Genomic DNA, 57,671 nt, shown 5'->3' on the forward strand with positions numbered 1-57,671 from the left:
CGAATGAGCGAACTCCGAGTTTTATTGTTAGTCCGGATAAGCAAATTTGGCACGATTTTTCATCTGGAAAAGGCGGTGATATTTTTGGTTTTATCATGGAAGTTGAGGGAATGAATTTTCGTGAAGCATTAGAATTTTTGGCTCGAAAAGCAGGCGTTGAAATTGAAACTTTTAACTCAAAACGCTCTAAAGAAATTGCCGAAAAGAAAGAACGCCTTCGAAAAATTTTACAAATAAGTTCTAATTTTTATCAGCATATGTTGATTCGTGATAAAAAAGCTTTGAACTATGTTTTTAAAAAACGCAAACTTTCGAAAGAAATTGTGCAAGATTTTAAAGTTGGCTATGCGCCAAACGGCCAAAAAATATTAACAAACTTTTTACTTAAAAAAGGTTTTTCGTTAAATGATATTCGTGACGCAGGGCTTTTAAATCGGTTTGGTGGTGACATTTTTCGAAACCGAATGGTAATTACATTAAAAGATGCGAGTGGTGAGCCGGTTGGGTTTACTGGCAGGATTATAGATGACGAACCAAACGCTCCCAAATATTTGAACACACCACAAACTCTGCTTTATGATAAGTCTTCGAATATTTTTGGACTTTCGCAAGCTAAAAATGAGATTCGAAAAACTGGTTTTGCAGTGGTTGTTGAAGGGAATATGGATGTAATTTCGAGCCATCAAGTGGATGTGAGAAATGTGGTCGCTACGGCTGGAACAGCTATGACAGTAAATCACCTCAAGGCGCTTAGTCGGTTCTCAAATGATATTCGCCTCTGTTTTGATAGTGATCAGGCTGGAATCAACGCCACTGAAAGAGCTATTTCTTTAGGTCAGCAAGCTGGGGTTGAGCTTTCAATTATTACATTAGATCAATCTGCAGGCCAAGCAAAAGATCCGGATGAATTAATTCAAAAAGATATAGAACTATGGAGGAGATCAATTGCGAATCCGCAGCCAGCAATGGAATGGATCTTTGATCAATATCAAAAGAGGCTAGATATTTCAACTGCGAAGGGTAAAAAAGACTTTTCCACAATTGCACTTAAACTTGTGGAAAACTTAAATGACCCTGTGGAAAAAGATTTTTACATTAATGAGATTTCGAAAAGAATTGGTGTTTCGAAAGCGACGTTGCTCAATAAGATTGGTGAAGAAAAGAAGCCTGAAAAAACCAAAAAACGGGTGAAAATTGAAAAAACAGATAAGAAATTTGTTGACGATTTTTTGTACGAAGATGATTTGCTTGCGCTTGCGATTAAGGAGCCTCGGCTCGCTAAAATGTTGAGTGATTTAAAAGAGAATTCTCTACACGGCGAACAGCGGAATAAAATTCTAGAAATATTGAAATCTGAAGATATGGAGCTATTGAAAAGCTTTGATGAATATGTTAAAATACTACTATTAAAAGCTGACGAACGGCTCGGAAATATTAAAGAAAGTGCAACCGATGAAATGAAGCGTTTGATTCAGAAAGTTAAAACTGAAAATTTGCGAACACAAAAAGAGAATCTTCAAGCTGAACTTGAAAATGCTGAAATTCAGGGTGATGAAAATTTAAAAACGAAGATTTTAAGTAAGATTATTGAACTAAATAAGGAGCTAAATAGTGGCAAAAGGTAAAAGCAAGAAGGAACTTCCAGAAGAAATCTTAAACGAAGATGGTGTTGTTGACGCAACGGTATCTCTTGATGAATTTGAGCCGGATTTTGAAGATCTTACAAATGAAGACGAAGAAAATATAGCAGACGAAGATCTAATAAATAGTTCATATTCTGATGATATAACAGATGATAGTGTTCGGATGTATTTGCGTGAGATTGGTAAAATCCCACTCCTTTCACTTGAAAAAGAAACTGAACTTGCCAAAAAAGCGATGGAAGGTGACCAAAAGGCAAAAGATAAAATGGCGGAAGCTAATATGCGCCTTGTGGTTTCGATTGCAAAACGATATTCTGGTCGTGGGTTGGACCTACTTGATTTAATTCAAGAGGGAAACACTGGTCTTCTTCGTGCCGTAGATAAATTTGATCCAAGCAAAGGTTTCAAGTTTTCAACTTACGCAACTTGGTGGATTCGACAGGCAATTACTCGTGCGATTGCCGATCAGGCGCGAACTATTCGAATTCCTGTCCACATGGTCGAAACGATCAATAAACTTATGCGAACATCTCGCCGATTAACACAAGAACTTAATCGTGAACCAACTAATGAAGAACTTGCTAAAGAGATGGACATGGATGTTGAAAAAGTTGAATATATCCAGAAAATTAAGCAAGATATTACTTCGCTAGATGCGGGAATTGGCCGCGATGGGGAAGAAGGTGAAGAATCAACATTGGGTGATTTTATTGAAGACGAAGATACTGCAAGCCCAGAAGAATCAGCGACAGTTCAACTTCTAAAAGAGCAAGTTCGCGATATTCTTTCAACACTTTCAGACCGTGAGCGTAAAATCCTCGAAATGCGTTTTGGACTGAACGGCACAAAGAGCCATACGCTTGAAGAAGTTGGTCTTGAATTTGCAGTTACTCGTGAACGAATCCGTCAAATTGAAGCAAAGGCATTAATGAAGTTGAAGAAGCATAAAGATTCGAAAAAACTTCATGAATATTTGGATTAAAGTGGTGGAGAAAGGTTTAAAATGAAGGAAAAACTTATACGAATTGCACCAATCTTGCTAATTATCGCGATTGCGATTCTTTCGATCATAACTGTTGTTACAGTAGTGAATGCGCTTATGAATGGTGGAAATAATAATCAATCACAGCAGGCTGGAGATGATTCTTCGAAAGAAGAAGATAAATCGGTTAAAGATTTATTAAGTGTTGAACAGAATCGTAGTGTTAAAATGGCGGTTCGAGGACCAATTGTGGCTCAAGAAAACTTTCGATCTTATACTGTTGAAGTGTCTCCAACTTATCGTAAGCTAATAACTTATAAAGGCTATCTTGATGAAGTTATTAAGGAAGTGAATTTGGGGAATAATTCAGAGTCGTATACTCAATTTGTGAATGCACTCAATAAGGCTAACATGATGAAGGGTGTTGCATTTAGTGGTGCGGCTGATGATCTTGCTGGGGTTTGTGCTACAGGACACCTTTATGATTTCTCAATTTTAAAAGATGATAATGTACAAAAACATCTTTGGACTACAACTTGTGCAGGCTCTAAAGGTTCATTATTAGCAAACAATAAACAGCTTCAGAATTTGTTTATTTCGCAAGTTCCAGGAAATGAGCAAATTGTGCGTGATCTTGGGATTAATGAGAATAAGCGCTAAAGTTCTATTTTTCGATTGTTTTGGAGTGCTGGTTTTACGCCAGCCTTCTTCAGAACATATTTTTGAATATGTCTGGAAAAAAGATAAAAATCTTTTAAATTTTATCCGTCAACAGAAGACTAATGGCCTAAAAATTGGAATTATTTCTAATGTCGCACAATATCAATTTGATGAGTTTTTTTCCAGAAAAGAGCAAGCAGAACTTTTCGATTTTTTAGTATTATCTGGTGAAGTTGGGTGTGCTAAACCAAATTCAAGAATTTTTAAAATCGCAATTGAAAAGAGTAATGTTCTACCGAGCGAAATAGCTTTTTTCGATGATTCGATTTTAAATGTTGAATCCGCCCAAAAAGTGGGGATTCAGGGATTTTTATATAAAAATTGGGAAGATTTTTCAAAGGAATTTAAGGAGGATTAATGCCAGAATTACCAGAGGTAGAGACTGTTGTCAGAGGATTGAATCGATTAATCTTGAAAAAGAAAATTTCGAAAGTAAAACACGATTGGCCTAAAAGTTTTCCAAATGCACCAAAAGATGTTGAAGATTTTATGGTTGGTGCTGAGATTTCGAAAGTTAGTCGTCGAGGAAAAGCTATTATTTTAAAATTAAATAATGAATATACGCTTGTGACTCATCTTCGAATGACGGGTCAAATGGTTTATCGGGGCGAAGAGAACTGGGGAGCCGGTCACCCGAATGAAGACTTTCTTAATGATCTACCGAATAAATCAACTCGTGTTGAAATTGATTTTGAAGATGGAACTAAATTATTTTTTAATGATCAACGCAAATTTGGCTATATGAAATTGTTGCCAGATTTTGAAGTTGAACTTTTACCATTTTTCCAAAAATTAGGGCCAGAACCGTTAGAGGATAATTTTACGGTGGAAGTTTTAAAGAAGCAACTTTCAAGAAAAAGAAAAAGTATGGTCAAGCCAGTAATTTTAGATCAAAGTGTTATTGCCGGTGTGGGGAATATTTACGCCGATGAAGCTTTGTGGCGAGCGAAAATTCATCCTGAAACTCGAATCGAAGATCTTTCGGAATCTGATTTTGTAAAACTGCACGAAGCTATTCGGTTTGTGATGAATAAATCGATCGAAAAGGGCGGTTCAACAGATCGAAACTATGTTAATGCTGATGGTTCACGTGGAAATTATCTTGAATATGCTGCAGTTTATCACAAGGATGGCCAACCTTGCAAAAGATGTGGAACGGAAATTTCGAAAATCCGAGTTGGCGGTCGAGGCACACATTTTTGCCCAAATTGTCAAAAAATAAAGAAAGGGCTTGAAAAATAATGCTTGGCGGAAAAACAACAATTCTTTATGGCGAAAATTCTTATGAGCGAACTGCGAAACTCGCTCAAATGAAAAAGGATGCTGAAAAATCTGGATTTGAGATTCAAAAACAAGAGATCGATGGGCTTTCGAAAAGTGATTTTGTTAATTTAATTTGCGGAATTAGTCTTTTGGCGGAAAAGCGGTTTGTTTACATTCGAAATCTAAGTGAGAATTCTGAAATTTGGCAAAATCTCGGTGAGATTCTCCCGCGGATTTCTACCGATGTTCATTTGTGCATTATTGAAGATAAAATCGATAAACGTTCAACTGTTTATAAATCAATTTTGAAAATTGTTGAGCTTTATGAATTTAAAGCTATTGCCGCAAAAGATTCGAAGAATTTGGCTGAATTTGCGCGCGCTTTCGGTAAAAAACTTGGGTTGAAAATTGATAACAAAACGGCAAATTTCTTAATTTCGTGGGTTGGATTGAATGAATGGTCGATTCGTGATGCGATCGAAAAAATGGCGCTAATTGGTGAAGCGAACGAGCAAAATATTCGTGAATTCGTACCGCAAAATGTTGAAAGTAATGCTTTTGCAGTTTTCGAAATGATGCTTTCGGGCGATGTTTTAGGTTTGCAAAAAGAAATTTCGAAATTAAAAATAACAGATAGGGAAGAAGGTGCTTATAAGTTTTTAGGTTTAATTTCAACGCAAGTTTTTAATTTTTCAGCCTTAAAAATTGGCAAAAGTTCAGGTAAAACAACGGCAGAAATTGCAAAAGAGATCGGTGCGAATTCTTGGGCTTTAGGAAGACTCGATAATTTTGCGCAAAATATAAGCAATCAACAACTTACAGCAATTGTTTCGAAAATCTCGCAAATTGATGAAGTTATCAAAAGCGAAAATGTTGATGTTTGGGCAATGATTGAATCAACATTAATTGAGCTTGCAATATTTTTAAACCGTTAAAAATAAGTTTTCGAAAAAAATATTTTTGTGATATAATATAAAAAGATTATGGCTAAAAAACAAGTGAAAAAAAGCAAAGCTAAAAAAGCCCCGGCTCCAAAACAAAGTGTTTTACCGGCTGGATTTTGGCCGCAAGTTAGTGCGGTTCTTTTGATTGCGTTTTCATTTTTCTTAATTTTGAGCTGGTTTGGTGCTGGTGGTGCGGCGCTTACAGCAATTCACCAAGGATTTCTTGGATTCATGGGCTGGGCTGCATTTTTTGTGCCGGCAGTTTTAATCTTTATTTCGGTTGAAATTTTTCGTGATGAACAAAACCGTTTTCCAGGCTTAAACACTTTTGGTCTTGTACTTATTCTATTCTGGCTTAGTGGTTTCTTTGGGTTATTTAGAGCTTCTGCTGGAATGCATTATGGCGGTTGGAGCGGTGAAATTTCGAATAAAATTATGTTAGCAATGGTGAACTCTGTTGTTGCGGCGATTATTTATTTACTTTTGATTTCAATTACATTGCTTTCGATTTTGCGAGTTTCGCCAATAGTTGTGATTAAGAAAATTAGTGAGATGCTCAAGACTAGCGATTTTGCTAATGAATCTAAGAACGCTAAAGTCTTCGAGAAAGCCAAAGAAGCAATGCTTTCGAAAAAGGCTGAAGATTTGAATAATACCGAAAAGCCAGAAATTAAACTAAACGCAGGTGTTGCGGTTTTGGATAAAAAATCACGTGAAAAGGCTGAACAAAAAGAGAAGAAAGGTTTGATGCGAATTTCGAAAGCCAAGGAAACTTCTGCTGAAGATTCGAAAAAAGCTGAAAACCACGCGCCAATTTTTGATGATTCAAAATGGCAAGCGCCAGGTTTCGATTTGTTGGAGCATTCACAAAACCCGGCCGATGCTGGTGATGTTGAACAAAATGCACGAACAATTAAAGATACGCTTAGCGAATTTAATATTGATGTTGAAATGGAAGCCGCAAATATTGGTCCACGAGTAACACAATATACTTTAGTTCCGCAAAGTGGTGTAAAGCTAAGCCGAATCGAAAATCTTAGCGATAATATTGCGCTAAATTTAGCCGCAGAATCAATTCGTGTTGAAGCACCGATTCCGGGAAAACGAGCAGTTGGTGTGGAGATTCCAAATTTAAAATCTGCTGATGTTCGACTTTTTGGAGTTTTAGATTCTAAGGAATGGCGAAACGCTCGAGATCCATTAACTTTTGCAATCGGTAAAGATATCGCTGGTCACCCAGTTGTGGGTAATCTTTCGAAAATGCCGCATCTTTTGATTGCTGGTCAAACAGGCTCTGGTAAGTCTGTTATGATGAACGCATTGCTTACAAGCTTGCTTTATCGACATTCACCAAGTGAGTTAAAGCTAATCATGGTTGATCCGAAAGTTGTGGAAATGACAGCTTACGAGGATATTCCGCATCTGTTAACGCCAATTATTAATGATTCCGAAAAAGCGCTTTCGGCTCTTAAGTGGGCGGTTAACGAAATGGAACGTCGTTATCGTGTTCTGGCTGACGAGAAAATCAAAGAAATTAAAAGCTATAACAAGCATGTGATTTCTAAAAATGAGAAGATTAAAAAATCAACACCGGAGGGTGAAGAGCCTAAATTGCTTGAGCCACTACCCTATATCGTAATTGTTGTTGATGAGCTTGCCGACTTGATGATGGCGGCATCAAAGGATGTTGAAGCTATGATTGTGCGAATTGCACAGAAGGCTCGTGCTGTTGGAATTCACCTTGTTCTGGCGACTCAAAAGCCGGTTGTTAGTGTTGTGACTGGTTTGATTAAAGGAAACGTTCCTAGCCGAATTGCGTTCAAAGTTGCAGCGAACGGTGATTCTAGAACAATTCTCGATCGCGGTGGTGCTGAAAAGCTTCTTGGAAATGGTGATATGCTGTTCTATATGAATGGTGCGCCAAACTTAAAGCGTGTTCAGGGTGCTTGGGTTACGGACGAAGAAGTCTTGCGAGTTACAAACTTTATTCGTTCGCAAGGACCACCTCAATATAATGATGAGGTTATATCGCAGCAAGTTCAACCTGGAGCTATGGGTGGAGTAGTGATGAGTGGCGGAAGTTCTTCTACGGATGAAACTTTTGAAACAGCTGTTAAGCTTGTCATTGAGGCAAGGAAGGCTTCAACAAGCTATTTGCAACGACGCCTTGGAATCGGCTATGGTCGTGCTGCGAAATTAATTGACGAAATGGAGGATCGTGGAATTGTTGGTCCACCAAATGGCTCAAAGCCACGCCAAGTGCTTGTTTCTAGCTATGAAGAAATCGGTGAATAATTCGCCGATTTTTTATTTTCGAAAGATATGTTTTTAAAAAAATTATAGTTTAGCAATGTTTTCTTGATTTTTCTCTTTTAAAGTGATATAATTTAAAGGAATATTAGCTCAGCTTATTTGAAAGAATAGGCTTTAACCAAAGGAGTAAAAATGAAGGATTACGAACTTACAGTTCTTATTCATCCAGATTTCGAAAACGATCTTGATAAAGTTCTAGATAAAATTCGAGGTTTGGTTGCTGCTAACGGCGGTGAAATTGCAAAAGAAGACAACTGGGGTAAGAAAAAACTTGCTTACACAATTAAAGGTCAAGATTTTGCAATTTATGTTGCTATGGATCTAAAACTTCCAGCAACTGCACCACTAAAAATTAGTAACACTTTGAATATTACTGACGAAGTTTTGCGATATTTGCTTGTTAAAGCAGAAGAGCGACCAGTTGTAGAATCAGAAGAAAAATAATTTTTTAAGAATAGGATAGAATTATGGCTTTTAATAAAGTAATACTAATGGGAAATCTAACTGCAGACCCAGAACTTCGAACAACTCCAAGTGGCCAAAACCTAGCAAGTTTCACTCTTGCGATCAACCGAACTTGGAATAATGCCAGTGGTGAACGCCAAGAAGAAACAAGTTTTATTAACTGTACTGCTTGGGGAAAAACTGGTGAAACAATTTCGAAATATGTTTCGAAAGGTCGCCAATTGCTAGTGAGTGGTCGTTTGCAACAACGAACTTGGCAAGATAAAGATACTGGAAAGAATCGAAGCGCAATTGATGTTGTAGTTGAAGAATTTAGTTTTGTTAGTGATGGTAGTCGTGGTGGAAGTTCTGCTCCTACTACTAAAGCTGAAGAACCAACTGTTAGCGACGACTTTTCAGATGAGCCAATTGATCTATCTGATATCCCATTCTAAATTTAAAAAGGAGTTAAAATGGCTAAACGATTTAAACGAGAAATCCCAGCGTATTTTGATTACCGAGATGTTAAAACTTTGCAAAAATTTGTAAACATCTATGGTCAAATTGAGCCAGCTACAAAAACTGGTTTGAGCGCTAAACAACAACGACAATTGACAGTTGCTATCAAACGTGCACGTCATTTGGCATTGTTGGCATTCGTAACAAATGCTTAATTAAATTTTCGAATCTTCCTTGCTCAAAACTGGGTGGGGAAGATTTATTTTAAAAAATATTTTAAGGAGGAAAATGTATCAACCAACTGATTTGAAAAAGGGTGTAGTTTTTCAGCTTGATGGTCAACCATATCGCGTAGTCGAATATAACCAAAAAGTTGTAGGTCGTGGTGGAAGTATTGTAAGCTTAAAAATTAAAAACCTTATCACAGGTGCTTTGCTGCCTAAAACTTTTAAAGGTCAAGATAAAGTTGAACCTGCAGAAGTTACAAACAAGAAAGTTCAATATCTTTATAATGATGGTGAAGATTTCCATTTTATGGATCCAGAAACATTTGAACAATTTCAACTTTCGAAAGATATTATTGACGATGCTGCAGGTTATCTAAAAGAAGCAGAAGAACTAAATCTTCAATTCTTTGATGGAAAAGTTATCAATGTTGAATTACCTAAAAATGTTTGGCTTAAAGTCGTTTATACTGAGAATGTGGTGAAGGGCGATACAACTTCAAGCGTCCTAAAAGATGCTGAACTTGAGACTGGTATAACGGTTAAAGTTCCTGCATTTATTAAAGAAAATGATATTATTTCAGTTGATACTTCGACTGGCGAATATCGAGAACGACAAAAATAATTAGATTAATATAAAATAGGCTCAAATTTCAGCCTATTTTATTTTGTATAAAAATATTGAACAGCATGTGATTGCTGGAAATTATGTTAGAAATATAGTATAATATAAGATATGAAAATCAGATTAGACAATCTATTAGTAGACAGAAAAATGGTCGAGAGTCGCTCTCAGGCTGAAAGCTATATAAAGCTTGGTAAGGTTGCAGTTGACGGTATTAAGAGAACTAAACCGGGTTTTTTTGTTGATGTCAATTCTGAATTAAAAATCCTTCAGCAAGTTCAATACGTATCACGAGCAGGATTGAAGCTAGAAAGTGTGGCTAAAAAAATGCGAATCGATTTTCGTAATAAAACGGTTCTAGATGTTGGCTCGAGTACGGGAGGGTTTACGGATTATTCTTTGAAGAATGGTGCCAACAAGGTTATTGCTGTTGATGTTGGTACAGATCAGTTACATCCAAAATTAAGGTTGAACAAAAAAGTTGAACTACATGAGAAAACCGATATTCGAAACTTTAAAACAGATCAGAAAATCGACGTGGTGGTTATTGATGTTAGTTTTATATCTATAAAGGAAATTCTTCCAAGTGTCGTAAACCTTTCTAATAAGAACACAAAAATAGTGGCAATGGTTAAACCGCAGTTTGAAGCGGGAAGAAATGGAACTGTCAATGGTGTTGTAAAAAATAACTCTTACCGTAGGAAAATTCTTCAAGATTTTGAAAATTGGTGCCGTTCAAATAATTTATACATAGAGAATAAAAGGGATAGTGAAGTTAAAGGAACAAAAGGTAATCAAGAAAGATTTTATATCCTAAGGAAGACTAGCAAATAAAAAGACCGAATTTATCGGTCTTTAGTTTTTATACATTGAATCTAAATTCAACAACATCATTTGGAGACATCACATAGTCCTTGCCTTCGGTTCGGATTTTACCGTGGTTTTTAGCTTCTAGTTCGCTACCGCACTCCACTAAATCATTATAGTCTACGACTTGTGCAGCAATGAAACCTCTTTCGAAATCTGTGTGGATAACGCCAGCTGCCTGTGGTGCAGTCCAGCCTTTTTTGATTGTCCAGGCGTGTACTTCTTTTGGCCCAGCAGTCATGTAGCTTTGTAATCCTAGGGTGTCGTAAGCTGCGTGGATCATTTGATTGAGCCCAGTTTCTTTTACTCCATAGCTTTCGAGTAAATCTTTTGCATCATTTTCGTCTAATCCTTTCAATTCTTCTTCAAGTTTTGCGCAAACAAAGATAGATTTTGCAGGTAGAACCATTTTTGCAAGTTCACTTTTTTTCGCGTTATCGACTAATGTGTTTTCGTCAACGTTAAAGGCATAAATTACGGGCTTAGCTGTTAATAAGTGCAAATCAGCAATAGCTTCTAAATCTAAATCTTTTATACTTGATAATACATTTCCAGATTGAAGTTGTTCAAGTAATTTGTTCAAGTAATCGGCTTGTTTTCTGAGAGCTGGCTTAGCTTTCGCTTCTTTTTGAAGCTTTGGCAGCCGGTTTTCGATAGTCTGGATGTCTGCTAGGATTAGTTCAGTATTAATAACTTCAATATCATTTTTTGGATTAACTTCATTTGATACGTGGACGATATCGTTATTCACGAAAGCTCGGACGATATGAACGATCGCGTCGCATTGGCGAATATTTGCGAGAAATTTATTTCCTAATCCTTCGCCCTTTGAGGCTCCGGCCACCAATCCGGCAATATCAACAAAAGTTACTGTTGCTGGAATAATTTTTTGTGAGCCATAAATTTCGGCTAACTTATTTAGACGAGTGTCTGGAACTGGAACAATTCCTGTATTTGGCTCAATTGTTGCAAAAGGGTAGTTTGCAGCTAAGATATCATTATTTGTTAGTGCGTTAAAGAGTGTTGATTTACCAACATTTGGCAACCCAACGATTCCAATACTTAGACTCATATTTCTCCTTGTTTAATAAAAAATTCTTAATGATTATTATATCATATTTTAGCTTTAACTTATAATTTTCAGGTTATTAATAGTCGTTAAAACTCTTGATTTTTTAATTATGTTTATGTTAAAATGTAAGCATGATTAATATTAAAGGTGTGGGCGATTTCTTCTCGTTAGATATTGGAACGAACGCGATTCGTGCCGTCCAGCTTTCGAAAGCTGGAGAAAATTCTTGGAATTTAATTGGTCTTGGATATACTCCAGTTGACCCTCAATTAGTTTTGAGTAATTCTGATGAAAGTCGTCGTCGTTTGGGAGAAATTATCTCAACGATGATCGGTCAGAGCGATATTAAAACGAAAAATGTAGCGATTAGTCTTCCGTCCCAAAAGACATTCACAACAATTTTCGAAGTTCCTAAACAAGATGTTAAGGAATTGCAAAAAAACGTTAGTTATCAAATCGATCAGTATATTCCAATGGCTATCGATGACGCTCAGGTCGACTGGGCTCTTCTTGGAGAATCTCTTTCAAATCCAGATTCATTAGAGATTCTACTTGCAAGCACTTCTAAAAACTTCAGCGAAGAAAAAATGGAATTTGTTGAAGGTTTAGGCTTAAATGTTGTTGCAAGCGAACCTGATTCATTAGCAATGACTCGAGCGCTTTATTCAGGCAACCAAAATGGTCAAGCACAATTGATTATTGATATGGGTGAAATTTCAACCGACTTATCAATTGTATACCAAGGTGCTCCAAGACTTGTTCGAACAATTCCAACAGGTATTTCAAGCTTAGTTAAATCTGCAACGCAAAACTTAAATATTAAAGAAGATCAAGCGCGACAATTCATTATGAAGTTTGGTCTTGCTCAAGATAAACTTGAAGGTCAGGTTTTTCATGCTATCGAGATTACACTTGAAAACTTCGTCCAAGAAATTGCCAAGTCAATCAAATTCTTGGGAACAAAATATCAAAATGTTCAAGTTGGATCAATTGCGCTTTCAGGTTATTCTGGAATTGTACCGCAAATGCCTGAATATGTTTCTTCAAAGACAGGAATTCAGTCATACTCAGCAAATCCATTCCAAAATATAAATGTCCCAGCAAAATATCAACAACAAGTTGCAAGTGTTGGTAATGAGTTTGCCGTAGCGATTGGTTTGGCGGAAAGGAACAATAAATAATATGGTTGAAATTAATCTTTTGCCAGATGTTAAGCGTGATCTTCTTAAAGCGCAACGCCTTCGAAATATTGTTACTTTCGCATCAATTATTATTGGTGCTGTAATGCTTGGTGGTGTAGTTTTACTATTTCTAGTAACGCAAGGTCAACAAATTTTTATGGGCTTGAAAAAAGATGAAATTTCAAGCAAATTTAGCGATATGCAAAAAATTCAAGATGGTGAAACTGCAGCAACGCTTCGAAATCAGCTTAATGCTATTCAAAAAATCCGTGAAGCATCTCCGAATGTTTCGCGATTGCTCAGCACAGTCATTCCAGCGATTAAAACTACTGGTGAAAATGAAGTTAAGTTTTCATCAGTAAATTATGACCCAGAAACACGGATGGTTTCAGTTGAAGGTGAAACAAGTAATGGATTTACTGCTCTTGAAGCTTTCATTAAAACAATCAAATACTCACAAGTAATTTACAATAGTGATGATTCAAAATGTAAATCATCAGATATTGAAAACAATGCTGATATCTGTAAGCTTGCCGAAGAAGGTTCTGTTGTGCGAACTGAAAGTTCAATTGGCGTAAACGACCAAGGTCAAAATATTCTACGATTTGCTGTAAAGTTTAAGATTAACGAAGATGCTCTAAAATTCTCATCAAAAGATTTTGCAATCAAATCTCTTGGAAAGAAGAATGTTACAGACTCAACAGTTCAAATTCCTGCTGGAATCTTTACGCAAAGTTCAAAGAAAGACTCTGAAAAGGAGAACAAATAATGGGTGAAAATAAAGAAGTAGCTTTTTTGAAACGAAACGCTATCAATAAAGCGAATCAAACAATGTTTTTAGCTGTTGCTGGCGCAGCGTTGATTGCTGGCGCTTCAGTAGTTGGAATGGTTTACCTTTTCAGAATTTATAGCTTTAATACTAAAGTTTTGACTGAACAAGATAAAAGTATTTCAACAATTACACAAAATATTGATAACATTAATGATCTAAAGAAACGATTAGGATCTTTAGAGACTAACGAAAATCTAAATAAGAAAAATTTGAAATCAAATGCTGATGATGGCGGTTTGCGTGTTATTGCTGACGCGCTTCCAGATAGTGAAAATGCATCAGGGCTTGGTTCAGCTTTGCAAAAGAAGATTTTTTCTGACGGTGTAGTACTTGATTCATTTAATATTGAATCTTCAGATTCGAACAGTTTAAGCTCATCAAGCTCAGTGTCGACAAGCTCTTCTAGCGAAAGTAGTAGCATCCCAGATGGTGTAAAAGATATTCAATTTACAGCATCAATCTCTTCATCTTTCCCAAATGAAGGATCTCCAGAAGATATTAAAAACCGAGAAACTGCAGCTTATAACAATATAATTAATACTCTTCAGAAGATGGAAAAATCTATCCGTGCTATTAACGTTACAAGCTTTAAATTCGAACGATCAATAAATAAATTCACTATAACACTTAGTGCTAAGGCTTATTACTATCCTAAATATGTAATGACGCTGGATAGCAATAAAGTTAAGGCCGATGATGCTGCAAACCCAGCTACAACTACAAGTGGAACTGGCACGCAGACTAATTCAACAACAACATCTGGAGGATCAAAATAATGAAGAAAACTGATATCGCAATGATTGTTTTGATTGCCGGCATTAGCGTTCTTGTGTCATATCTTGTGATTAACTCGATTGCACAAGGTGGTTTTAGTGAACAAAGCTATGAAGTTAAAACAACCAAACCAATTTCTAAGGAATACGTTGAACCAAGCAATGAAATCTTTAATGATAACGCTGTTAATCCAACGGTTCAAGTTAATATTGGACAATAATTAAAAAAATAATAATTTTTTAGAAGGAATATAATGACATTACTAACCAATGATATTCAAGATAGGCTTGCAAAACTCCTTGTAGAAGAGGGGCTTGTTCAAGAATCTAAAATTGAGTTGGCTATTAAAGAGGCTGGTTTAAACAATCAGTCTCTAATGTCGTATATGATTGAACACAAACTTCTAGATAATGAAATTCTTGTTCATGCAACTTCTCATGTCTCTGGAATTCCATATGTAAATCTTGAGAATACAACAATTCCGCAAGAAACACTTGATTTAATAAATGTTGATATTGCGGAAAGAAATATGGCCGTGCCGATTGCGGAAGTACAGGGAAGAATTGCTGTGGCGATGCTTGATGCAACAAATATTCAGGCCGTCGATTATCTTTCGAGTTTAATTCAGCGTCCATTAAAAGTATTTATGGCGAGCCAAAACTCCATTAAGCATGTTTTGGATCAATATAAAACCGACCTTTCAGGCGTGGATGCTCTAGCTGAAAATGTTGACGCGCAAAAACAAGCCGAGGCGGAATCGAAACGTCAAGTTCAGACGATTGTTCAAGATTCACCAATCTCAAAAGCGTTAAATACGATTTTAGAATATGCGGTTCGTGCAAAAGCGTCCGATATTCACATCGAGCCACTCGAGAAATCTCTAAAAATTCGCTGTCGAATCGATGGCGTTCTGCGTGAGATAATGAATCTTCCGAAAGCGATTGAGCCAGCTTTGATTTCACGAATTAAAATTCTTTCGAATTTAAAGATCGATGAACACCGAATTCCGCAAGACGGTCAGTTTGCTGTGGCAGTTGGCGGAAAAGAAGTCGACCTTCGTATCGCTATCTCTCCAGTTGTTTGGGGTGAGCAGGTAGTGATTCGTTTGCTCGATAAAACAGGTAATTCATTTAATCTTGAAGATATGGGTTATGCTGGTCGAGCGCTTCGAACAATCCTAAAAGGAATCTCGGCACCAAATGGAATGGTTTTGACCTCTGGTCCAACAGGTTCTGGTAAGTCAACATCGCTTTACGCCTTGATTAAAAAAATTAAAGATGATTCGGTAAATATTATTACACTTGAAGATCCGGTTGAGTATAAGATGGATGGAGTTAATCAAATTCAGGTGAACGCCGAAGTTGGCCTAACTTTCGCTGCTGGTCTTCGTTCGATTTTGCGTCTTGACCCAGATATTGTGATGGTCGGAGAAATCCGTGACGGTGAGACTGCGAACCTAGCCGTACAAGCAGCACTTACGGGACACTTGGTTTTCTCGACATTGCACACTAACTCTGCTGCTGGAATTCTTCCGCGTTTGATTGATATGGGAATCGAACCCTTCTTAATTGCTTCGACGGTGAATACGATTATTGGTCAGCGTTTGGTACGTCGGGTTGCGCCAAAAAGAAACACTTACCAATCTTCGCCACTTCAAACACAAAGTATTATTGAAACCGTTGGCCATTTATTGCCAAAAACGCCAGAAGAAGTTGAGAGAGTTTCTGCCGATCTTGGTTATAAAAATCTACCGCTCGCAAATCAAAAATCTTATACTCTTGTGAAAGGTCGCGATACGCCACAAACACCGGGTGGATATCAAGGTCGTGCAGGTTTGTATGAGGTTATGGAGGTGACAGAAGAAATTCAGCAGCTGATCATCAAGCACGCAACTTCACATGAGGTTCAAAAAGTTGCGATGCAACAGGGAATGATTACGATGCGCCAAGACGGTTATCTCAAAGCATTAACAGGAATCACTACAATAGAAGAAGTAAACAGGGTTGCGTCTGATAGCGCATAAAAAAGGGGAGAAATATGAATCAAAATTTAAGAATTGAAATTTTACTTGAAGAAATCGTTCGAAAAAATGCGAGCGACCTTCATTTACAAGTTGGTTTGCCACCAATGATGCGTTTAGACGGTGTTTTGACGGCATTTCCAGGGTATAATCCGCTAAATGCTGAAGAGGTTGAACGGTTAGTTTTTGCTATTCTTGACGATGATCAACAAAAAATCTTGATCAAAGATAAAGAATTTGACTTTTCTTTCGCTTTTGGTGATCTTGGTCGTTTTCGTGTGAATGCTTTTCATGAGCGCGGAAATTTAGCAGCTTCATTGCGTTTGATTCCAAATCAAATTAAAACAATTGCTGAGCTAGGTATGCCACCAGTTATTCAATCTTTTGCGGATTTCCCACGAGGATTAGTTTTGGTTACAGGTCCAACAGGTTCTGGTAAGTCAACAACTTTGGCTGCATTGATCGATAAAATCAATAACGAAAAAGCTCAGCACATCATTACAATTGAAGACCCAATTGAATTTACGCACAAATCAAAACGCTCTGCAATTGTTCAGCGTGAAGTTCATTATGATACATATTCATTCTCGGCCGCACTTCGAAGTGCACTTCGTCAGGACCCGGATGTTGTTTTGATTGGTGAGATGCGTGATCTCGAAACTATTTCTGCAGCGATTACAATTGCTGAAACTGGACACTTAGTATTTGCAACTCTTCACACCAACTCCGCTTCGCAATCTATCGATCGTATGATCGACGTTTTCCCGCCACACCAACAACCTCAAATTCGTTCACAACTTGCAAACATTATTCAAGGAATTTGTGCTCAACGGCTTGTGCCTGCGATTGGCGGTGGTCGAGTTGTTGCGGCTGAAGTTATGGTTGCAAACCCTGCAATTCGAAATATTATTCGTGAAGGTAAATCTCACCAACTTGATACAATAATCCAAACTGGTGGAGATCAGGGAATGCAGACAATGGATCGTACGCTTGTTAAACTTGTGCAATCTGGTGTAGTAACTTATGATGATGCGCGTGAGTTCGCAGTTGATTTAGTTGAATTTGAAAGATTAATGAGAGGCTAAAATGAAAAAATTTTCTTACAAAGTAAAAGATAAAGTTACTGGAAAGATTGTTAAGGGTGAAATTTCGGCAGACAGCAAGCGCGCTGCCGGAAAAGCCTTGATTGATCAAGGGTATATTCTTCAAGATGATATCTATGAAGTTGGTCAAGAAAATCCGTTAAATCGATTTTTAAATCGAATTACAACTAAAGATAAAATTGTTTTCACTCGTCAGTTTGCCACTCTGATTGGTGCTGGTTTGCCACTAGCCCAAGCTCTTCGAACAATTTCAGAACAGACTGAAAATAAAAAAATGCGTTCAGTTATTGATGAAATTTTAGCTTCTGTTGAGAGTGGCTCGAGTTTGAAAGATGCTTTTTCGAAATTTCCAGAAGTGTTTGATAAGGTTTATCTTGCCTTGATTGCTGCCGGTGAAATGTCGGGAACGCTTGACGAATCTCTTCGCCGTATTGCAACACAACAAGAAAAAGATGCTGCAATGATGAGTAAAATTCGGGGAGCTTTAACTTATCCAATTATTGTGCTTGTAGTTATTGCGCTCGTGATGGCTTTCATGATGGTTCAAGTTGTGCCACAAGTTAAACAGCTCTATAAAGATATGCACCAAACTTTGCCAATGGCGACAGAAATCCTTATAGGTATTTCAGATTTTATGATTAATTTTTGGTGGCTTGTCATTATTATCGCTGGTATTGGTGGATACTTCTTCCGTCAATATCTTAAAACTGAACCAGGAATTAAATTCGCTGCGAACTTCAAATTGAATGTTCCGCTATTTAGTCCGCTTTTTCGAAAGCTTTATATGGCTCGATTTACGCGAACTGGCCAGCTTTTGCTTTCAACTGGCGTTCAAATGCTTGATATGTTGAATATTTGTGGCGATGCGATGAATAACGTTGTTGTTAAGAAAAGTGTTGATGACGCCGCTAAGCTCGTTCAGGGTGGTAAAAGTCTTTCTGAATCACTAAAAGGCAAGGATTACATCTTGGATATGGTTCCACAAATGATTAATATTGGTGAACAATCTGGTAAAATCGATGAAATGCTTGGCAAAACAGCTCAAGTTTATGAAGACGAACTAGACGAACAAATTAAAGCAATTTCAACTTTGATTGAACCTATCTTGATGGTTGTAATGGCATTAATGGCCGGTGGTTTGATTGGTGCAATCTTGTTCCCAATCTACTCATTGGTTACAAAAGTTTAATTTTCGAAAGGAAGAGAGTGGAGAATTTTCTATTAAGTTTATGTTTTGGGGCGCTCGGTACTGTTTTTGGCAGTTTTGCTGTAGCTCAAGTTTGGCGGTTACGTGCCAAGCAGCTTCAAGATGAAAAAGCTTCTGGCGAAAAAATCGACGCCGTCGAATGGAAAAAACTCCGCTCGCTCGTTTCGGTTAGCCCAAAAAATGATCGTTCGCATTGTTTAAATTGTGGCTATCAACTAAAATGGTATGATTTAATTCCGATTATCTCTTGGCTTTCACTTGGTGGAAAATGCCGTAAATGCCGCTCAAAAATTGGTGCAACTGAATTTTTAGCTGAAGTTTCAATGTTCGCGCTTTTTGTAATTATTTTCCTAGTTTTTAGTCCATTATCTGGTACAGGATTTTCGCTTTTTGGATTATTTAGGCTTTTGATTCTGTTTTTGGCGTTTATTCCGCTCGCAATTATGTTTATTTATGATGCAAAATGGTCGCTCCTACCGACTAAAGTTATTTGGATTTTTAATTTTCTTGCATTCATTTATTGGATAACAGCATTCGCTAACACCACAAATGGTTTTAATCTTTTCTCGATATTTAATATCGCAATCTCAATGGCGCTTTTTCCACTAGTTTATTTTGTGCTAGCCAAAATTTCGAAAGAAGAATGGGTTGGTGGTGGCGATTGGATTTTAGCGATCGGTTTGATTTTTCTTTTACCAAATCAGCCAATCTTTGCAATGCTTTTATTGTTCCTTTCGAATTTTGTCGGTTTAATTTTTGCGCTGCTCCAATCAATCCTGCAATTTAAAAAAGTTAAACGGGGAATAAGAATTCCTTTTGGCCCAGCTATGATTTTGGCTACATTGATTTTGTTAATCTTCCAGCAATTTTTATTAATTTTTACAAGTTTTATTATGTAAAATTAAAAAAGCTTATGGTATAATAGGAGTAATTATGAAAAACTTAAAGACGAAAAAAGCTTTTACAATTATTGAAGTAATGCTGGTTGTTAGCATTTCTGGTTTAATGTTGGTAACAATGCTAGTTGGTTGGAATGCTAATATTGAACGCCAACGCTATAACGATTCTGTGAACACTTTTAAATCAGATATTCAGGGAATTTTTAGCGATGTCGAAAATCAAACAAACGACAAAAACCAACGAATTAACTGTAACACAAACGGTGATAATATTAGCATTAGTAAGAGTGAAGGTAATAGTGGTGCATTAACTGGTGCAAGTGATTGTATTATCTTAGGTAAATATATCTCATTCTCTAGTGATGGAAATGCAACGAATGGCCAGGACACCTATCAGGTCTATGATGTCATTGGTAAAGATATTAATGTTAATCGAGATTGTAATAATAATGGTCCTTGCAATAATAACTTGGATGCTCTAAGAGCTACAAAGTTTGTTTTGGATGGGGGAATTAACCAAATTAATGGCCCTAAAAATATGGAACTTCAATGGCGTGCACAATTTAAGAATGTTACAGATAGTCGAGTAGGTATTTTAATCTTAAGGTCACCATTAGATAATTCAATTGTGGTTTTTGGTGCTTCGGGAACTATTAACAATACTACTCTTAATAATCCAAGAATTATCTTTAGTTTTCGAGATTTTAGTCTTAATCAAAGCTGGGTTGTTACTGATAGAAATACTATGAATATTTGCGTTCGACCTACTAGTGCGGGGTCTGGTGGATTTAACTTTTTTGGTGGTAGAAATAAGATTGTTAAAATTGGTTCTTCAGCTTCTTCAGTTGAAATTGCACCACTAGATGGACCAAACGGCTCTTCTTGTGGAAGCGATTTTAATGATGTAATAATTAATGGAGCGAAATTATAATGAAAACTCAAAAAGGTGATACACTAGTTGAAGTTCTTCTTGCTATGGCAGTTTTTGCTGTAGTAATGATGATTGGGCTATCAGCAATGAATAATGGAATGTCACGAGCTTTAGCAAGCTTGCAACTAACAATGGCACGCAACACAATGGATTCACAGGCCGAAGCTTTACGCTTTGCAAATGCAGCATATATTTCAGAATTTCGTTCCGACGGGGGAGCTGTAACTAGTGCGGCAGCTCGGGTTTGGCAAGAACAGCTAACTAAAGGAGCGAAAGGCGCAGCTACTCGACTTGCCGATTGTAAACGGGACGATGCGAATGCATTTGTGCTATCGCGTAGTGATTTATCTTATCATAGTAATGGGATAACAAATGCAGTAACCTATCCGCGAATAGCTTATGGAGATGATGCGGATTCAAACGCAATCACAAATTCAAATACTGATTATAAGAGGGCTGAAGGTATTTGGGTTGAAAAAGTTCATCTGGCTAATACAAATTATTATGATTTTCATATCCGTGCTTGTTGGTCTGCACCGGGAAGCAATGTTAATACAACACTTGGAACGATTGTGAGGTTATATGATCCAGCAAGCAAATAAAAAAGGTTTTACAATTATGGAATTGATGCTCGCAATGGGCGTGATTGCTTTTTTGCTGCTTTCGGTTGCGGGTTTAATTATCCAAATGACAAATACTATTACACGGGGAACAACTTATAAAGATCTAAATGCAGCTTCTCGAACGATTAATGCAGATCTAACAAAAACATTTAACTCAACATCTGTTCTTGACGGTTGGGATGGTCGAACCAACACTAATGAATATTATAGAGTTGTTGGCGGTTCGGGTGCATTTTGTACAGGGTCAGTGAGCTATCTGTGGAACACTAATCTTAAAGATCCGGATGCAGCATTAATTATTTATGTTGGAGATAAAAATCCAGTTCGGTTTGTTAAAATTCGTGACACCGCAAAAAATTATTGTTCAAATAATGCTCAAAGTACGGTTTGGACGAAAGTTCCTCATGATGATACAGTTACTGAAATTTTAAGCAACAGTGAAGTTAATCTTCAGCTTCACAATATATCATTTACTTCAGGTGGTAATTTGATTAGTTCATCTTCAAATCAAATGATTGTAAATATCGCCTATGTTTTAGGTACACCAGATAATAACGATATTCGAATGAATGCTGGAAGTAAAAACTGTGAGGGGAATGTTAAAAGCAACTATTGCGCAGTTAATAAATTCGAACTCACCGTAAGAACTCTTGGTAGATAAATAAAAAAGCGACTTTTTCGAAAGTCGCTTTTATTCTGTTTCGCTATGGAATCGCTCGTGGATTTCTTTTAAATGTTGATCAGTAATATGTGTATAAATTTGTGTTGTTGCAATACTTGCGTGTCCAAGCATGCCTTGAACTGAACGTAGATCGGCACCATTCACGAGTAAATCTGTTGCAAAAGAGTGGCGCATTGTGTGTGGGGAAACGTGCTTTGTGATTCCTGCTAGGCGCGCGTATTTTTCAACCATTCGCTGGACTGAGCGGGCGGTAATTCGGCGGTAATTTCCATCTGTTGACGGTTTTTTATAGCGTTTCGAATAATTCAAAAACAAGGGTTGAAGGTTGTCTTCTCGTGCTTGCAAGTAATTTTCAATATGTTCGGCGGCCTTTTTCGAAATAAAAATTGGGCGATCTTTGTTTCCTTTTCCGCGAACCGTAAACTCACGCCGTTTTGTGTTGATGCTTCCGCGATTTAAACTTACAAGTTCTGAAACACGGAGTCCGCTAGAAAAAAGCAGCTCAATAATTGCACGATCACGCAAGTCGCTTTCAGTTTCATTTGGAATTGCCGAAATTAAACGTTCAATTTCTTCGTAGTGCAAAAAATTTACCTGGGGTTTAACAATTTTTGGTAGTTCAATTTTTGAGGGTTCAAGACTTTTAATATCTCGACGCGAAAGGTAAGTTAAAAATCTTCGAAGCGCAATAAGATGATATGCTTGGGTAGTTCTACTTAAACTTTTACCAGAATCGTTTTCGTAACGGTTAAGCCACAAGCGATATTTTCGAACAAGTTCAGAAGTGATTTCTTTAACGGGAATATCTCCCGAAAATTCCACAAGGCGCTCTAAATATAGCTGATAATTCTCGGCAGTTTTTTTCGAACGACCACCTTCAACTTCGAGCGACTCAATAAAATCTTCAATTCCTTCAGAAATATACATAATCTTATTATAGCATTTTTTTCGAAAAAAGAGTATAATTTTAAGTATAAGCTTTAAGGAGGATTTTTTATGTCGAAAGAGTTGATTCAGCGAACACTAATTTTGTTCAAGCCCGACGCAGTTCAGCGTGGAATTGTGGGCGAAATTTTAACACGTTTCGAAAGAGTTGGCTTAAAAATCATCGGCACAAAAATGATCTTCCCAAATAAAGAGCATTATCATAAACATTATGAAGGAATTGGTAAAATGGTGACGCGCCGTGGCGAAAAAGCTTTTGATATGGCGTTGGAATTTATGACGCAAGGGCCTGTGATCGCGATGGTTCTCGAAGGTGTTGAATCGGTTGAATTGGTACGAAAACTCGTTGGTGGCACCGAACCAAAAGCTGCGCTGCCGGGAACGATTCGAGGAGATTATTCGCACATGAGTTTTGGCTATGCGGATGAACACAATGTTGGAATTCCGAACTTAATTCATGCATCGGGAAGTGTTGAAGAAGCGAAACAAGAAATTGAACATTGGTTTGCTGATCATGAAATTTACGACTATCATTCACCTCGAGAAAAATTTACGCGTTAAAATCTCGCTATTTTTGTAAAAATCTGTTAAAATAGAGAAGTGAGCCTCGGTAGCTCAATTGGATAGAGCAGTTCCGTCCTAAGGAAAAGGTTATAGGTTCGATTCCTATCCGGGGTACCACTGATTTTATTTATGAAAGAACAAATTTTTAAAGGTCAAAGAGAAGGTGAAGAATTTCTCTTTATGTTTCGAAAGCATATCATTGCGATGCGCAAGGGTTTTTACCTTTTTTTGGGCGTTTTTGCAATTTCTTGTTTGCCGACTTTTTTTATGTTAACTTCAGAAAATCTAATGAATGCGCTTTGGGTTGCTTGCGGCGGTTTTCTGGTTGGGCTTATGCTGTTTTTGTATCATTTTATGCTGTGGTATTATTCAATCTATATTGTTTCGAATCAGCGCATTCGTCAAATTACGCAAAAAGGATTTTTTGGGAGAAGAATGATGGATTTGCCGCTTTCGAAAATCCAAAGTGTTAATTTCGAAATTCCAGGATTTTTTGGCGATATTTTCCATTTTGGAACAATAAATATTTTTACAATCGTGGGAGATTTAGAGATTAAAAATGTTGAACACCCAGAAGATGTTTATAATAGACTTCAGGATGCGATTTCGAAAGTTGAAGTAGAGGAGGAAGATGAAGAATTTTAAAGAAAAGCGAAAGAGTTTGAAGAAAAAGATTTTGAAAAAGTCGAATACTCAAGAAACTCAAGTTGCAAAAATCACAAACACAACACTTGAAGAACAACGCAAGGAAATTTTAAACAAGGGTAAAAAATTTAAATATCCTGTCCAATATAGTAAAAATCGACTAGTTGGAAACGCTTTAATTATTGCTTTGGTGATTTTAATTACTGGTTCAGGGTTGTTGTGGTATCAACTATATCAAGCGCAAAATACTGGTGAATTTATTTATCGTTTTACAACTGTTATACCATTTCCAGTTGCAAATGTTGATGGCGAGAACGCACTTTATCGCGACTATTTAATGGAATATCGCGCAAATATGCAAATTGCGAATGCTAAAAAAGATGAAATTGAAAGTGCTAATAATGTAAAGGCTCTTTCAGTTTTAAATAAAAATAAGGCAATGAAAAATGCGATTGCGAATGCTTATGCTCAGAAAAAAGCCCGAGAAATGGGAATTTCTGTATCAGAGAAAGAGATTGACGAAGCTTTTGATGCTCAGAGAAAGACTCAAAATACCGAGCTTACTGAAAGTGCATTATATAAAATTGCCGCCGATAACTACGGTCTCTCACCAAGCGAATATCGTCGAATGTTTATTGAACTTCCACTTCTTCGCCGAAAAGTTACCGCAGAAATCGATAAAAATGCTGCTAAGACTAGAGATGAAGTTGTAAAATATTTGAACGATAACTCAAATGATTTCTCAAAGGCTGCTGAGCAATTTGGTGATAAGATTGAGTATAATAAGCCTGGAAAAGTTCGAAAAACAAATATTGACGGCGGTCGTTCGAAGGTAGCTTCACAATTAAATGTTGGCGAAGTTTCGAAACCATTCATCTCGAACGCTGGTGATGGCTACTATATCGTAAAACTTATCGAAAAAAGTGACAATGAGATTAGTTATGAATCGATAAAAATTAAGTTTACCGAGTTTAATTCACAGCTAGAAAAGCTTGAAAAAGAAGGTAAGGTTAAAAAATATATCAAGGTTGATTAGTCTATAATAAAAAAGATACCCGTGAAAACAGGTATCTTTTAAAATAAATAAAAAACGCTAGAAAGCGATTTTTAAAGTCTAAATTGGCGCGCCCGACCGGATTCGAACCGGCGATCTCCTCCGTGACAGGGAGGCGTACTAGGCCAGCTATACCACGAGCGCATCGCTAGACTAATACAATTCTATCAGACTTCGAGAATAAAATCAAGGCCTTTTTTAGTTTATTTTTCAAAAAGTTTGTGCTATAATATTAAGCATATGCCGATGTAGCTCAGTTGGTAGAGCAACGCACTCGTAAAGCGTAGGTCAGCAGTTCAATCCTGCTCATCGGCTCCAAATAATTTTATTCTTATGAAAACAATAACTAATTTATTTAAACCAATTATCAAAGATCGCCGAATGTTATTAGCAATGGTTTCGGTGTTTTTAGCAGGAATTATATTTTTTATTTTCATGATTTTGAATGTAAAATCATACGATTATTTATTAAATGTTCGATATACTGTTTTTGGTACCAGTGAATTTTATAAAGATTCTTGGATGTACCGTATTATTTTAGCTATTTTTGGATTAATTGTTGCTTTTATTCATAATATTTTGATTGCGAAAGTCTATAATATTTCCGGTCGTCGTGTTGCTATTGCTTTTGCGGTCTTAAGCGTCGCCCTAATGGTTGCTAGTATGTTTATTATTGGCGCTTCAATTCGAGAGATTCCAAACTAATGAAGAAACAAAAGATTGACATTGAAATCCCACTAGGTAAGCGAACCCTGAAGTATCGCTTTTTTGAGATTTTGCCAGCATTTTTAAGTTTTGGTGCAATTATTTTAATGTTTATACTTTCGTTCTTTTCACCTTTTTTGGCCTCGGTCTACCTTCTAACAATTATTACAACTCTTCTAGTTAAAGCAATCGGAATTGCTTACCGAATGATAACGGGACATATACAAATTGAAAAGGCTCAAAAGGTTAATTGGAATAAGCGACTGTCTGAACTTAAAAATCCAAAAAAAGCGCTTGAGAAGATAAAAAATCAGGAAAAAAGTAAGGAATATGATTTTAAACAGCATATTCAAAATTTGCATGATATTATAGATAGACCAGAGGCTTTTCCGGATCCATTCTCGGTAAAAAATGCTGTGATTATAGCTGCTTATAATGAACCTTACGAAGTAATTCAACCGACAATTAAATCTGTTTTGGCCTCAAATTATGACGCTAAAAATCTTTTAATTTTCCTGGCTTATGAGGAACGTGGCGGTGAAGGCATTGAAAAAACTGCAATTCGGCTCAAAAAAGAGTTTTCGAAAAGTTTTGGTGCTTTCGAAATTGTAAAACATCCAAAAAACTTACCGAATGAGGTTGTTGGGAAAGGTGGAAATATCACTTTTGCTGGCCGAGCATTGCAAAAATATTGCGAAGATAATAAAATTCCTTTCGAGAGCGTACTGGTTACAACTTTAGATAGCGACAATAAACCACATAAAGAATATTTTGCTGCTGCAACCTATGAATTTGTTGTCCATGAAGATCGTAAAAAGTTATCATATCAGCCGGTTTCGTTGTTTTTGAATAATATTTGGGATGTTCCAGCACCAATGCGCGTGGTTGCAACTGGTAATTCATTCTGGAATATCGTCTCGACAATGCGGCCGCACCTTTTACGAAATTTTGCCTCACACTCTCAACCTCTAGATGCGTTGGTTGAAATGGATTTTTGGTCAACTCGCACAATTGTTGAGGACGGACATCAATTTTGGCGCAGTTATTTCCATTTTGGTGGCGATTATTACGTTGTGCCAATTCGTGTGCCAATCTATCAAGATGCGGTTTTAAGTGAAACTTTACCAAAAACACTAAAAGCCCAATTTATCCAGCTTCGTCGTTGGATGTATGGTGCGAGCGATATTCCTTACGTTGCAAATTTGTATTTTTCGAAAAATCGAAACGTTCCACTTATTGATGGGCTAATGAAATTGATTCGTTTGATTGATGGCCACGTTACGGCTGTATTCCAATCACCAATGGCTGCCTTTGGTGGTTGGGTTCCGTTGATTGTTTATGCGGCATCATCTCGTAGCGTGATCGTTCATCAATTGCCGAACGTTATTAGTACGCTTCAGCAAATTGCAACAATTGGTATTTTTATCACAATTTTGATTAGTTTAAAGATGTTGCCGCCACGTCCAGAACGCTATAAGAAACGTCGTTCTTTCTGGATGGTTGCACAGTGGGTTTATATGCCTGTAACTTCAATCTGTTATAATGCTGCAGCAGCGGCGTATTCACAAACTCGATTGGCTCTTGGCAAATATCTCGATAAATTCGACGTTACCGAGAAAGGCCGAATTGAAGATGTTGAACGCGCTAAAGCAGAAAAAGCTAAAAAGCGAGCATTGAAAAAGCAAAAAAAATAAGCACTCTGAAAGGAGTGTTTTATTTTTCGCTTTGGAATTTGAATATTTATAAAATAATTTAAAAGCGGCCACTTAGACCGCCTAATGTAGGGACATTTGTAAGATTTTCCTAAATCTTACTAAAAGTGCGTCGTTGTTTGGGTAACGAAAAGAAGAGATAGAGAACCTAACAGATAATATACTAGAGAATTTCCGATTTTTTACGCCCAAACCTGGTTGAACTTTTTCCGCAATTCAACCTCGTTTTTTTATTTTAACGCTTTTTGTGAAAAAGTTCAAGTATAACCATAAAGATGCTAATTTTCAAAGATTAAAATTTTGTTCGCTTTTGCTAAGAAACGTATTTTTATAACTAAAACATTTCACGCGAAAGTCAAATAAGATAAGGCGAACAAACTTAAAGTAAATATATCATCAGATAAATAAAAATTTTCAAAAGCCAAAAACTATCTTGTGGAAAAGATTTTAGAAAATGTGCAAAACTAAAAAAACAATATAACGCTATATGTAGTGATTGAAAAAAGAGGTGAAGTATGATAATATTGAGATGTCTATAAACAATTTAAAATGTATTTTCGGCGATTTTTTGTTGCTGGATTTCGTAAATAGAGCTCCCAGTCTGGGAGAATTTGTGAAATTCAGTTTCTGAAAATACATCAAGTTTATAGACGCCCCAGCTGGGCGCTCTATTTATTTGATGTTTATTTTTTCGCCAAAAATAGAAAGGTTTTTCGTGGCGAATAAAAATCTCACACGAGCAAAAAAGGTCAAAAATGATGAATTTTACACACAATACGATGATATTGAAAAAGAGTGTGAAAGATATCGTGATCAATTTTATGGCAAAATAATTTACTGTAATTGTGATGACCCTGAAAGTAGTAATTTCTTCTTGTATTTTGCGAATAATTTCAAGTTTTTTGGCTTAAAAAAGCTTGTGACTACTCATTATGATGCTGAAAAGCCAACTTATAAGCTAGAATTAACAGAAGAAATGATCGAAGATGGCGCTGTAACTGCTGAATGTGCTAAGAAAACTCTACTTAAGGGTAACGGAGACTTTCGCAATGAAGAGAGTATTGAACTATTGAAAGAAGCCGATATAATCATAACTAATCCACCGTTTTCACTTTTTAGAGAATATATTGCTCAATTGATTGAATATGGAAAGCGATTTTTAATTATGGGAAATAATAACTCAATCACCTATAAAGAGATTTTTAAATTAATAAAAGAAAATAAAATTTGGCTTGGTTATGATGTTAATAAAACTATGGAGTTTGCTTTAAGTGATAGTTATGAGAAATGGAGTCGTATAGAAAATGGCGTAAAGTACGGAAAAGTTCCTGCAATATCTTGGTTTACGAATCTTGAAACAGATAAACGCCATCAAGAGTTGATTTTATATAAAAAATATACCGCTGAAGAATTTCCAAAATATGATAATTATGACGCAATTGAAGTTTCGAAAGTTGTTGATATTCCGCAAGATTATGACGGTGTTATGGGAGTACCGATTACTTTTCTTGATAAATTTAATCCAGATCAATTTGAATTGATAGGTTCTAATCGTTGGGTTGGTCAAGACGAAGATGGAGTGTATGGTAGAAGTTCGTATTTGAATGGAAAAGAAACTTTTAAAAGGCTATTCATAAAGAACAAGAAAGTGAGTAAATAATTATGAAAATTGAACTTCATAAAATAAAAATCAAAGATATTTTTGAAGGCTATCGAAACAATAATGAAGAAGGTGTTGCTGGTTTTGGTGGAAAGTTAAATATTCGCCCAAAATATCAACGAGAGTTTGTTTATGATGATCGCAAACGAAATGCTGTGATTGATACGGTTCGAAAGGGTTTTCCGCTAAATGTGATGTATTGGGTAAAAAATTCTGACGGAACTTTTGAAGTTTTAGATGGGCAACAACGAACAATTTCAATTTGTGAATATTTAAATAATAAATTCTCAATTTTGGATGAAGGAAATCGGCGGAAATTTTTTAATTTGACAGATTTTGAAAAAGAGCAGATTGAAAATTATGAGTTGATGATTTATTTTTGTGAAGGTAATGATAAAGAAAAACTTGACTGGTTTAAAATTATAAATATTGCAGGAGAAAAACTTACAGATCAGGAACTTCGTAATGCTGTTTATACTGGTGAATGGCTGACGCATGCAAAGAGTATTTTTAGTAAAAATAATTGTCCAGCTTGGAATTTAGCAAAAGATTATTTGAACGGTTCACCAATTCGGCAAGATTATCTTGAAGCTGCCCTCGATTGGATATCAAACGGTGAAATTGAAAAATATATGTCTGAAAATCAGAATAAGCAAAACGCAAACGAGCTTTGGTTATATTTTCAAAATGTTATTTCTTGGGTGAAAATGACATTTGTGAATTATCGCAAAGAAATGAAAGGTGTTAATTGGGGCGAGCTCTATAATAAATTCAGTAGAGAAAATTTTGATACTACTAAAATTGAAAATCAAATTGTTGAATTATTAAAAGATGATGAAGTTACTAAAAAATCTGGAATTTATAAATATATTTTAACGGGTGAAGAACGTTGGTTGAGTTTACGAGCTTTTACAGAAAATCAAAAAAGAGAAGTTTATGAACAGCAAAAGGGAATTTGCCCAATTTGTCATGAGCACTACACAATTGAAGAAATGGAGGCTGATCATATTCAGCCATGGAGTAAAGGTGGAAAAACGGTGGCCGAAAACTGCCAAATGCTTTGCAAAAAAGATAATCGCGAGAAGAGTGATAAGTAATTTTTATAAAACTAAAATACCGCATGATAAGTGCGGTATTTTAAAGATGATTATAAAACAATAATATTACACATAACTAAAGGTGTAATAACTATAAAGTGGTGGGCGATAGAGGACTCGAACCTCTGACTTTCACAACGTCAATGTGACGCTCTAGCCAACTGAGCTAATCGCCCGTGGTTTTATTTTAGCAAAACTTGCAAGAAAAGTCTAGTGGTGATAAAATAAAAAGTAGTTAAAAATATTATTTTCGAAAGGAATTTAAGTGGAGAATAAAGAGGAGAAACTTTTTAAGATGCGCCACAGCCTCGCTCATATTATGGCGGCGGCAGTTCAGCGAATCTACCCAGACGCGAAGTTTGGTGTTGGTCCAGCAATTAATGATGGATTTTATTATGATATTGATTTAGGCGATAATAAAATTTCGGAAAATAATTTTGGTAAAATTGAAAAGGCTATGCGTCGAATTATCGCTGAGAGCCAAGATTTTGTGCGAAGCGAAGTTTCAATTGAAGATGCAATTAATTGGGCGAAAGAAAACAACCAGCCTTATAAATTAGAACTTTTAAATGATTTAAAAAATGCAGGAACCACTAACGCAAAAATTCTCGCTGAGGGTGATTTTGAATTGGGTGATGGTGCTGAAACTGTAAGTTTTTATACGAATGGAAACTATAAAGATCTATGTCGTGGTCCGCACCTTTCAAACACTAAAGAAGTTGGTGCATTTAAACTAATGCGTGTAGCTGGTGCTTATTGGCGTGGGGACGAAAAAAATCCACAAATGCAACGACTTTATGGCGTGGCTTTCGAAACTCAAGAAGAACTTGACGATTATCTTCGAAAAATGGAAGAAGCTAAAAAACGCGATCACCGCAAGCTGGGTAAAGAGCTCGATTTGTATACAGTTTCACCACTTGTAGGAATCGGTTTGCCACTATTTACGCCACGCGGAACAATTTTGCGTGATGTTTTAGCGAACTATTCAAATCAATTGCGTCAAAAATACGGTTTCGAAAAAGTTTGGACTCCACACATTACTAAAAAAGATTTGTACGAAAAATCTGGCCACTGGGCAAAATTTGGTGAAGAACTTTTCTTGGTTAAATCGCAAGTTACTGGCGGTCAATTCGCACTAAAACCAATGAACTGTCCACATCACACGCAGATTTTCGCCTCAAACCCAAGAAGCTATAAAGATTTGCCAATTCGCTATCTTGAGACTACAACAGATTATCGTGATGAGCAAACTGGTGAACTTGGTGGATTGAACCGTGTTCGTTCTTTGACTCAAGATGATTCACACATCTTTTGTCGAACAGATCAAATTGAGAGTGAGATTCAAAACTTATTGGCGGCTGCTCACGAACTTTATTCTGGAATTGGTATGAAATTGCGCGTACGTCTTAGCTATCGTGATGAATCTGACAGTTATCTTGGTGATCTAGCTGTTTGGGAAAGTGCGCAAAAGCAACTTAAAAAAGCGGTTATTTCAAATAATCTAGAATATTTTGAACAAGAAGGTGAAGCTGCATTCTATGGCCCAAAGATTGACTTTATGGCGACAGATGCAATTGGTCGTGAGCACCAAGTTGCGACTGTTCAGCTTGATTTCGTTCAACCTGAACGTTTCGAACTTTCTTACAAAAACTCTGAAGGTCAAGATGAGCAACCTGTGATGATTCACTGTGCTTTGCTTGGCTCAATCGAGCGATTTATGAGCGTTTATATTGAACACAAAGCCGGCTGGTTTGATTTTTGGGCAGCTCCAGAACAAGTTCGAATTCTAACAATCAACGATACTTTAAATGACTATGTTGAAGAAGTTTCGAAAATCCTTTCTGGTGTTGTTTTGGATTCACCAGTGAAATTTAATGAAGTTCGTTATTCTGTCGATAACCGAAACGAATCTCTAGGAAAGAAGATTCGTGAAGCAACCTCAATGAAGATTCCGGTTCAACTAATTGTTGGCCCTAAAGATAAGGAAAACAATGAGGTGAGTGTTCGCTTTAGGAAAGACGGTGAATTTGTTGAAGAAAAAGTTGCGCTTAACGATCTAGCTACATTTATTCAAGAAATTTAAGTTATGAAAAACAGCAATACATTAATTGTTATTACTGGCCCCACGGCAAGTGGAAAAACAGGCTTGGCTATTAAGTTAGCCAAGCTTTTTGGCGGTGAAATTATTTCTGCTGATTCGCGCGCTATCTATAAAGATATTGATATTGCCTCCGCTAAGCCTACTATTGAAGAACGGGAGGGAGTTCCGCATTGGGGATTTGATCTAGTTGAACCGGGTGAACGTTTTACGGCGGCAGATTTCAAAGAATACGCTTATTTAAAAATTGAGGATATTTTAAGTCGAGGAAAAATTCCATTTTTAGTTGGTGGGACTGGCTTATATATTGATGCTGTATTATATGATTACGAATTTGGCGGCGAAGTTGATGACGCCTTTCGGCAAAAAATGAATTCAAAAAGTCTTGAAGAACTTCAAAGATATATTTTAGAAAATAAAATTCGAATGCCTGAAAATTCTAAAAATAAGCGTTATTTAATAAGGGCTATAGAAAAAAGCGTAAGCGTAAAGAGAGAAGATTGTAAAAAAGTCAACAAATATAACACTATTGTTGTGGGAATAACAACGCCACGCAACGAATTGAGACAAAGAATTTTTCAAAGAAATGAACTATTTTTTAGTTCAGGTATTATTGAGGAGTTTAAAAAAAATGAACAGAAATACGGAATGGATTCGGAAGCAGCAACAGCAAACGCCTATCCACTTGTACAAAAATATTTAGCAGGTGAATTAACGCAGCAGGAGTTGATTGAAAAAATGAGTGTTCGTGATTGGAGATTAGCTAAGCGTCAAACAACCTTCATGAAGAGGAATAAAGATATAATTTGGCTTAATTTAAAAGATGCTGAACAATTTATTATTTCAAAAATTAAAAAATGAACAAAAAAATTATAAAAGGCTAGTTGATTTTTAAAAAGTGTGGTAAAATATAGATATGGAACAGAGTATTAATGCACTATTTGGTTCAAAAACTAGAGTTAAGCTTTTAAACTTGTTTTTTAATAAGCCAGATGAAAAATTTTATGTTCGAGAAATTTCTAGAATAATTGATGAGCAAGTTAATTCTGTTCGAAGGGAGCTAACAAATCTTGAAGGCGTTGGCGTTGTGAAAAGTTCTACAGAGGATCGAAAGATTTTTTATAGAGCAAATCAGCGATTCAAATATTATTTGCCGTTAAGAGTTATTTTTGCGGGGGTTCAATTCTCAGAGAAAGAACATGATGTTAAAAATGCTACAGTATCAGATAACTGGCAAAATAAAATTTCTAACGTAAAAAATTCTTTAGATCTGCTTATACTATTCGGTGTATTCACTGACGATGAAAAATCGGATATAGATCTATTGATTGTGGGTAATAATTTTAATGGCTCCTTATCTAAATGGGCTGCAGACCTTGAAAAACAAGAGGGCCGAGAACTAAACTATATGATTCTATCGATGGAAGATTTTTATTATAGGTACACGACTCAAGATACTTTTGTGAAACAATTATTTAATGGTAAGTATAATATAGTTTTCGACAAAGAAAATCTTCTTGAAAAATTATAGAAAGTGAGAGAAAATGTTTGATATTGAATATAAGGGTGGAAATACTGTTGTAATTTCAACGAAAAAATCTTCACTAGTAACTGATCCGAAAATGTCAGTTAACGGGGAGAAGGATATAGTTATTAAAGATGGAGTAGAACTGGTTACTGAAGAGCGATTCGCAACTCGTAACGATAACTATAAGCTAACAATTAGCTACCCAGGTAATTATGAGATTTCGGACTTTACAATTGCGGGATATCCTGAAAAACGACATATAGATGGTGATTCTGAAGGTAAAAAATCAGTAATATATGGTATTGATATTTCAGGAGTTAAGATTGGACTCCTAGGAAATATTGGTCCTAATATCTCAGACGATCAACTCGAGAACCTGGGGGTGCTTGATATCTTAATTTTGCCTATTGGTGGCGGGGGATATACACTTGATGCAACATCGGCCGCAAGTATTGCTAGGAGATCTGATGCAAAAGTTATTATTCCTGTACATTATTCTGATGATGGAATAAAATATGAAGTTCCGCAATCTGATTTCTCTTTGTTTGCGAAAGAACTCGGATCTGAAGTTGAGAAAACTTCGAAATATAAGGTTAAATCTGCAGCAACTCTGCCAGAGAAAATGACAATTATACAAATTGAACGAACAAAATAAAAAAGAGGTTTAATAGCCTCTTTTTTATTGATTTAAAAAAGAAAAACCCACAAAGTGGGCAATTCTTTTTTTTGAGAAAAATATTATAAAATACCTTTTTTCTTCAAAGTTCGGATAGCTGCGGTGCTCAAGTTTAGTCGAACTTTTTTACCATCAACAATGATAGTTTTCTTTTGAATGTTTGGCTTAAAAGTTCGTTTTGTGCGTCGCAATGAAAAGCTAACGTTGTTTCCGTGTTGCTTTCCTTTTCCTGTTAAATCACATACTGCCATTTTAACTCTCTTTACTTTAATATTTACAATCTGTTCCATTATAGCGTATTTTTGAAAAAAGGTCAAGTGGTGTATAATAGATATATGGTTTTTACAATTATTATTTCGTTGATTTCGATTTTGATCGCAATGATTGTTCATGAATTTTCGCATGGTTTTATTGCATATTTGCTAGGTGATGAGACAGCTAAAAAGGACGGTCGGTTAACTCTAAACCCTTTAGCACATATGGATCCATATATTAGTGTAGTTTTGCCGATTCTATGCGTATTCTCAAACCTTCCTGTAATTGGGGGCGCTAAGCCGGTTCCTGTTGATTTTGAAGAGCTTAAATGGAAAAAATGGGGAATGGCCTTAGTTGCGTTTGCAGGACCACTCTCTAACTTTATTCTGGCTTTTTTGGCATATGCAATAATGCACGCTTTTAACGTTTCTTATGGCGATTTAGCTACAGGATTTTCTGTATTTGTTAAAATTAATCTTAGCCTTGCAATCTTCAATCTAATCCCAATTCCACCACTTGATGGCTCACGAATCTTATATCCAATTGCACCAGAATTTGTTCAAGATTTTTTTGATAAACTTGAATCTTATGGACCGATTTTTATTCTCATGATAATGTTTCTGTTTTCGACAGTCATTTCGAGCTATATTAGTTTATGTATGAGTTTTACTCTTGAAGGGTTTGCGGTTCTTTTAAGATTTTTTGGCTTGTAGGATGAAAAAGTACTAGATTTTTTATATATAAGTTGGTATAATTAAGTTAGGCCCTACTAACGTATGATTTTTCCTGAATAATCATTGATAGAGGAACTCCAAACGATGGTCTATTATCGTGGTAATAGGCTGAGGAGGTATCCACCGTATAATCTTATGCGGGGAAAATATCAAAGTTAGTGGGGCTTTTTATATTGTCTAAAATTTGATATAATAGTGATAGCTTGTTAAATGGTCGCTAATTGAAAAAATTAGAGGAAAGTCCGGGCAGTATAGAGCAAGACAGTTGCTAACGGCAACCGAGGGAAACCTTAGGGAAAGTGCCACAGAAACGATACCGCCTGAAAAGGTAAGGGTGAAAGGAGTGAGGTAAGAGCTCACAGTCGCTCACGGTGACGTGAAGCGAGAGGTAAACCCTGTCTACTGCAAGGAGAATTATAAAATATGGTTGCTCGCCATAATTCGATAACCGCTTGATTTAAGGAGTAATTCTTAAACTAGATAGATGACCATTCACGACAGAACCCGGCTTACAGACAAGCTTTTAATGAAAATAATAAAAAACACACCTCTTTCGAAAGTGTGTTTTTATTTATTTTGAAAATTATTTTACTGATTCAACAATCTTCGCAAAAGCTTTAGGTTCACTTACTGCTAATTCTGCAAGAACTTTTCGATCTAACTCGATATTCTTCGCTTTTAGACCGGCGATAAGTTTACCATAAGTTGTTCCGTTTTCGCGTGCAGCGATATTGATTCGAGTAATCCAGAGAGCTCGAAGATCGCGTTTGCGATTTCGGCGGTCGCGGTATGCATATTGCAATGAGCGAATCACGCCTTGTTTAGCTAAACGATATGAACGTGTTCGTGCATGTTGCATTCCTTTAGCTGCTTTTAGGATTTTCTTATGCTTTGCTCGTGCTGTTACACCTCGTTTTACTCGCATATTATTTTACTCCCAATGCTCGTTTAATATTTTTAGCCATTGCACCTTCAACGGTTGCAGTGGTATTAATTCGTCGTTTTCGACTCTTGCTCTTTTTTGAAAGCATATGGTTCTTAAAGGCTCGACGGCGTACTACTTTGCCGCTTCCAGTAAGCTTCATTCGCTTAGCTGTGCCTTTATGTGTTTTCATTTTAGGCATTATTTACTCCTTACTACTAAACTCAGATTGCGGCCAGCCATCTGAGGTTGCTGTTCGACGATAGCGTCTTCTTCTAGGAGGGAGAGAATTTTTTTAGCCATTTCGAAGCCAATTTCTTTATGAGCCATCTCGCGTCCTTTGAAAACAATTTGGATTTTAACTTTATTTCCGGCTGCTAAAAACTTTTTAACTTTTCGAAGTTTAATTTCTAGATCACCAGCTCCAATTTTCAAGCCAAAGCGCATTTGCTTCAACTCGACCTGTTTAGCTTTGCGTTTATTCTTCTGTTGTTCCTTCATTTTTTGATACTGGAATTTTCCCCAGTCAATAATCTTAACAACAGGAGGTTCGGCATTAGGTGAGATTTCGACTAGATCAAGATTTGCATCTTGTGCAAGATCGAAGGCTTCTTTTGAGCTCATAATTCCAAGTTGCTCACCACTTTGACCAATAACGCGAACTTCGCGAGCGCGAATTTCTTCATTGATTCGAATTTTTTTGCTAATAATTTTCCTTCCTTTCGAGCTGCTATTTTTCAGCAATTTACTCGCATATTATTTTACCAAATTTTTACCGATAAATCAAGTATTTTAATAAGTTTCGGTTTTTTGGCGATACTGGATAGCTTCACTAATGTGGTTCGCCTTAATTTCTTCAGATTCTTCAAGATCTGCAATTGTTCGAGAAACCTTTAATATTTTTAAATAAGATCGCACCGAAAGATCCAATTTGCTAGTTGCAAGATTGAGCAGATCTTCTGCTTCTTTTGAAATTTTGAAACTACTTTTTACAACATTTGTTTTTGCCATACTGTTGTATAAATTACTACACTCATAACGCTTATGCTGTAATTTTAACGACTTTTCTATCTGTTTTTTAGCATTAGCATGTTCACTTTTTTTGGATGGAGTGGTTTTTAATAGATTCTCATTTTTAATTCTGTTAACATTTACCACCATGTCGATGCGGTCTATTAAAGGTCCAGATAATTTTCTTTGGTAATTTGAAATTTGCGCTGGTGAGCATGTGCATTCTTTGGTTTCATCCCCATAAAAACCGCAAGGGCAAGGGTTCATTGTAGCAATAAGCATAAAATTTGCAGGGTAGGAGCTTTTACGATTCGTACGTGAAATTGTGATTTTTCTATCTTCAAGAGGCTGCCTTAAACTTTCGAGAACGGACTTCGGAAATTCGGGCATCTCATCTAAGAAAAGCACACCATTATGAGCTAAACTAATTTCACCTGGTAACGCTTTAGAGCCACCTCCAATAATCGAAACTTTGCTAGCTGTGTGATGCGGGGTCCTAAAAGGGCGAGATATTTTAGAGTCAACATCTTCAACCAATCCATGAATTTTTAGAACTTCAAGAATCTCTTCTTTAGAAAGGTTGGGTAAAAGATTTAAAGCAGCTTGTGCCAACATTGTTTTTCCGGTTCCTGGAGGGCCTGTTAGTAGTATATTGTGATGACCGGCGATAGCAATTGTAAGTGCTCGCTTAGCTTGTTCTTGACCTATAATATCGTCTAATTCTGTTTGGTTTTGTGCTTTTTCGTGGTTATGCTCAATGATTTGGTTAGCAATGGTTTTTTCACCTTTTAAATGAAGAAAAATCTCTTTTAGATTTTTTGCAGCAATTATTTTAATTCCATCTATTAAAGAACTCGACTCTAAATTATCTAAAGGTATAAAAACCTCATTAATACCGCTATTTCGAAGTTTCTCTAAAATATTAATAATACCTTTTACGGGTCTAAGTTCGCCACTAAGAGAAAGTTCGCCAATAAAGGCTTTAGATTTAATTTCGTGTTGTTTAATCTGACCAGATAGTGTCAAGATGGAAATTGCAATTGGTAGGTCAAAAAAAGTTCCGTCCTTAGGTAATTCCGCCGGTGCAAGGTTGATAACAATCTTTTTAGCAGGGAAATCGAGCATGGAGTTTTTTATCGCACTGCGAACTCGCTCTTTTGCTTCATCGATTGCTTTATTGCCCATCCCAACAATTTGTAGTCCTGGTAATCCTTTCGAAGAATCTCCCTCTACTTCAATAATTTCTGCTTCATAGCCGATTGGCGCGGCTGAAATAACTTTACTCACCATAATAAGATAATTTTAACATAACCGTTTAGAAATCACAATTTTGTGGTATAATGTAACTATGTTGGGGCTGAATTAGCTTTAGACAAGAGGAATTTAACAGTTTAGCTTGCAAGTCGTTTACTACGTAAAGTAATAAAATAAATGCAAAAAACTTTGCAGCTCGAGTTGCAGCATTCTTTGCTCCAGCTCCAGCAACAATTGCCGCTTAATTTTTTGGCAATCATTTTTTAAAACAGGGCAGTGCGTGTTTTAAAAAGTGTCATATATTTTTCACTGATAGTTTAAAACCTTGCGATAAGTTTTAAATGAGATTTTTTTCGCAACTTTTAATGTATTTTTGTTTATTTTTAGAGCATTAAATTTTATTTAGAATAGACTAAGCTTGTAGAAGGCTAAAATGTTACCTTTTGGACCCGAGGGCAGTTCTCGGCAGCTCCACCAAAAAATGTTTTTTCAAATACGCGTTTAGGGCGTATTTTTTTATTTTTATAGAAAAATAAAAATGAGCGACTGCGAGGAACGCTCATTCTTGGAAATAGTAATGTGGAGTTTTTGATTTTAATTTTAGGTTTTTGTGAACTGCGGAATTCACTGTAAATAATTTTTATTTTTGGCTTATGTATAAACTTTTTATTCATAAGCTACACTTATGATAACCCGAAATAAGCATAAAGTCAATACTTTTTTTCATTTTTTTGTATAATTTTTTTGTTCACTAAAATTAACAGATTAAAGCATGTTAAAAATACAACAAAACTATTTTTATTATGCTTATGGTATTGACTTTTTATAATGCTTGTGTTACAATGTGAATAGCTTTGAAAGAAATAAAAAGCAAAAATTAAAAACACAGTATTGTACATTCCACCAAGCACATTAGTAAATTAAAATTTGATAATTTTGAGTTGTCCGTTAGACTTTTTTACGGAGTTTGAACGGCGATTTGAAAATAAGGTTTTTAAAATCGTCATTGGATTTTTAACTTAGTTTCGAAACGCCAAAAAGCTCCGCAAGAATATAGCGTAGAGCGCTGAGGCTAATAAGTACTTATATTTTCAAAAGAAAATATTTAAGGAACCCTCAATGAAATATGCTTCTCCATGCGAGAAGCGGTCAACTAGCTCAAAAGAGTAAGCCGTAGACCACATATTTTAGTAAAGTATTTTGTTATGATGGCATTCTACTTGCTTACTCTTTGGGCTGAATCTAACAAAATGGTATTTAATTATTATGATTTCAAAAATTATTTTTAGTCTGTCTACATTATCTGGGGTTGGTCTATTTTTGATGCTAACCCAAACATCACCAAATAAAGTCGGTCCGCTCGGTATCCTTATTTTATTCATGATGGTGTATTTAGTATTTTTAGGAGTTATATCTTTTTTCTTGTACGGAAGTTATCGGGTGTTTTCGATTGCGGTTGTGTATTTTCGAAAAGGGCAACCAGTTGTTCAGAAAGAAGTTAAAACACCAGGATTCTTTTTAAAATATTCGGCTGCGTTAGCTTTTGCTCCAATTAGTTTAATAGCAAAACAATCCACCGGCGGAGTTGGAATATTTGAAATATTGTTGTTAACGATAATTGAAATAATTGCAATAATTTACATTTCAAAACGTTAATGTTTATGTTATAATGTTATTATATGGAACCGCAAAAAAATCTTGAAATTCCACGAGCTTTTGTGGCTCAGCCTGAGTCAATGAACAATAGTCCTCACGAAGTGGGGAATTTTGGCTTTGAAAAAGAAATAAATCAAATAGATAATGATAAGGCGAGAGCTGAAGCACTTCAAGCATTTTCGAATCAAGAGGGTCAGCCAACTGTGCAACCTCAGACTCAGCTTCCAGTCGTGCAAGACAGTCCATCTATACATCCAGCGCCTTTGGTTCCGGCGACAGCTAAGGATATTGACCTGATGGAAGATGAGTGGGTTAAAGATTTGAAAAAAATGATTGTTGATACAAAAGGCGATCCTTACGCACGAGAAGTTCGATTCAAAGAAATGCAAATGGATTATTTAAAGAAAAGGTATAACAGAATTATAAATGGTGGGAAGTAATGAGTATTTGGATAATCTTATTTATTAGTTTTATAATTATATGTGTAGCTGCATATTTTGTCTTTGATCAGTATAAAAAAATGGTTCGTGAGGCTAAGAACTATGAGCGTGGGCTAAAAATGGTTCCTATTCGAATTCACCTTCCTCCACCAAGCGATGATCTTGAGACTGGTGGTCGCGATGAGCGTGATGTGGTCGATGAAGTTCTTTCTGAAGCTCAGACAATGTATAATATTATTGCTAGCACAGCAATGAAGGGCTTTAAGACGAGACTTTATGGTCAGAGGCATATTTCTTTCGAAATTGTAGCAAGTGATGGATTGGTTCGATATTACGCGGTGGTTCCAGCAGTTTTGACGGAAACAATCAAACAAGCAATTTCTGCTGCATATCCTGCAGCAAGACTTGAAGAGGTTGAGATGGAAAACATTTTTTCTCAGCAGGGAAAAATGCAAGGTGTAATTGGGGGTGAATTCGAGCTTAAAAAAGATTTTTATTACCCAATTGCAACTTATCAGGAAAGTCGTAGAGATGCTGCCCGTGCCTTGCTCGACGCTTTAAGTGGGGTTGAACGCGGGGATGGAGCGGCTATTCAGATTATGTTTCGTCCAGCCCCAGAAAATTGGACAAATAAATCAAACCAAAAAGTTGAATCAATTCGAAATGGTAAATCCAAAAAAAGCAGTGCAGCAGGCGCCCTTGACATAATGGAAGCCTTATGGAAACCGCCAACATACGGAATAAATAATTCATCGGCAGACTTTCCTCAATTAACGGCGCTAGAGAATGAAGAGATTCAAGCAATTGAAGATAAAACCAAATATCCAGGATATGAAGTTTTAACTCGAGTTATCACGTCTTCATCAACGGCCGCTAAAAGTCAAGCAATTTTACAATCTATCGTTTCAGCATTTTCGCTTTTTGATTCACCTCGTTATAACGGTTTTAAATTTAATATGACAACAGATGTTGATGAGCTTATTACCGCTTATATTTTTCGATTTTTCCCACAAAGTACGAATAAAAATATTTTGAACAGTGTAGAACTTTCGACAATATTTCATTTACCTGATCAAAATTCAATTCCTACAGGAAAGGTTGAACGGCAAAGAATCCGTCAAGTTGATGGGCCGACCGAACCAATGCGAGAAGGTTTGTTAATTGGAGTTAACGAATTCCGTGGCATTGAAAAACAGATTCGCCTTGGAATTAATGACCGCCGTCGACACACTTACATTATTGGACAAACTGGTATGGGTAAATCGAAACTTCTTGAAAATCTTGCTTATCAAGATATTATGGAAGGCCGAGGTTTTTGCTTTATCGATCCGCACGGAGATTCTGCTGAAGAACTTCTAGGGATGATTCCTCAATCTCGAATGGATGATGTGATTTACTTTAATCCGAGTGATACTGAAAACCCATTAGGTTTTAATATTTTCGAAATTGAAAGTCCTGAAGATATGGACTTTGTGATTTCTGAAACTAACTCGATGTTGAAATCGCTTTTCGATCCAGGAAACACGGGAGTTGTTGGTCCGCGAATGGAAAATATCGTGCGAAATGCAGCCTTGTTGTTGATGAGTGATCCAGATGGTGGAACATTTATGGATATTCCAAAAGTTTTGGTTGATCCTGAATTTGCAAAGCAGAAAATTAAATACCTTCGAAATCAACGTGCGATTGATTTCTGGACGAAAGAGTGGCCTGCATCTCAAAGATCTAATGACGCGGGTGAGCTTGTTTCTTGGGTTGTTTCAAAATGGGCACCTTTCGAAAGTGGGTTAATTAACAATATTATTGGCCAGAAAAAAAGCGCCTTTAATATTCGAGAAGTAATGGATAATAATAAAATCTTGCTCGTTAACCTTTCTAAAGGTAAGCTTGGTGAAGCTGCCGCAAAGCTACTAGGTATGGTTTTCGTGATGAAATTCCAAGCAGCAGCGATGAGTCGAGCAGATATACCTGAGGATGAGCGAAAAGACTTTTGTCTATTTGTTGACGAGTTCCAAAACTTTGCAACAGATTCGTTTGAATCAATTCTATCTGAAGCTCGAAAATACCGCTTGAATCTTATTCTTGCAAACCAGTTTACAACTCAGTTGAAGGATTCGATTAAAGATGCTATTTTCGGAAACGTTCCAAATAAAATTGTTGGTCGAGTTGGTATTGATGATGCTGAGATTCTTCAAAAGGCATTCACCCCAACGTTTACGGCAGAAGACCTAACTAAAACACCAAATTATAACTCAATTACAACAGTTTTGGTTAACGGTTTTCCTTCAGCGCCTTTCACGATGAAGCTTTTGCCACCAATTGGTCGTTCGAACTCGGAGATTCGTGAAGGTTTAAGGAAGTATTCTGCTTCAAAATACGGTAGGCCTCGTGCGATTGTTGAAGATGAGATTCGAAAGCGCTTAAGTGTTAACCCTACACCAAAGCCAGCTCAACGTCCTATGAGTCCTACTGTTCCTCAAGTAGCACAAAAACCGCAGATTAGTTGGCAGGAAAGAGCGATTAACGCTACTGAACCGGCATCAGCTAATAGTTCTAGTAAGCCTCAAGATTCTTTTCTTGATGATTGGATTAAAAAGCGTGATGAATTAAGAAATAAAACGGTAAGCACTGAAGAAAATAACGTGCCAAAGAGCAATTTAGCGCGAACATTTCAAAAGAATATTCTACAGACTCAGCAACAGAATTCAAGTGGATTACAAAATAAAAATAATCCACAAATTCAACAGCAGATTCGATCACCACAAATGCAGTATAATTCTGTGATCCAAGATATTACTTCTTCAAAAGAAGAGAAGGTAGAATCAAATCGATTATCGATACGGGAAGAGCCATCTCAGGATAAGACTGGTAGCATTAAAAAAATCGGTAACGATGAGGTAATATTTAAAATCAGGTAATTAACTACCTGATTTTATTTTTAATGAATTTTAGAATGTAGAATGTAATTATATATGTGATAAATAGTGGAAGAATAGCGTTAAAATCAATTGTAAAGCCATTTAATATACAAATATATAATAATATATAATATGTTAATAAACTAGCACAGAGAGCGAAAAATAGCAGTTTAGGAATTATCACTTTCTCTAGCGTATCGGATATTTTTTCGATAGAATTTGAATGGATAATTTTATGAATTATCTTATCTCTTGAGGGCGATTCTCCGTTGATAAATTTTAAAATAGATTTATATTTTTTATCTTGCATTGTTAAAATCTCCTAAATGACGTTTAAAATAGCGAATTTCTTTGTATAATAAATTTGTACGCAAAGTCATATAAACAGATATAGCAAATAATATAATAAAGAAAAGGATATTTTTAGTGGTGGTTTTAAATTTTGAATAGCTAGAGAGCTGGTCTACTAAAGTTTCAATACTTTTCGAAATAGGGCATTTTACGGGATAAGCTAATTCGTTTCCAAAGCTAACTTTAATAATACAATCAAAAGAATCGCCTTGTTTTTTAAGCGTGGGGAATTTTTCTTTCATTTTTATAGCAAATATTTTTCTTTCAGATTGTCCGGCGTTGATCGTATCTTGATTCCAATAAATCTTATCACCAGACTCTTTGTAGTCGGCACCATCAACTAAGTCTGCATATTCTAAAACATCGCTAAGATTAACTTCGAAATTTGTTTTTTGAGGAAGATTTGAGATGTTTTGAATTTTTAATGTATATGAAATAATATCCCCAGGTTTAAGGTTGTGTTTTGCAGTTGAACTAATGCTGTAGATCAAGTTTGGGTTAGCGGTATTGCTTTTGAAGTCTTTTGTTTTTATAGGAGTATTTAAAGAATTTATCAAAGAGGAAAAGAAAAAAGTAAAAAATACAAAAAGAATTGCGAAACTACTAAAAGTCCACCAGCGCAGATCCTTCTTTAGTTTATTCTCATAGTCTTGTATTTTATTACCCAATGAAGGGCTTCTATAGTAACCTAAAATAATATCTTTAAACATAACCCACCTTTATATTTACATTTTACCATATTATTGCTATAAAAATAAGCTTTGTTTGAATTTTTTTCGAAAATAAGGTATAATACAGATATAAATTTATTACAGAAATTCTGAAATGAGAGGGAAGAATGTCTAAACAAAAAGAAAGCAACTACGACGGGTCGCAGATTCAAGTTCTCGAAGGTCTTGAGCCTGTTCGAAAACGCCCGGGAATGTATATTGGCTCGACTGGTTATGAGGGAGTTCACCACTTAATTAAAGAAATCGCAGATAACTCTATCGACGAAGCAATCGCTGGTTATGGAACAAAAGTTATCGTGCGAATTTTAGCTGATGGCGGCGTGAATATTACCGACGATGGTCGTGGAATTCCTATTGATATCCACCCAAAAACTGGTAAAAGTACGCTTGAAACCGTTTTAACTATCTTGCACGCTGGTGGTAAATTTGGTGGCGGCGGCTATAAAGTTTCTTCTGGTCTGCACGGTGTTGGTTCAAGTGTGGTTAACGCACTTTCAACAAAAATGATCGCTGAAGTTGTCAAAAAAGGTCAGTTGTATCGAATTGAATTTGAACGTGGAGTTCCAACAACTGAACTTAAAAAACTTGGAAAAACCGATCGCGAAGATGGAACAAGTATTACGTTTTATCCAGATCCAACAATTTTCAAAGAAACGGTTACGTTTGATTATAAGTGGGTTGTAAATTATCTTCGCCACCAAGCATATTTAACTAAAGGTGTTTATACTCAAGTTGATGATGAGCGAACTGGTGAGCGACAAGCTTTCTATTTTGAAGGTGGAATTCAAAGCTACGTAAAAAGTTTGAATGTTGGCAAAGAAGTTCTTTCAGACCAACCTTTCTATGTTGAAAAGAAAGTTGAAGATTCTATTGTTGAAGTGGCAATTCAGTATAATGATAGCTACAATGAAAATGTTCGGGCTTTTGCTAATAACGTTATTAACCCCGATGGCGGAACGCACGTTGTTGGCTTTCGAAGCTCACTAACTCAAACAATTAACGAATATGCACGTAAAAATAATCTTCTTAAAGAGAAAGAAGATAACCTTTCAGGCGATGATATTCGCGAAGGTTTGACTGCAATTATTTTGGTAAAATTACCAGACCCACAATTTGAAGGTCAGACTAAAAATAAATTAGGAAATCCAGAAGTTCGCCGCTATGTTCAACAGGTAATGAACGAATATTTTGGCTACTATCTTGATGAAAATCCAGCAGTTGCAAAAAAGATTGTTAATAAAGCACTTCTTGCAGCTCGAGCACGAAAAGCTGCGCGTGCAGCTCGTGAAAATGTGATTCGAAAAGGCGTTTTGGACGGATTGAATCTGCCAGGAAAACTCGCCGATTGTTCTTCGAAAAAGCCAGAAGAGTGCGAACTCTATATCGTTGAGGGAGACTCGGCGGGTGGATCTGCTAAGAATGGTCGTGACGCAAAGACTCAAGCGATCTTACCGCTTCGTGGTAAAGTTTTGAACACAGAACGCGCACGTCTAGATAAAATGCTTGCCAATAACGAAATCGTTTCGCTAATTAAGGGTATGGGTGTTGGAATTGGTGAACAATTTGATATTTCAGGTTTGCGATATCATCGAATTATTATTATGACCGATGCCGATGTCGACGGAAGTCACATTGCAACACTTCTTATGACTTTCTTCTTCCGTTATATGCGAGAAGTTGTTGAAGGTGGTCATATCTATCTTGCAAAACCTCCACTTTTCTTACTGAAAGGTGCGGGAAATAAACATTATTATGTTTATAGTGACGAAGAACGTGACGCAAAGATTAAGGAATTGATCGAAGAACGAAAAGCTCGCGGAACAAACATTAACCCAGAAGATAACGAAATTAAGCAAGCTGGTCTTACGGGAATTCAGCGTTATAAGGGTCTTGGTGAAATGGATGCAACTCAGCTTTGGGAAACCACAATGAATCCAGAGAACCGCGTACTTGTTCAGCTTAAGCTTGAAGATGCCGAAAAGGCGGATGCGATCTTTACGAAACTTATGGGAAGTGAAGTCTCAATGCGAAAAAGCTTTATTCAAGCAAATGCAAAATATGTTAACCTTGAGGAATTGGATGTTTAATTATGGAAGATAAGAATAAAAAACCTCTTGAGGGTGAAATTGTTGAACAACAAAACCATTCGAAAGTTCTAGAATATCGAACAGTTGAAGATGTGATGGAAGATTCGTTCCTTCGATATTCGATGTCGGTGATTATCGACCGTGCGCTACCGGATGTTCGTGACGGAATGAAACCAGTTCATCGTCGCGTGCTCTATACGATGGGGGAAATGGGTGTTCGACCAGGATCGGCATTCAAAAAATCTGCACGTATTGTCGGTGACGTAATGGGTAAATACCACCCGCACGGTGATAGCTCAATTTATGACTCAATGGTTCGCTTGGCGCAAGATTGGGTAATGCGATATCCCCTCGTTGAAGGTCAAGGAAACTTTGGTTCGATGGATGGTGATCCGGCTGCTGCGATGCGTTATACTGAGGCGCGTCTTGGTCGAATCGGTGATATTTTGTTGAACGATCTCGATAAAGATACTGTTGATTTTCGACCAAACTATGACGGTTCTGAAAGTGAACCATCAGTTCTTCCAGCAAAATTACCAAATCTTCTTTTGAATGGTCAAATGGGTATTGCTGTTGGTATGGCGACAAGTATTCCAACTCACAATTTAAGCGAAATTGTTGACGCAACGGTTGAACTTATAAATAATCCAGAAGCTAAGCTCGAAGATTTAATGAAACACGTTAAGGGTCCAGATTTCCCAACTGGTGCCGTAGTCTACGGTGGAGCTCCAATGATTCAAGCTTATCGAACTGGTCGCGGAAGTGTTACTATGCGAGCGATTGCTGAAATTGTTGAAACTAAACGCGGTCGTCATCAAATCGTTGTCTCAGAAATTCCATACAACGTAAATAAAGCTTCCCTAATCGAAAAGATTGCCGAATTGGTAAAAGAGAAGAAAGTTACTTCAATCGCTGACCTTCGAGATGAATCTGCGCGTGGAATGGTTAAAATTGTAATTGATCTTAAAAAAGATGCGTATCCAAAGAAGGTTCTCAATCAGCTCTACAAATTAACACCACTTCAATCAAACTTCCACTATAACATGCTTGCATTGGTTGATGGTGTTCAGCCTCGAGTGCTTGGTTTGAAAGAAATGCTTGACGAATTCGTTAAACACCGTCGTCACGTTGTTCGTCGCCGAACAGAATTTGAACTTAAGAAAGCAAAAGCTCGTGCACATATTTTGGAAGGCTTAAAGATTGCGCTTGATCACATTGATGAAGTTATCGCAACAATTCGAGCTTCAAAAACTACTGATATTGCTGAAAAAGCTTTGCGTGAAAAATTTGGTCTAACTGAAATTCAAGCAAAAGCAATTCTTGCAATGCAACTCCGCCGATTGACTGGACTGGAACGTGAAGCGATCGAAGAAGAATTAGCGGCACTATTGAAACTTATTGGCGAACTTGAAGCTATTCTCGCCGACGAGAATGAAATCCTTCGAATTATTAAAGAAGAACTTCTCGAAATGAAAGAGAAATATGGTGATGAGCGTAAAACTAAGATTATCAATCGTGAACTTGGTAAATTCTCAGATGAAGAGCTTATTCCTGAAGAAGAAAGTGTAATTCTCTTAACGGGTGAAAATTACATCAAAAGAACTCTTCTCGCAGATTATCGCCGACAAAATCGTGGCGGAAAAGGCAAGCGCGGAATGACAACAAAAGATCAAGATATTATTGATCAGTTAGTTCCAGCAAGTACACACGATTGGCTATTGTTCTTTACGAATAAAGGTCGAGTATTTAGGCTTAAAGCTTATGAAGTTCCAGCGGCTAGTCTTCAAGCGAAGGGCGTTGCAGCAGTAAATCTATTGCAACTTCAACCTGAAGAGAAAATTACATCAATTATCAAGCTTGAACAAAATAGTAGTACAGAAGATTACCTCTTTATGGCTACTGTAAAGGGTACTGTAAAAAAGACAGCACTTAAAGATTTCACTAATATTCGAACAAATGGTTTGAACGCGATCAATCTTGATGAAGGTGATGAATTGCGCTGGATTCAAAAAACTAATGGTCAAAGCGATATTATCGTATCGACGTCTGCAGGACAAGCCGTTCGATTTAATGAAAATGATGTTCGTTCGATGGGTCGCGCTGCTCGCGGTGTGCGTGGTGTTCGTCTCCGACCAAATGACAACGTTGTTGGAATGGATGTTGCTAAAGATGGAACGCAAAAACTTCTTGTTATTTCGGCGAATGGATACGGGAAAGCAACGAAAGTTTCAAACTTTGAAGTTAAACATCGTGGTGGAATTGGCGTTAAGGCTGCAATTACAACTGCAAAAACTGGTCCAATTGTTTCAGTCCAAACTTTGCCAGAAGCTGTTTCAGATGCATTAATGATTTCAAGTGGTGGCCAAACTATTCGTGTTGCGGTTAAAGATATTCCAACTCTTGGCAGAACAACACAAGGGGTTCGAATAATGAAACTTTCTGATGGTGACACGGTCGCAAGCGTTGGTCTAATGGAAGAAAACCGAGAGGAAGAATAATGCCAAGATATTTAGTAATTTTTGTGTTGGCGTGGGTAATTGCGCAAGGTGCTAAATATATTCTTGAAATTCGAAAAGAGAAGTCGGCAAAATTTAAGCGAATCATCACTGAAAGCGGCGGAATGCCAAGTTCACACAGCTCAGTGGTGATCGCTATTGCAACGCTCATTGGATTACGCGAAGGAATTTACTCACCAATTTTTGGTCTCGCTTTCGTCTTTGCAATGATTGTAATTTATGATTCAATGAAAGTTCGATTTTCGAATGGAGTTCAGGCTGAGAGAATTAATGAAATTATCGAAAGCCAAAATCTAGACATTAAAAAAGTTCGAGTTGTAAAAGGTCACACACCTCTAGAAGTTGCTGTAGGCTCAACAATTGGAATTTTCATCGGATATATAGCATTTTTATTAGGACTATAATAATAAAATTAAATAGGCTTTTTGAAGTCTATTTAATTTTTATGAATTTTCTTTTAAAAAAGTGTTGACTTTTAAAAATCTATTAAGTATAATAGTTATTAGTTCGATGCGTGGAGTTAATAAATCGCGAGATTGAACTGATAATTCTGAACTTTAACAATTTAATTGTGCAAATTTATCGTCAGTCTATTTTATAGATTATCAATTTGATAATTCTTTTTATGGAGAGTTTGATCCTGGCTCAGGATTAACGCTGGCGGCGTGCCTAACACATGCAAGTCGAGCGGCAGCGAGTTTTACACTGAATTCTGGAAGCTTCTGGTTTGAAGAGAAGATTTATTCAAGAATTTTGTGTAAAATGTCGGCGAGCGGCGGACGGCTGAGTAACGCGTGGGAACGTACCCCAAAGTGAGGGATAACGCATCGAAAGGTGTGCTAATACCGCATATGGTCTTCGGATTAAAGCCTTCGGGCGCTTTGGGAACGGCCTGCGTAAGATTAGATAGTTGGTGGGGTAATGGCCTACCAAGTCGACGATCTTTAACTGGTTTGAGAGGATGATCAGTCAGACTGGAACTGAGACACGGTCCAGACTCCTACGGGAGGCAGCAGTGAGGAATCTTCCACAATGGGCGAAAGCCTGATGGAGCAACGCCGCGTGCAGGATGAAGGCCTTCGGGTTGTAAACTGCTTTTATAAGTGAGGATTATGACAGTAACTTATGAATAAGGATCGGCTAACTACGTGCCAGCAGCCGCGGTCATACGTAGGATCCGAGCGTTATCCGGAGTGACTGGGCGTAAAGAGTTGCGTAGGTGGTTCGATAAGCGAATAGTGAAATCTGGTGGCTCAACCATTCAGACTATTATTCGAACTGTTGAACTCGAGAGCAGAAGAGGTAGCTGGAATTTCTAGTGTAGGAGTGAAATCCGTAGATATTAGAAGGAACACCGATGGCGTAGGCAGGCTACTGGGCTGTTTCTGACACTGAGGCACGAAAGCGTGGGGAGCGAACCGGATTAGATACCCGGGTAGTCCACGCCGTAAACGATGGATACTAGCTGTTTGGGGTATCGACCCCTGAGTAGCGAAGCTAACGCGTTAAGTATCCCGCCTGTGGAGTACGATCGCAAGATTAAAACATAAAGGAATTGACGGGGACCCGCACAAGCGGTGGATCATGTTCTTTAATTCGATGATAACCGATAAACCTTACCAGGTCTTGACATCCTTGGAATCTTTCAGAAATGAGAGAGTGCTTTTTAAGAGCCAAGTGACAGGTGATGCATGGCCGTCGTCAGCTCGTGTCGTGAGATGTTTGGTTAAGTCCATCAACGAGCGCAACCCTTGTCAGTAGTTGTATTTTTCTACTGAGACTGCCCCGGCAACGGGGAGGAAGGAGGGGATGACGTCAGGTCAGTATTTCCCTTACGTCCTGGGCTAGAAACGTGATACAATGGCTAGTACAATGCGCAGCGAAGCCGCGAGGTGAAGCAAATCGCATCAAAGCTAGTCCCAGTTCGGATTGTAGGCTGAAACTCGCCTGCATGAAGTCGGAATCGCTAGTAATCGCAGATCAGCATGCTGCGGTGAATACGTTCCCGGGTCTTGTACACACCGCCCGTCAAACCATGAAAGTCACTAACACCCGAAGTCCGATTCGTCGGCCTAAGGTGGGAGGGATGATTGGGGTTAAGTCGTAACAAGGTATCCGTACCGGAAGGTGCGGATGGATTACCTCCTTTCTAGGGAGAGTTATGCCAAAGGTTCGAGAAATCAACCTTTGAAGCTAGGTCGGTCTTTTCGAAAGTTTCTGTAAATTTTACTTTCGAATTCAGCCTGTAAAGGCAAGACTAAAGTTTACCGCAGACTGAGATAGATTGCACAATTAAGTTGTTAAAATTAAATAGCCTTTCGAAAGATCGGCTATTTTTATTAATAAGAAAAAACCCTTGCATTTTATTAATAAATAATATATACTATTATAGTATTCATTAAAAATCTGGGGATATAGCTCAGTTGGCTAGAGCACCTGCTTTGCAAGCAGGGGGTCCAGGGTTCGAGTCCCTGTATCTCCACCAAAGAAAGTTTTTGAATCTTTTTCGAAAATTCTCTTTGGCAAAAAGCCGAATATGGGCGATTAGCTCAGCTGGTTAGAGCGCGTCACTGATAATGACGAGGTCGGAGGTTCAAGTCCCTCATCGCCCACCATAGAACTCCCAAGTGGGAGTGTTTTTATTTATTGCGAAAAATTAAAAAAACATCCAAAAACTCTTGCATTCAAAAATAAAATGATATATAATAGTAATCACTTGCGAACGTTCATCCTGAACCTCTGGCTAAAAAGTCAATAAAATGATAAAAAACTATTGACAAAAAATATTCAAAAATATATAATAGTAAAGCGTTTGAGATCAGGATGATAAGTTCGAATCTTTGTAAGATTGAATTTATAATTTTGCTCTTAAAATGGGAGCGAGAAATTTAACAATTTGGTGATGTAAAAGAAGATAAGAATTTAAGATTGACGGCAAGTATTTGGTTGTTACCAATTACTAGTTAAGTCAATGCATAAAAAGGTACTCAAGGGCACACAATGGATGCCTAGACGTATATTACCGATGAAGGACGTGGAAGACTGCGATAAGCTTCGGGTAGCTGTCAACAAGCTTTGATCCGGAGATTTCCGAATGGGGAAACCCAGCACGAGTCATGTCGTGTTGCTCTCAACTGAATACATAGGTTGTGTAGTGGGAACCACCTGAACTGAAACATCTTAGTAGGGTGAGGAAGAGAAAATAAATAATGATTCTGGGAGTAGTGGCGAGCGAAACTGGAAGAGCCCAAACCTTTTAAGTTTCTACTTTTGTAGATAAGCTGATAGGCGAATACTTAATAAGGGGTTGTGAAATAACATAAGACCAAGTCAGAATACTTAATTTTATTGAGTAGTCTGACTTGCGATAAAAGGCTATCAACTTTTAGTAAGGTAAGAAATTTGCGTGGTTAGCAGAATAGTTTGAATGACTAGCCAAAGAACGTGAAAGCCGTGTACGCGAAAACGACGCAGACCTTATATATGTTTTTTCGAGTAGGACGGGGCACGAGAAACCCTGTTTGAATCCGGCTGGACCACCAGCCAAGGCTAAATATAATATACGATCGATAGTGAACTAGTACAGCGATGGAAAGGTGAAAAGAACCCCGGGAGGGGAGTGAAATAGAACCTGAAATTGTGTGCCTACAAGGAGTCGGAGCTGGCTTGTCCGGTGACGGCGTGCTTTTTGTAGAACGATCCAGCGAGTTAATTTCATGCGCCAGGTTAAGTCAAGTGACGGAGCCACAGTGAAAGCGAGCCTGAATAGGGCGATAAGTGTATGGGATTAGACCCGAAACCGGGTGACCTAACCATGAGCAGGTTGAAGCTGCGGTAACACGCAGTGAAGGACCGAACCAGTTTGCGCAGTAAAGCATTTGGATGACTTGTGGTTAGCGGTGAAATGCCAATCGAACTCGGAGATAGCTGGTTCTCCTCGAAATAGCTTTAGGGCTAGCGTCATGTAATATAGCCAACGGGGGTAGAGCTCTGTAAACGACTGGGGCGGGCAACTGTACCCACCGTTAACAAACTACGAATACCGTTGGTGGTACCATGGCAGTTAGAACATCGGGGCTAAGCTCGGTGCTCAAAAGGGAAACAGCCCAGACCATCATCTAAGGTCCCTAAATTAACACTAAGTGGGAAACAAGGTGAAATTTCTTAAACAGCGAGGATGTTGGCTTAGAAGCAGCCATTCATTTAAAGAGTGCGTAACAGCTCACTCGTCAAGAGATTTTGCGTGGAAAATGTAACGGGGCTAAAGTGTTATACCGAAGATATGGATTTCGTTATTCCTACGGGTTTAACGGAGTGGTAGAGGAGCGTTCCTATCGGCAGTGAAGCTCAATCGTAAGGTTGGGTGGAGCGTTAGGAAGTGAGAATGCTGGAATGAGTAACCATAAGAAAGGTGAGAATCCTTTCGGCCGTAAGAGCGAGGTTTCCAGGGCTACTGTAATAATCCCTGGGTTAGTCGGGCCTAAGCCGAGGCGTAGCAGCGTAGGCGATGGACATCAGGTTAATATTCCTGAACCGGTTATAATTTGTATACTGTGTACGGTAAATTAGTCGAAGCGGATTATTGGTATATATCCGTCCAACTTAGCGGGAACGCAAAAGGAGTGAAAGTTAATCTACGGATTAACGATTTTGATGAAAGTACTGGCTAGAAAAGCAGATATACGCGTGGTTATAGCCGCCCGTACCGCAAACCAACACAGGTGCTCGAGTCGAGTAGACTCAGGCTTACGAGAGACCCTTCGCTAAGGAACTCGGCAAAACAGCGACCGTAACTTCGGGATAAGGTCTGCCTCCGCATCATTCGATGCGAGTCGTGTTTCAAGCAATTAGGTTAAGATTAATGGTATATATGAGTATCTTAAACTTCTTTACCGAGATAGACAAGTCAAATGGCTTAGCTTGGAACGCGGCAACCTCGTGTCAAACGATGCGGAGGCCGCAGCAAAAGAGCCCACGGAACTGTTTACCAAAAACACAGGTCTCTGCTAACACGAAAGTGGATGTATAGGGGCTGACTCCTGCCCAGTGCTGGAAGGTTAAGGGGAGTGCTTTACGGTGCGAACTGAAGCCCCAGTGAACGGCGGCGGTAACTATAACCGTCCTAAGGTAGCGAAATTCCTTGTCAGGTAAGTTCTGACCCGCACGAATGGAGTAATCATGTGGGCACTGTCTCGGCGAAGGACTCGGTGAAAGTGCATTGGCGGTAAAGATGCCGTCTGTCCATGCCAGGACGAGAAGACCCCATGGAGCTTTACTACAGCTTTACATTGACACGGGTTACATCATGTGTAGCATAGGTGGGAGGCTTTGAAGCAGATACGCCAGTATTTGTGGAGCCACAGGTGAAATACCACCCTTGATGTAGTCTTTGTCTTACCATTTCCGTTATCCGGTAATGGGACCGTGTATGGTGGGTAGTTTAACTGGGGCGGTTGCCTCCTAAAGAGTAGCGGAGGCGTTCAAAGGTTGGCTAGCTTCGGATGGAAATCGAAGTGATAGTGCATGCGCAAAAGCCAGCTTGACTGCGAGAATTACAATTCGACCAGAGTGGAAACACGGAGCAAGTGACCCGCTGTAAGAACATTGTTCATTGAATGTGGGATCGACAGCGCACACGGATAAAAGTTACCCTGGGGATAACAGGCTTATCGCGCCCAATAGTTCACATAGACGGCGCGGTTTGGCACCTCGATGTCGGCTCATCACATCCTGGAGGGGGAGCACCTTCCAAGGGTTCGGCTGTTCGCCGATTAAAGTGGTACGCGAGCTGGGTTCAGAACGTCGTGAGACAGTTCGGTTTATATCCGGCATGGACGTAAGGATTCTTGAGGAGATTTGTCTCTAGTACGAGAGGACCGAGATGAACGAACCTCTGGTGTATCGATTGTGGCCACCTGCTGCAGTGTCGAGTAGCTATGTTCGGTTAAGATAAGCGCTGAAAGCATATTAAGCGCGAAACTGACTCCAAGATTAGGAATCCCATGAGGACACAGAAAGATGATCTGTTTGATAGGCGCAAGGTGTAAACCTGGTAACAGGCTAGCCAAAGCGTACTAATAGTCCAATCGCCTTTTTATGTCCATATTCACTAAAATAATCTTGTATTATTGGCGTGAATATGGTAGACTTAACTAGTGTTTGGTGATTATCAAGGATAATCGCTAGTCAATCTAAAATCTTGGCATTACCAAATAATACCAAGGACATCGAAACGAGGTTTTGGCTCACCGCTTAGGAATTTGTGGCGAGTTGAAGCACAAAACCTTATTTCGGTGCCCATGGCGCTGGGGAAACACCTGTTCTCATTCCGAACACAGAAGTTAAGCCCAGTAGCGGCGAGCATACTGCGAAAGCGGGAAAATAGCACGGTGCCGAATTATAAAAAACTCCTCCTAACCGGTGGAGTTTTTTCGTTGTTCATTTTTAGTCTTAAAAATACTAGTAAGAGTAGTGCTATAATTCATTTATAATTTTTATATTCAAATACTTCACCTAATTCAATAGGAAATATTTTTACTTTTTGGCTATGTTTTCGAATCTTATCACTTAATTCATTATATCTTTCAAGAGGAATTTCTACGTGAATAATATCATTAAAAGGAATATTATCTAAAGAACGAATCTCAGTTTCGCTAAATATTTTTGGCAATTTTGCAATTTTGTTTAGTTCTTTAATGCCAAGAATTACTGGGAAGTTTTCTCTAATATCAGAGTATTTTTCAAAAGATTCCCATGTATTTTTACAAGATTTATTTACTTTTCCGCTCCAAGATTTTTTTGAATTTATTTTATTTTTCTTTCTCCAACTAAGAATATTCACAAGTGAACGCGGAGCAAGTATCGTATATGCTAGAACATACATTTTTGTGTAGTGTCGCACAATCCAAAAAATACTATCGCCAAAACGAAAAGTTTTAGGATTCTTAAAATTATGATTATCCGCATAGCATCTAGCAATAATTCTTTTATTTACTAGAGATATTGATTTCATACTTAATTTTTTAGAATAAATAATTAAGTAGTCATCTTGCTGGGTTTTTAATCCATTTTTTAAAATATTATCAAAAATTGGTGTAATATTTCTACTGGAATTATACTCAAAGCCTCCAGTTCCGTGCCAGAATTTTACATTTATAATACTATTTTTATACTCTTCTAGCTCATCTTCGGTAAAATTAGGTAAAGTATTCAAAAGTTGTTTTTTAAGCTCTAAAATCGCCTTATTTTGCGTTTTAGTTTTTAATGAGTTTGGCAAGAAAAATATACAAATTTGCTTAGGCAACTTACGGTAGAACTTATTATTTATTCGAAAAAACATAAGAAAATTATAGCATAAACAGATTAGAAATACAAAAATATTATAATAAAATAAAAAAGTACTTATGTAAATATTGACAAAAAGCATATGTTGTGCTATAATAAAAACATAATCAACAAAAAAGATTAGATTTAATTAAAAATAAAGGAGATTAAATGGCTGGAACTAAAGCTGGTGGCGCAAAAGCGGCCGCAACTAATAAAGCAAAATACGGTAAAGATTTTTATTCACGCATTGGACAAAAAGGTGGTAAAAATGGAACAACTGGTGGTTTTGCCGCAAACCATGAACTTGCAAAAATTGCAGGTCGAAAAGGTGGACGTATTAGTCGTCGTGGACCCGCAACTACCTCAACTTCAACTCCAATTTCAATGATTGATGAATCTGAAGAATCGAAAATTGAAGTTCGAGTAGCTTAAATAAAAATAAATCACGTTTTCGAAAGAGCGTGATTTATTTTTTTATTCTGCGTAAGTTTTTAAACCTAGAATCGTTAACTTGCCAAACAGTACTGCAGGCGGGACATTTATAGTTTAAGTCTGTCTGCTGAAAGCCATTTATTTGACAATTTGGACACAAGCTCCTCTTGTGGAGCCAATCTCGGTAAGTGTCAAGTTTTTCTTCGATAAAGTTTGAGTCAAAACAAATTCCATATTGAGCTGCGAGTGAGTTTTTTGCGAATTCCCAAGCTTCGGACTCCATTTTTAAAAGCTCAATATCGAGAAAATAATTTTCGTGACCAAGAAGTGCGTGTGATAATTCATGCAAAATTAACAGATGAAAATGCGAAGAGTCTGGATCGAAAAAAATAGTATTTTCTTGCTTTGACCAACGAAAATCGTCGCTTTCTTTAAAATTAAATTGCGGAAAATCTTTGCGTAAAGCTTTAACGAAATCTAGATTCATACTAAAAGTTTAGAGCCTTTTTTGCGAATTCAAAACAGCCATAAATCACGGCTTCTCGAGGT

At 37.2% G+C, this 57,671-nt stretch carries 54 protein-coding genes, 6 tRNA genes, 3 rRNA genes and 2 other RNA genes (2 of these 65 cut by a window edge); 51 read left to right on the forward strand and 14 right to left on the reverse strand.

Annotated elements, in window-relative coordinates; translation table 11 throughout:
* From dnaG to HXK94_000365, 12 genes are all read left to right on the forward strand, one after another.
* On the forward strand, positions 1 to 1,625 hold the 3' portion of the coding sequence (dnaG, locus tag HXK94_000310; GenBank protein ID QTI96341.1) for a DNA primase. Its footprint begins 112 nt before the window's first position; 1,625 of the gene's 1,737 nt are visible here — the last part of the coding sequence; its start codon lies beyond the left edge, outside the window; the stop codon is at positions 1,623 to 1,625.
* Positions 1,626 to 1,806: 181 nt separating this feature from the next.
* Positions 1,807 to 2,625: an RNA polymerase sigma factor RpoD gene (rpoD, locus tag HXK94_000315; protein QTI96608.1), complete on the forward strand. Its 819-nt coding sequence runs from the start codon at positions 1,807 to 1,809 to the stop codon at positions 2,623 to 2,625.
* Between the two features lie 21 nt (positions 2,626 to 2,646).
* The gene (locus tag HXK94_000320) at positions 2,647 to 3,285 is read left to right on the forward strand and encodes a hypothetical protein (protein QTI96342.1); all 639 of its coding nucleotides are present in this window, start codon (positions 2,647 to 2,649) and stop codon (positions 3,283 to 3,285) included.
* Positions 3,269 to 3,703, forward strand: a complete 435-nt coding sequence (locus HXK94_000325) for an HAD-IA family hydrolase (protein ID QTI96343.1) — start codon at positions 3,269 to 3,271, stop codon at positions 3,701 to 3,703. The genes HXK94_000320 and HXK94_000325 overlap by 17 nt, the downstream gene beginning before the upstream one ends.
* Entirely contained in the window at positions 3,703 to 4,587 is an 885-nt protein-coding gene (mutM, locus tag HXK94_000330) for a bifunctional DNA-formamidopyrimidine glycosylase/DNA-(apurinic or apyrimidinic site) lyase (protein QTI96344.1), read from the forward strand. The genes HXK94_000325 and mutM overlap by 1 nt, the downstream gene beginning before the upstream one ends.
* Positions 4,587 to 5,543 (forward strand): DNA polymerase III subunit delta, encoded by a 957-nt coding sequence (holA, locus tag HXK94_000335; GenBank protein ID QTI96345.1) that lies wholly within the window; start codon positions 4,587 to 4,589, stop codon positions 5,541 to 5,543. Before mutM ends, holA begins: the two co-directional genes overlap by 1 nt.
* A gap of 48 nt (positions 5,544 to 5,591) precedes the next feature.
* Entirely contained in the window at positions 5,592 to 7,847 is a 2,256-nt protein-coding gene (locus HXK94_000340; GenBank protein QTI96346.1) for a DNA translocase FtsK 4TM domain-containing protein, read from the forward strand.
* Between the two features lie 150 nt (positions 7,848 to 7,997).
* A complete protein-coding gene (gene rpsF, locus HXK94_000345; GenBank protein QTI96347.1) occupies positions 7,998 to 8,309 on the forward strand; it encodes a 30S ribosomal protein S6 in 312 nt (103 codons plus the stop codon).
* Positions 8,310 to 8,332: 23 nt separating this feature from the next.
* A complete protein-coding gene (gene ssb, locus HXK94_000350) occupies positions 8,333 to 8,764 on the forward strand; it encodes a single-stranded DNA-binding protein (GenBank protein ID QTI96348.1) in 432 nt (143 codons plus the stop codon).
* A gap of 18 nt (positions 8,765 to 8,782) precedes the next feature.
* On the forward strand, positions 8,783 to 8,983 hold the full coding sequence (gene rpsR, locus HXK94_000355; GenBank protein ID QTI96349.1) for a 30S ribosomal protein S18: 201 nt from the start codon (positions 8,783 to 8,785) through the stop codon (positions 8,981 to 8,983).
* A gap of 73 nt (positions 8,984 to 9,056) precedes the next feature.
* The gene (gene efp, locus HXK94_000360; protein QTI96350.1) at positions 9,057 to 9,617 is read left to right on the forward strand and encodes an elongation factor P; all 561 of its coding nucleotides are present in this window, start codon (positions 9,057 to 9,059) and stop codon (positions 9,615 to 9,617) included.
* A gap of 111 nt (positions 9,618 to 9,728) precedes the next feature.
* Positions 9,729 to 10,451, forward strand: a complete 723-nt coding sequence (locus HXK94_000365) for a TlyA family RNA methyltransferase (GenBank protein QTI96351.1) — start codon at positions 9,729 to 9,731, stop codon at positions 10,449 to 10,451.
* Positions 10,452 to 10,479: 28 nt separating this feature from the next.
* Here the strand turns inward: HXK94_000365 and ychF are convergent, their stop codons facing one another.
* On the reverse strand, positions 10,480 to 11,556 hold the full coding sequence (gene ychF / locus HXK94_000370; protein QTI96352.1) for a redox-regulated ATPase YchF: 1,077 nt from the start codon (positions 11,554 to 11,556) through the stop codon (positions 10,480 to 10,482).
* Positions 11,557 to 11,687: 131 nt separating this feature from the next.
* Between ychF and pilM the strand changes: the two genes are divergently transcribed.
* From pilM to HXK94_000425, 11 genes are read left to right on the forward strand one after another with little or no spacing between them, the layout of a single operon-like run.
* Positions 11,688 to 12,737, forward strand: coding sequence for a type IV pilus assembly protein PilM (pilM, locus tag HXK94_000375; protein QTI96353.1), 1,050 nt, complete (start codon positions 11,688 to 11,690; stop codon positions 12,735 to 12,737).
* Between the two features lies 1 nt (position 12,738).
* Positions 12,739 to 13,506, forward strand: coding sequence for a hypothetical protein (locus HXK94_000380; protein QTI96354.1), 768 nt, complete (start codon positions 12,739 to 12,741; stop codon positions 13,504 to 13,506).
* A complete protein-coding gene (locus HXK94_000385; protein QTI96355.1) occupies positions 13,506 to 14,345 on the forward strand; it encodes a hypothetical protein in 840 nt (279 codons plus the stop codon). The genes HXK94_000380 and HXK94_000385 overlap by 1 nt, the downstream gene beginning before the upstream one ends.
* Entirely contained in the window at positions 14,345 to 14,563 is a 219-nt protein-coding gene (locus HXK94_000390) for a hypothetical protein (GenBank protein ID QTI96356.1), read from the forward strand. The genes HXK94_000385 and HXK94_000390 overlap by 1 nt, the downstream gene beginning before the upstream one ends.
* Positions 14,564 to 14,596: 33 nt before the next feature.
* Positions 14,597 to 16,366 carry a GspE/PulE family protein gene (locus HXK94_000395; GenBank protein ID QTI96357.1) on the forward strand — a complete coding sequence of 590 codons (1,770 nt, stop codon included), beginning with the start codon at positions 14,597 to 14,599 and terminating at the stop codon, positions 16,364 to 16,366.
* A 14-nt stretch (positions 16,367 to 16,380) separates the two neighbouring features.
* Positions 16,381 to 17,448, forward strand: a complete 1,068-nt coding sequence (locus tag HXK94_000400; GenBank protein ID QTI96358.1) for a type IV pilus twitching motility protein PilT — start codon at positions 16,381 to 16,383, stop codon at positions 17,446 to 17,448.
* Position 17,449: 1 nt separating this feature from the next.
* Positions 17,450 to 18,655, forward strand: coding sequence for a type II secretion system F family protein (locus tag HXK94_000405; protein ID QTI96359.1), 1,206 nt, complete (start codon positions 17,450 to 17,452; stop codon positions 18,653 to 18,655).
* A 17-nt stretch (positions 18,656 to 18,672) separates the two neighbouring features.
* Positions 18,673 to 19,572: a prepilin peptidase gene (locus HXK94_000410; GenBank protein ID QTI96360.1), complete on the forward strand. Its 900-nt coding sequence runs from the start codon at positions 18,673 to 18,675 to the stop codon at positions 19,570 to 19,572.
* 34 nt (positions 19,573 to 19,606) lie between these two features.
* Positions 19,607 to 20,503 carry a hypothetical protein gene (locus tag HXK94_000415; GenBank protein QTI96361.1) on the forward strand — a complete coding sequence of 299 codons (897 nt, stop codon included), beginning with the start codon at positions 19,607 to 19,609 and terminating at the stop codon, positions 20,501 to 20,503.
* Positions 20,503 to 21,105 carry a prepilin-type N-terminal cleavage/methylation domain-containing protein gene (locus HXK94_000420; protein ID QTI96362.1) on the forward strand — a complete coding sequence of 201 codons (603 nt, stop codon included), beginning with the start codon at positions 20,503 to 20,505 and terminating at the stop codon, positions 21,103 to 21,105. Before HXK94_000415 ends, HXK94_000420 begins: the two co-directional genes overlap by 1 nt.
* Positions 21,086 to 21,787 carry a prepilin-type N-terminal cleavage/methylation domain-containing protein gene (locus HXK94_000425; GenBank protein QTI96363.1) on the forward strand — a complete coding sequence of 234 codons (702 nt, stop codon included), beginning with the start codon at positions 21,086 to 21,088 and terminating at the stop codon, positions 21,785 to 21,787. The genes HXK94_000420 and HXK94_000425 overlap by 20 nt, the downstream gene beginning before the upstream one ends.
* Positions 21,788 to 21,817: 30 nt before the next feature.
* Here HXK94_000425 and HXK94_000430 read toward each other — a convergent pair whose 3' ends face one another.
* Positions 21,818 to 22,735 carry a tyrosine-type recombinase/integrase gene (locus tag HXK94_000430; GenBank protein ID QTI96364.1) on the reverse strand — a complete coding sequence of 306 codons (918 nt, stop codon included), beginning with the start codon at positions 22,733 to 22,735 and terminating at the stop codon, positions 21,818 to 21,820.
* A gap of 69 nt (positions 22,736 to 22,804) precedes the next feature.
* Here HXK94_000430 and HXK94_000435 point away from each other — a divergent pair, with 69 nt between their 5' ends.
* The 4 genes from HXK94_000435 (at position 22,805) to HXK94_000450 (ending at position 24,998) form a co-directional block, all read left to right on the forward strand.
* Positions 22,805 to 23,314, forward strand: a complete 510-nt coding sequence (locus tag HXK94_000435; protein ID QTI96365.1) for a nucleoside-diphosphate kinase — start codon at positions 22,805 to 22,807, stop codon at positions 23,312 to 23,314.
* Positions 23,315 to 23,357: 43 nt separating this feature from the next.
* Positions 23,358 to 23,434 (forward strand) — tRNA-Arg (locus HXK94_000440).
* 12 nt (positions 23,435 to 23,446) lie between these two features.
* Positions 23,447 to 23,962, forward strand: a complete 516-nt coding sequence (locus tag HXK94_000445) for a PH domain-containing protein (GenBank protein ID QTI96366.1) — start codon at positions 23,447 to 23,449, stop codon at positions 23,960 to 23,962.
* On the forward strand, positions 23,949 to 24,998 hold the full coding sequence (locus HXK94_000450) for a SurA N-terminal domain-containing protein (GenBank protein ID QTI96367.1): 1,050 nt from the start codon (positions 23,949 to 23,951) through the stop codon (positions 24,996 to 24,998). Before HXK94_000445 ends, HXK94_000450 begins: the two co-directional genes overlap by 14 nt.
* 84 nt (positions 24,999 to 25,082) lie before the next feature.
* Here HXK94_000450 and HXK94_000455 read toward each other — a convergent pair.
* Positions 25,083 to 25,160: transfer RNA gene (locus tag HXK94_000455), tRNA-Asp, on the reverse strand.
* 98 nt (positions 25,161 to 25,258) lie between these two features.
* Between HXK94_000455 and HXK94_000460 the strand changes: the two genes are divergently transcribed.
* From HXK94_000460 to HXK94_000480, 5 genes are all read left to right on the forward strand, one after another.
* Positions 25,259 to 25,334 (forward strand) — tRNA-Thr (locus tag HXK94_000460).
* A 15-nt stretch (positions 25,335 to 25,349) separates the two neighbouring features.
* Positions 25,350 to 25,721: a hypothetical protein gene (locus HXK94_000465; GenBank protein ID QTI96368.1), complete on the forward strand. Its 372-nt coding sequence runs from the start codon at positions 25,350 to 25,352 to the stop codon at positions 25,719 to 25,721.
* A complete protein-coding gene (locus tag HXK94_000470; protein ID QTI96369.1) occupies positions 25,721 to 27,415 on the forward strand; it encodes a hypothetical protein in 1,695 nt (564 codons plus the stop codon). Before HXK94_000465 ends, HXK94_000470 begins: the two co-directional genes overlap by 1 nt.
* 697 nt (positions 27,416 to 28,112) lie before the next feature.
* Positions 28,113 to 29,093, forward strand: a complete 981-nt coding sequence (locus HXK94_000475) for an adenine-specific methyltransferase EcoRI family protein (protein ID QTI96370.1) — start codon at positions 28,113 to 28,115, stop codon at positions 29,091 to 29,093.
* A 2-nt stretch (positions 29,094 to 29,095) separates the two neighbouring features.
* Positions 29,096 to 30,190, forward strand: coding sequence for a DUF262 domain-containing protein (locus tag HXK94_000480; GenBank protein ID QTI96371.1), 1,095 nt, complete (start codon positions 29,096 to 29,098; stop codon positions 30,188 to 30,190).
* A gap of 99 nt (positions 30,191 to 30,289) precedes the next feature.
* Here HXK94_000480 and HXK94_000485 read toward each other — a convergent pair.
* A tRNA-Val gene (locus tag HXK94_000485) sits at positions 30,290 to 30,366 on the reverse strand.
* 89 nt (positions 30,367 to 30,455) lie between these two features.
* On the opposite strand from HXK94_000485, the gene thrS reads away from it, so the two are divergent.
* From thrS to HXK94_000505, 4 genes are read left to right on the forward strand one after another with little or no spacing between them, the layout of a single operon-like run.
* Positions 30,456 to 32,273: a threonine--tRNA ligase gene (gene thrS, locus HXK94_000490; GenBank protein QTI96372.1), complete on the forward strand. Its 1,818-nt coding sequence runs from the start codon at positions 30,456 to 30,458 to the stop codon at positions 32,271 to 32,273.
* 3 nt (positions 32,274 to 32,276) lie between these two features.
* Complete coding sequence (gene miaA / locus HXK94_000495) at positions 32,277 to 33,149, forward strand: tRNA (adenosine(37)-N6)-dimethylallyltransferase MiaA (GenBank protein ID QTI96373.1); 873 nt, start codon at positions 32,277 to 32,279, stop codon at positions 33,147 to 33,149.
* Positions 33,150 to 33,204: 55 nt separating this feature from the next.
* Positions 33,205 to 33,819, forward strand: coding sequence for a winged helix-turn-helix domain-containing protein (locus tag HXK94_000500; protein QTI96374.1), 615 nt, complete (start codon positions 33,205 to 33,207; stop codon positions 33,817 to 33,819).
* 13 nt (positions 33,820 to 33,832) lie between these two features.
* Positions 33,833 to 34,471, forward strand: a complete 639-nt coding sequence (locus HXK94_000505; protein ID QTI96375.1) for an MBL fold metallo-hydrolase — start codon at positions 33,833 to 33,835, stop codon at positions 34,469 to 34,471.
* Positions 34,472 to 34,554: 83 nt separating this feature from the next.
* Here the strand turns inward: HXK94_000505 and rpmB are convergent, their stop codons facing one another.
* Positions 34,555 to 34,743, reverse strand: coding sequence for a 50S ribosomal protein L28 (rpmB, locus tag HXK94_000510; GenBank protein QTI96376.1), 189 nt, complete (start codon positions 34,741 to 34,743; stop codon positions 34,555 to 34,557).
* Positions 34,744 to 34,827: 84 nt separating this feature from the next.
* Here rpmB and HXK94_000515 point away from each other — a divergent pair, with 84 nt between their 5' ends.
* Together HXK94_000515 and rnpB are read left to right on the forward strand one after the other, a co-directional pair.
* Entirely contained in the window at positions 34,828 to 35,460 is a 633-nt protein-coding gene (locus HXK94_000515; protein QTI96377.1) for a site-2 protease family protein, read from the forward strand.
* 219 nt (positions 35,461 to 35,679) lie between these two features.
* An RNA gene (gene rnpB / locus HXK94_000520) (RNase P RNA component class A) lies at positions 35,680 to 36,009 on the forward strand.
* Between the two features lie 55 nt (positions 36,010 to 36,064).
* On the opposite strand, the gene rplT is transcribed toward rnpB, so the two are convergent.
* From rplT to HXK94_000540, 4 genes are read right to left on the reverse strand one after another with little or no spacing between them, the layout of a single operon-like run.
* Positions 36,065 to 36,406 (reverse strand): 50S ribosomal protein L20, encoded by a 342-nt coding sequence (rplT, locus tag HXK94_000525; GenBank protein QTI96378.1) that lies wholly within the window; start codon positions 36,404 to 36,406, stop codon positions 36,065 to 36,067.
* Position 36,407: 1 nt separating this feature from the next.
* Positions 36,408 to 36,605, reverse strand: coding sequence for a 50S ribosomal protein L35 (gene rpmI / locus HXK94_000530; protein QTI96379.1), 198 nt, complete (start codon positions 36,603 to 36,605; stop codon positions 36,408 to 36,410).
* Positions 36,605 to 37,147, reverse strand: a complete 543-nt coding sequence (gene infC / locus HXK94_000535) for a translation initiation factor IF-3 (GenBank protein QTI96380.1) — start codon at positions 37,145 to 37,147, stop codon at positions 36,605 to 36,607. Before infC ends, rpmI begins: the two co-directional genes overlap by 1 nt.
* 48 nt (positions 37,148 to 37,195) lie before the next feature.
* Positions 37,196 to 38,704 (reverse strand): YifB family Mg chelatase-like AAA ATPase, encoded by a 1,509-nt coding sequence (locus tag HXK94_000540; protein ID QTI96381.1) that lies wholly within the window; start codon positions 38,702 to 38,704, stop codon positions 37,196 to 37,198.
* A 63-nt stretch (positions 38,705 to 38,767) separates the two neighbouring features.
* On the opposite strand from HXK94_000540, the gene ssrA reads away from it, so the two are divergent.
* Positions 38,768 to 39,145, forward strand: a transfer-messenger RNA (tmRNA) gene (gene ssrA, locus HXK94_000545).
* Here ssrA and HXK94_000550 read toward each other — a convergent pair.
* Positions 39,097 to 39,342, reverse strand: coding sequence for a hypothetical protein (locus HXK94_000550; protein QTI96382.1), 246 nt, complete (start codon positions 39,340 to 39,342; stop codon positions 39,097 to 39,099). The genes ssrA and HXK94_000550 overlap by 49 nt on opposite strands.
* Positions 39,343 to 39,934: 592 nt before the next feature.
* On the opposite strand from HXK94_000550, the gene HXK94_000555 reads away from it, so the two are divergent.
* Genes HXK94_000555 through HXK94_000565 form a run of 3 tightly spaced genes read left to right on the forward strand, consistent with a single transcriptional unit; the run spans position 39,935 to position 43,679 of the window.
* Positions 39,935 to 40,324, forward strand: coding sequence for a hypothetical protein (locus HXK94_000555; protein QTI96383.1), 390 nt, complete (start codon positions 39,935 to 39,937; stop codon positions 40,322 to 40,324).
* A 23-nt stretch (positions 40,325 to 40,347) separates the two neighbouring features.
* On the forward strand, positions 40,348 to 40,764 hold the full coding sequence (locus tag HXK94_000560) for a hypothetical protein (GenBank protein QTI96384.1): 417 nt from the start codon (positions 40,348 to 40,350) through the stop codon (positions 40,762 to 40,764).
* The gene (locus HXK94_000565; GenBank protein QTI96385.1) at positions 40,764 to 43,679 is read left to right on the forward strand and encodes a TraM recognition domain-containing protein; all 2,916 of its coding nucleotides are present in this window, start codon (positions 40,764 to 40,766) and stop codon (positions 43,677 to 43,679) included. The genes HXK94_000560 and HXK94_000565 overlap by 1 nt, the downstream gene beginning before the upstream one ends.
* Positions 43,680 to 43,978: 299 nt before the next feature.
* Here HXK94_000565 and HXK94_000570 read toward each other — a convergent pair whose 3' ends face one another.
* The gene (locus tag HXK94_000570) at positions 43,979 to 44,740 is read right to left on the reverse strand and encodes a hypothetical protein (GenBank protein ID QTI96386.1); all 762 of its coding nucleotides are present in this window, start codon (positions 44,738 to 44,740) and stop codon (positions 43,979 to 43,981) included.
* 128 nt (positions 44,741 to 44,868) lie between these two features.
* On the opposite strand from HXK94_000570, the gene gyrB reads away from it, so the two are divergent.
* From gyrB to rrf, 8 genes are all read left to right on the forward strand, one after another.
* The gene (gyrB, locus tag HXK94_000575) at positions 44,869 to 46,848 is read left to right on the forward strand and encodes a DNA topoisomerase (ATP-hydrolyzing) subunit B (GenBank protein QTI96387.1); all 1,980 of its coding nucleotides are present in this window, start codon (positions 44,869 to 44,871) and stop codon (positions 46,846 to 46,848) included.
* Positions 46,849 to 46,850: 2 nt separating this feature from the next.
* Positions 46,851 to 49,346, forward strand: a complete 2,496-nt coding sequence (gyrA, locus tag HXK94_000580; GenBank protein QTI96388.1) for a DNA gyrase subunit A — start codon at positions 46,851 to 46,853, stop codon at positions 49,344 to 49,346.
* The gene (locus tag HXK94_000585; GenBank protein ID QTI96389.1) at positions 49,346 to 49,768 is read left to right on the forward strand and encodes a divergent PAP2 family protein; all 423 of its coding nucleotides are present in this window, start codon (positions 49,346 to 49,348) and stop codon (positions 49,766 to 49,768) included. The genes gyrA and HXK94_000585 overlap by 1 nt, the downstream gene beginning before the upstream one ends.
* Positions 49,769 to 49,986: 218 nt before the next feature.
* Positions 49,987 to 51,513: ribosomal RNA gene (locus HXK94_000590) — 16S ribosomal RNA — on the forward strand.
* Between the two features lie 259 nt (positions 51,514 to 51,772).
* A tRNA-Ala gene (locus HXK94_03440) sits at positions 51,773 to 51,849 on the forward strand.
* Positions 51,850 to 51,902: 53 nt separating this feature from the next.
* Positions 51,903 to 51,979: transfer RNA gene (locus HXK94_03445), tRNA-Ile, on the forward strand.
* 361 nt (positions 51,980 to 52,340) lie between these two features.
* A 23S ribosomal RNA gene (locus HXK94_03450) occupies positions 52,341 to 55,463 on the forward strand.
* A gap of 190 nt (positions 55,464 to 55,653) precedes the next feature.
* Positions 55,654 to 55,762: ribosomal RNA gene (gene rrf / locus HXK94_000605) — 5S ribosomal RNA — on the forward strand.
* The 16S, 23S and 5S rRNA genes sit together here with 2 tRNA genes alongside, the layout of an rRNA operon.
* 83 nt (positions 55,763 to 55,845) lie before the next feature.
* Here rrf and HXK94_000610 read toward each other — a convergent pair.
* Positions 55,846 to 56,703, reverse strand: a complete 858-nt coding sequence (locus HXK94_000610; GenBank protein ID QTI96390.1) for a hypothetical protein — start codon at positions 56,701 to 56,703, stop codon at positions 55,846 to 55,848.
* A gap of 155 nt (positions 56,704 to 56,858) precedes the next feature.
* Between HXK94_000610 and HXK94_000615 the strand changes: the two genes are divergently transcribed.
* Positions 56,859 to 57,122 (forward strand): hypothetical protein, encoded by a 264-nt coding sequence (locus tag HXK94_000615; protein QTI96391.1) that lies wholly within the window; start codon positions 56,859 to 56,861, stop codon positions 57,120 to 57,122.
* Positions 57,123 to 57,156: 34 nt separating this feature from the next.
* On the opposite strand, the gene HXK94_000620 is transcribed toward HXK94_000615, so the two are convergent.
* Positions 57,157 to 57,609: a hypothetical protein gene (locus HXK94_000620; GenBank protein QTI96392.1), complete on the reverse strand. Its 453-nt coding sequence runs from the start codon at positions 57,607 to 57,609 to the stop codon at positions 57,157 to 57,159.
* A 1-nt stretch (position 57,610) separates the two neighbouring features.
* Positions 57,611 to 57,671 carry the final stretch of an ROK family protein gene (locus tag HXK94_000625; GenBank protein ID QTI96393.1) on the reverse strand. It continues 764 nt past the right edge of the window, so the window shows 61 of its 825 coding nt (coding positions 765–825); the start codon falls outside the window, past its right edge; its stop codon occupies positions 57,611 to 57,613.

Source organism: Candidatus Nanogingivalaceae bacterium, from assembly GCA_015257795.3.
Classification (GTDB): domain Bacteria; phylum Patescibacteriota; class Saccharimonadia; order Saccharimonadales; family Saccharimonadaceae; genus Nanogingivalis.

Excerpts from the sequence above, each read along its gene's own strand:
- mutM (QTI96344.1), top strand. The coding sequence starts at position 3,703 with ATGCCAGAATTACCAGAGGTAGAGACTGTTGTCAGAGGATTGAATCGA.
- HXK94_000555 (QTI96383.1), top strand. The coding sequence starts at position 39,935 with ATGATTTCAAAAATTATTTTTAGTCTGTCTACATTATCTGGGGTTGGT.
- HXK94_000515 (QTI96377.1), top strand. The coding sequence starts at position 34,828 with ATGGTTTTTACAATTATTATTTCGTTGATTTCGATTTTGATCGCAATG.
- HXK94_000420 (QTI96362.1), top strand. The coding sequence starts at position 20,503 with ATGAAAACTCAAAAAGGTGATACACTAGTTGAAGTTCTTCTTGCTATG.
- HXK94_000540 (QTI96381.1), bottom strand. The coding sequence starts at position 38,704 with ATGGTGAGTAAAGTTATTTCAGCCGCGCCAATCGGCTATGAAGCAGAA.
- HXK94_000475 (QTI96370.1), top strand. The coding sequence starts at position 28,113 with ATGTTTATTTTTTCGCCAAAAATAGAAAGGTTTTTCGTGGCGAATAAA.
- efp (QTI96350.1), top strand. The coding sequence starts at position 9,057 with ATGTATCAACCAACTGATTTGAAAAAGGGTGTAGTTTTTCAGCTTGAT.
- HXK94_000560 (QTI96384.1), top strand. The coding sequence starts at position 40,348 with ATGGAACCGCAAAAAAATCTTGAAATTCCACGAGCTTTTGTGGCTCAG.
- HXK94_000585 (QTI96389.1), top strand. The coding sequence starts at position 49,346 with ATGCCAAGATATTTAGTAATTTTTGTGTTGGCGTGGGTAATTGCGCAA.
- HXK94_000550 (QTI96382.1), bottom strand. The coding sequence starts at position 39,342 with ATGAATAAAAAGTTTATACATAAGCCAAAAATAAAAATTATTTACAGT.
- HXK94_000435 (QTI96365.1), top strand. The coding sequence starts at position 22,805 with ATGTCGAAAGAGTTGATTCAGCGAACACTAATTTTGTTCAAGCCCGAC.
- HXK94_000445 (QTI96366.1), top strand. The coding sequence starts at position 23,447 with ATGAAAGAACAAATTTTTAAAGGTCAAAGAGAAGGTGAAGAATTTCTC.
- HXK94_000620 (QTI96392.1), bottom strand. The coding sequence starts at position 57,609 with ATGAATCTAGATTTCGTTAAAGCTTTACGCAAAGATTTTCCGCAATTT.
- rpoD (QTI96608.1), top strand. The coding sequence starts at position 1,807 with ATGTATTTGCGTGAGATTGGTAAAATCCCACTCCTTTCACTTGAAAAA.
- HXK94_000615 (QTI96391.1), top strand. The coding sequence starts at position 56,859 with ATGGCTGGAACTAAAGCTGGTGGCGCAAAAGCGGCCGCAACTAATAAA.
- rpsF (QTI96347.1), top strand. The coding sequence starts at position 7,998 with ATGAAGGATTACGAACTTACAGTTCTTATTCATCCAGATTTCGAAAAC.
- pilM (QTI96353.1), top strand. The coding sequence starts at position 11,688 with ATGATTAATATTAAAGGTGTGGGCGATTTCTTCTCGTTAGATATTGGA.
- ychF (QTI96352.1), bottom strand. The coding sequence starts at position 11,556 with ATGAGTCTAAGTATTGGAATCGTTGGGTTGCCAAATGTTGGTAAATCA.
- HXK94_000380 (QTI96354.1), top strand. The coding sequence starts at position 12,739 with ATGGTTGAAATTAATCTTTTGCCAGATGTTAAGCGTGATCTTCTTAAA.
- HXK94_000430 (QTI96364.1), bottom strand. The coding sequence starts at position 22,735 with ATGTATATTTCTGAAGGAATTGAAGATTTTATTGAGTCGCTCGAAGTT.
- gyrB (QTI96387.1), top strand. The coding sequence starts at position 44,869 with ATGTCTAAACAAAAAGAAAGCAACTACGACGGGTCGCAGATTCAAGTT.
- HXK94_000340 (QTI96346.1), top strand. The coding sequence starts at position 5,592 with ATGGCTAAAAAACAAGTGAAAAAAAGCAAAGCTAAAAAAGCCCCGGCT.
- HXK94_000400 (QTI96358.1), top strand. The coding sequence starts at position 16,381 with ATGAATCAAAATTTAAGAATTGAAATTTTACTTGAAGAAATCGTTCGA.
- holA (QTI96345.1), top strand. The coding sequence starts at position 4,587 with ATGCTTGGCGGAAAAACAACAATTCTTTATGGCGAAAATTCTTATGAG.
- HXK94_000325 (QTI96343.1), top strand. The coding sequence starts at position 3,269 with ATGAGAATAAGCGCTAAAGTTCTATTTTTCGATTGTTTTGGAGTGCTG.
- HXK94_000505 (QTI96375.1), top strand. The coding sequence starts at position 33,833 with ATGTTTGATATTGAATATAAGGGTGGAAATACTGTTGTAATTTCAACG.
- miaA (QTI96373.1), top strand. The coding sequence starts at position 32,277 with ATGAAAAACAGCAATACATTAATTGTTATTACTGGCCCCACGGCAAGT.
- ssb (QTI96348.1), top strand. The coding sequence starts at position 8,333 with ATGGCTTTTAATAAAGTAATACTAATGGGAAATCTAACTGCAGACCCA.
- HXK94_000405 (QTI96359.1), top strand. The coding sequence starts at position 17,450 with ATGAAAAAATTTTCTTACAAAGTAAAAGATAAAGTTACTGGAAAGATT.
- HXK94_000390 (QTI96356.1), top strand. The coding sequence starts at position 14,345 with ATGAAGAAAACTGATATCGCAATGATTGTTTTGATTGCCGGCATTAGC.
- HXK94_000385 (QTI96355.1), top strand. The coding sequence starts at position 13,506 with ATGGGTGAAAATAAAGAAGTAGCTTTTTTGAAACGAAACGCTATCAAT.
- HXK94_000450 (QTI96367.1), top strand. The coding sequence starts at position 23,949 with ATGAAGAATTTTAAAGAAAAGCGAAAGAGTTTGAAGAAAAAGATTTTG.
- HXK94_000365 (QTI96351.1), top strand. The coding sequence starts at position 9,729 with ATGAAAATCAGATTAGACAATCTATTAGTAGACAGAAAAATGGTCGAG.
- HXK94_000470 (QTI96369.1), top strand. The coding sequence starts at position 25,721 with ATGAAGAAACAAAAGATTGACATTGAAATCCCACTAGGTAAGCGAACC.
- HXK94_000565 (QTI96385.1), top strand. The coding sequence starts at position 40,764 with ATGAGTATTTGGATAATCTTATTTATTAGTTTTATAATTATATGTGTA.
- HXK94_000395 (QTI96357.1), top strand. The coding sequence starts at position 14,597 with ATGACATTACTAACCAATGATATTCAAGATAGGCTTGCAAAACTCCTT.
- rpmB (QTI96376.1), bottom strand. The coding sequence starts at position 34,743 with ATGGCAGTATGTGATTTAACAGGAAAAGGAAAGCAACACGGAAACAAC.
- gyrA (QTI96388.1), top strand. The coding sequence starts at position 46,851 with ATGGAAGATAAGAATAAAAAACCTCTTGAGGGTGAAATTGTTGAACAA.
- HXK94_000570 (QTI96386.1), bottom strand. The coding sequence starts at position 44,740 with ATGTTTAAAGATATTATTTTAGGTTACTATAGAAGCCCTTCATTGGGT.
- rpmI (QTI96379.1), bottom strand. The coding sequence starts at position 36,605 with ATGCCTAAAATGAAAACACATAAAGGCACAGCTAAGCGAATGAAGCTT.
- HXK94_000480 (QTI96371.1), top strand. The coding sequence starts at position 29,096 with ATGAAAATTGAACTTCATAAAATAAAAATCAAAGATATTTTTGAAGGC.
- HXK94_000320 (QTI96342.1), top strand. The coding sequence starts at position 2,647 with ATGAAGGAAAAACTTATACGAATTGCACCAATCTTGCTAATTATCGCG.
- rpsR (QTI96349.1), top strand. The coding sequence starts at position 8,783 with ATGGCTAAACGATTTAAACGAGAAATCCCAGCGTATTTTGATTACCGA.
- HXK94_000425 (QTI96363.1), top strand. The coding sequence starts at position 21,086 with ATGATCCAGCAAGCAAATAAAAAAGGTTTTACAATTATGGAATTGATG.
- HXK94_000500 (QTI96374.1), top strand. The coding sequence starts at position 33,205 with ATGGAACAGAGTATTAATGCACTATTTGGTTCAAAAACTAGAGTTAAG.
- HXK94_000610 (QTI96390.1), bottom strand. The coding sequence starts at position 56,703 with ATGTTTTTTCGAATAAATAATAAGTTCTACCGTAAGTTGCCTAAGCAA.
- rplT (QTI96378.1), bottom strand. The coding sequence starts at position 36,406 with ATGCGAGTAAAACGAGGTGTAACAGCACGAGCAAAGCATAAGAAAATC.
- HXK94_000415 (QTI96361.1), top strand. The coding sequence starts at position 19,607 with ATGAAAAACTTAAAGACGAAAAAAGCTTTTACAATTATTGAAGTAATG.
- HXK94_000465 (QTI96368.1), top strand. The coding sequence starts at position 25,350 with ATGAAAACAATAACTAATTTATTTAAACCAATTATCAAAGATCGCCGA.